Raw genomic sequence first — 57,671 nt, forward strand, 5'->3', positions numbered from 1 at the left:
CTGAGCGCGCTATTGAGGCTAAGGCGGTGATTGCCAATCCTGTTGATATAGTACAGCGCGCACTTGCGCCTCTGGCACCGTTGCTGAAAGAGAATCAAATTCAGCTTAATTTGCAGGCACCAGTTGGCGTTGAACCGGTATGGCTGAAGGACCAGGCGCTACGCCAATTGGTAACAAACCTAGTCAAAAATGCAGCCCTCCATTCGGGAGGCTCCAAGGTTTGGGTTTCCCTTGAGGCTGCGTCTTGCGGCGAACATTTAGAAATCCAGTTAGCGGTTGCTGATAACGGGATTGGTATTCCAAGTAATCAAGTTGCTAAGGTGTTCTCGGCCTTTGGGCGTGGCGACACCAGCAAGGATGGTTCGGGTTTAGGCTTATATATTGCGAAGCAGCTGGCAGCGCAGTTGGGCGGTGAACTAGAGTATCGAGAAAGGGCATCGAGTGGTGCTCAATTCAGTATGCAATTTAAGGCCGAGGCCGCAAATACTGAGGCACAGGCACAGGCACAGGCACAGGCACAGGCACAGGCACAGGTTAACCTTTCTGGGATGAGTATTCTATTGGCTGAGGATGATCGTGTTTTGAGAATGCTTACTGAGAAAACGATCACCAAACAGGGAGCTACCATCAGAAGTTACGAGAACGGGAGACTGGCTCTAGATAGCTTCCTAGCACAACCCGTTGATCTAGTATTAACGGACTTAATGATGCCCGAAATGAACGGTTTGGAGTTAATTAGAGGTATCCGGCAGGTCGATCATACAGTCCCCATCGTTGCTATAACGGCCGCCGTTGTTGGTGACGAGACTGACGAACTGCTTGAGGCTGGTGCCAACGCTGTTATCTCAAAGCCTATAAGCAGCGAAAAGCTAATAGATACATTGACCTCGATTCACTTGCAGAGCTCAGGTGTAGAACAGGCGAGCGTTGATTGATTTACGACGGGTTGAGCCGAGTGTGTGGCAGGGTGTGAAAATGAATGAGGTGGCGTTCCCGACCCTTCTCGGTCATTTATGACCACTGCACGCGTTGAAAAATCATTCCTAAATGTCAGGTTTGGGTCTATAGTTACTGGAAGCTAGAATTTTGGCGGATGTGCATTGTTGATTAGGTTCTTGATAGTTGGTTTGCTTCAAATATTTGTAGCACTTCCCGTATGGGCGCAAGAAGCGATCTGGGTATTCGAAGACACAACGGCTTCGCGAAGTATTGAAGACGTTGTTGGAAGTCCTGCTTCTTTTGTAAAGACCACCGATACCCATAAAGGGTTTAGTCAGTCGGTATTTTGGCTCCGTGTCGATCTGACAAACGAGACCGCGCAGAGGCAGACGCAGGTGGTGCAGTTCGAGTCACATCTGCTGCCCAAAATAGAGCTCTACGGTGTCCTAGAGAACGCCGCTGTAAGTGGTCTTTCTATCGATAGGGCTGAGCGCCCGCTCCCCACTCTGCTTCCCAGTTTTCCGATTGAGTTAGAGGCGGGCCGCTCTGCAACTCTACATTTTAAAATCACATCGTCCTTCGAAATTGAGCTGGCTTATGGGGTTAAAACCCTTAATGTAGCCCTAGCGGACAACGGAAGGTTTGAAAATCTTCGCTATGCACTAACGCTGGGACTTTTGATCTTGCTGGCTTACAACATAGCCTCAGCGATTATCATTAGACAGGCGTTACATTGGTTGTATGTAGTGTTTGTCTCGTTCATGCTCTGCACGCAGGCCATAGAGATTCAATTAATTCCTTTAGGCAGGCACTTCGCCGCAGTTAGCGGCGCTTTAGGTTTGATTTGCGGAACGCTTTTTCTCGCCTCTCTTTTCAATCAGCTACGAGATAAGTTTGTCCGCTCGGGCATAGCTATTTGCACCATTGCAAGCCTAATCCCCCTTGTGCTCTACGGACCCGCGGCTGCCTATCAGTCGTTGATGAGTTTGTCCGTTCCACTCAACTTATTGCTACTCAGCGCACAAGTGATTGTTTCGCTGGTTAAACGTAAACCTTACAGTAAGTTGGTTTTCGCGGGTTGGACGGCCTTTGTGGGTGGAACGGTTCTGGCCTTGATGGGCGGAAACGGAGTCCTACCGTTCGAATTTCAATCAGCCTACGCTGTTGGAAGCTTGCTTGAGGCCACCTTGTTCTCCGTTCTCCTTGCCTATCGTCTGCATGACCGTGACCAGACTGTCGACTTGTTAGCGCATCAGCGAGCGAACAATGAGCGCCAAAAAGAGATGTTTGCCATAATTGGCCACGAGCTGCGCACACCGGTATCGATAATATCTATGGTTGCTGATAACGCCGACATGCAACCAAACGATAAAGTCGCCCAGATAAAAAGTATCGCTGAAAATCTTTTGAATGTTCTTGAGGATCTGCGAATTGTGGTGGCGCCCGAACGTGCTTTGGTTGCCAAATTAGAGTTAGCAGACCCAGTCGAAATTCTGAAGCGTGCGCTCTCACCGATGAGTTCTATGCTCGCCGCAAATGGCTTCTCCCTGCATATCGAGTCCGCGCAATCCAAAGGTCAATTATTCGAGATCCGGTCACAGCAGTTTCGACAGTGTGTTACCAACCTAGTTAAAAACGCCGCATTACACTCTGGTGGATCTGAGGTTCACGTTAAGTACGAGCATCAGGTCAACAAAAATAACGAGGTAATCTGTCGCGTCAGGGTCGAGGATAACGGCACGGGCATCCCAGATACACTGAAAAATAAAGTGTTCGATGCTTTCAGGCGAGGCGGTACGAATCAAGAGGGTTCAGGGTTAGGCTTGTTTATCGTCAAGAATTTCGCAGAGCAGATGGGTGGTACGCTCGCTTATTCGGCGAGCGAGTACGGTGGCGCTTGTTTTGAGCTCACGTTCCCCGTCAAGGCAGTTAACTCTGAGGCACAGGCACAGGCACAGACACAGACACAGCGTGCAGGCCTCTCCAATATGCGTATCCTACTTGCTGAAGATGATCGAATGCTTCGAATGCTTACGATAAATATGCTGACTAAAGAGGGAGCAGAGGTTAGTGCCTACGAAAATGGAAGGCTTGCCCTCGCTGCATACTCACCAGAAAAGTTTGATCTCGTAATCACTGACTTGATGATGCCCGAGATGAACGGTCACGAGCTAACTAGAAAGATTCGATCATGGTCATCGGAGACTCCTATCATCGCTGTCACAGCTGCCGTTGTTGGAATTGAAACCGATCAATTTCTAGCTGAGGGAGCGGATTATGTCATTCCCAAGCCAGTATCTAAATCCGCTCTACTAGATGCACTTCATGAGATAAACAGTCGCCGTGCAGCTGGATCTTAGATGTCGCCTAAGTGCCGTTAAGAGACAAAAAAGAGAGCCGTAGCTCTCTTTTTTAAAATCACAGCATTCTGCTATGCAAAGTGCAGTGATGTTTAGTTGCTCATTATGCTTTAGCAGACATGAACTTTTTTAGTTCTTCGAACATTGGAGCTGAAGCGTAATCTTCTACACTCTGTTCCATCAGTTCAGTCAATTCAGCTTTAGCGGCTGCAAGTGCTGCGATCTCTTTCTCAGCAACTTCAGTCATTTTAGCTTCAGCTTCTTTCAAGTATTTAACTTGAAGTTCTAGAGCTGCTTTTGGATCTTTAACTTCAGTTAGAGATTTCATCTGTGAAAGAGATGCGTTAACAACCTCTGTTACATAAGATGATTGAAGACCAATTAGGGCTTCAGCAGTCTTCTTGTTGATCTCAGCAATCGCCATCATTGGCTTCATGCTATCTTTTAGTTCGTTCATCATGAGTCATACTCCTAATTTAATTTATTGTGCACTGCACCATAGGGTCAATATATTGTGGTTTTTGCTAACTGTCAAACCTTTTTGTGCACCGCAACAAAAATATATTTAGAAACTCCCACTGTGGTTTTTTTCACGAATAGGTATCATGGCGGCAACACAAGGAAACCGACATGCAACTCTCTATACTCTTCGAAGATGACTATCTTATAGCAGTAGATAAACCCTCGGGTTTATTGGTTCATCCGAGTTGGATTACAAAGCCTGATGAACCCACCTTAATGGGCCTGCTGAAAGAGCACTTTAATGCTGAAAAGCTGCATACTATCCACCGACTTGATAGGGCAACTAGTGGGGTTATGTTGGTTGGTAAAGAGCTTGAGTCATCGAAAACAATGCAAGAGCAGTTTCAGGCCAGAGGTGTAAAAAAAGAGTACGAGTGTCTTGTAAGAGGGTGGTTTAGTGAACCCCAGGGCAGAATTGATCATGCATTGGTGCCCAAATACGATAAATATGCAGATCCCCTAGCAAGCCAGGATAAAGAGGCCAAAGAGGCGGTAACCGACTTTGAAGTCATCGCGCAAACTGAGCTGGATATTCCGGTTGGGCGCTACTCAACATCCCGCTACAGCCTTGTAGCCTGTTTCCCGCACACAGGGCGTAAGCACCAAATTCGCCGTCACATGAAGCACCATCTTCACCCCATTATTGGCGATACCAAATACGGAGAGGGGCGTCATAATCGTATGTTTCGAGACCATTTCAACCTTCATCGATTGGTATTAATGGCGAGATCGATTCAGTTTTCCCATCCAGTGACTGATGAACTGATGACAATTCATGCCGATCTACCTGTTGATATAGAGCGGTTATACGAAGCGATAGGGCTGAATAAGTCCTAATAAATCGTGTTAGAATTTACACCTTATTAGTCCAAACCTTAAGAGTTTCAGATGAGCCGTCCTGACGATATCAATGCCAAGATCCAAACTGACAATGCCACTTCATCCAGTTTAGAGAGCGCACTTAAAAATAGCCCCGTCATCGCACTGATTGGTGCCATGGATCAGGAGATTGAACGCCTAAAAAACAGTATTCAATCTTTACAAGTAAGTGAAATCGCAGGCTTTACTTTTTTTTCAGGGCAGATCGACGGTGTCGACGTGGTGCTGCTTAAATCGGGCATCGGTAAGGTCAATGCTGCAGTGGGTACCACCTTGCTGTTAGATCACTTTAAACCAAGCTGTGTGATTAACACAGGTTCTGCTGGTGGCTTTGATCCAACGTTGAAAGTAGGGGATGTGGTGATCTCTGATGAGGTTCGTCACCACGATGTTGACCTAACCGTATTTGGCTACGAGATCGGTCAAATGGCTAGAATGCCAGCCGCTTACTTAGCGGATGAACTGCTACTTAAGGTGGCTGAAGAGTCTATAGCTCAGTTTGAAAACACCGCATGTCAGCGTGGTTTAATCGCGACCGGTGATGCCTTTATGAGCGATCCAGAGCATGTTGAGAAGGTTAGAGCCAACTTTCCTACGATGAAAGCTGCAGAGATGGAAGCGGCTGCCATTGCACAGACCTGTTACCGCTTTGAGGTTCCGTTTCTAGTTATTCGGGCGTTGTCGGATATCGCAGGCCAAGAATCTAATGTCAGCTTTGATCAGTTCATCGAAACGGCATCAGAAAATTCGGCTCAGATGGTTTTAGCAATTGTTGCCAGACTTGCAAAACTAAGCTGATCCGAAGAGTCGCTGGTTGCTATTCAGCAGCCAGCTCTTTCAGATAGTTGACGACCGATTCACTGTCCCATTCGCGCTCACCGATCACCTTATCAATCACTTCGCCCTCTTTATCGAGCACCAATGTCATGGGTAATCCCTCAAGACGCAGAGTCATAAAGGCCGCTCCCGGCTCATCCAGCCAGATTTCGGGTTCTGCGCCATCAAAGTTCTCCAATACGAAGGCCTCCACCTGATCACTCATATCACCTACATTGATAGCTACCACTCGCGCGTGACCTTCAACAGCCTCCTCTAAACGCCCTAATGCAGGCATCTCACGAATGCAGGGCGGGCACCAGGTTGCCCAGAAGTTAATCAAGCGTACTTCACCTTGGTACGCATCAAGCGTGATAGGGTCACCCTCTAGGGTTTTGAAATCCAGCGGTGGAAGTTGCGCGGCCTGTGAAGTGATCGAACAAATCGATAAAAACATTCCTAGCGTATAGGACTTAATAGTGTGTAAGCTCATAGTTATTAATACGAATCATATAGAGAATAAGGATCATATCATGGCAAACGTTGCTTTTATTGGCTTAGGTACAATGGGTTACCCAATGGCAGGGCATCTTACTAAGGCGGGACATGAAGTCACTGTATACAACCGAACCTTTGCTAAAGCAGAAGCCTGGGTCAGCGAATACGCAGGTAAAGCAGCTAAAACCCCACAAGCAGCCGCTGAAGGCTGTGACATTGTATTTGTGTGTGTCGGTAATGATGATGACCTATACCAGGTTACAACGGGCGACGAGGGTGCCATTAAAGGCATGAAGACTGGTGCAATTCTTGTTGATCACACCACGGCATCCGCTGAAGCGGCTAGAACACTCAATACGGTCTGCCGTGAACAGGGATTGGGATTCATTGATGCTCCTGTGTCTGGCGGACAGGCGGGCGCTGAAAATGGCGTGCTTAGTGTGATGTGTGGTGGTGATTCAGAGGTCTACAAACAGGTTGAACCAGTTATTGATGCTTATGCTAAATCACAAAGCTTGTTGGGTGATGCTGGAGCAGGGCAGTTGGCTAAGATGATGAACCAGATCTGTATTGCAGGTTTGGTGCAGGGGTTAGCTGAAGCGATCCACTTCGGCCAGAAGAGTGGCCTTGATGTTGCCGCCGTTATTGATGTTATACAGCACGGGGCAGCCGGTTCTTGGCAGATGGTTAATCGTCACCAAACAATGATCGATGAAAAGTATGACTACGGTTTCGCTGTTGATTGGATGCGTAAAGACTTAGGTATTGTCCTTAATGAAGCGCGCAGCAATGGCGCACGCCTTCCTGTGACAGCGATTGTGGATCAATTCTATTCGGAAGTTCAGGCGCTGGGAGGCAATCGTTGGGATACCAGCAGTCTGCTGAAGCGACTGCAGTCGATGGATAAATAGTTGTATATATCTTGCAGGAATTGATTTAGATCAATAAAATGCACTCTGTCTTAAACAAACAAATTAATGAGGTTTAGTCAGATGGGCTCAATCGATAAATACAACATGATTTCTCTAGCTCCAAGCCTAGTGATCATCGGTGCAATGCTTGTTATGACAGTTGTCGGCATTAAGCTTCTAAAAGGTGCAATTGCTAAAGATGCGGCGAAAGCTGGCGAATAAGCGACCTTGTTAAAAAAACCGCCTTCATTGGCGGTTTTTTTATCTCTGATTGATCATCGACTCTGCATTATCCACCCAGGCCTCTGGCACAACAAACAGCCTTTCCACTAACTGTCTTGAACAGCCTTTGCCCAACACCACGAACAGTTGTTGTGGTCGGTCGATCACACTCTTTGCTCTCTTTAACAGGTTGCTTTTACTCACTGCGATGTCATGGATATGTGAAGGGGAGGTCAACCATTCAGATCTCGATGGCATTAAAAAACGAACTGCGTCTGGGTATTCATCTAAAAAGCCTTCCAATTCGTTGATGCAAAGCCAGCGGCCACGAGAATGCTGCGGGTGAATGTTATCCGGTATCTTCGATTGGTTATCGCTGACATGGTAGAAGAGCCAGCCAAATATTTGTGCATAGCTCTCAACCGCCGAATCGACCCCTAACGATTGCAGAGTGCGTTTTGCTGGCTCAGACTCAAGAAGTTTTAACTGCTTGTTTTCTATATGTGTGATTTTTCTATCCAGAGAGTCCGTCAGACTAGGACCTAAATAGTCACTCATCTGACCGCTACTCCCAACACGAAGATAAAATTTTATGGCGACCTCTATATGCTGCCAAGCGCCATCTTTGCAGACTAGAAAATCTGCTTCGCCTAAGGTTTTCTTATCCTCAATTATTTGAATATGACTTTTTAAATCAGTTATTTGAGAAAATGTTTTAAGATGAAGCTCGAATAGGTCCTCAAAGTGAACACCTAGCCTGTGATGATGTTTAAGCTTCGAAATCAAGGAAGCGTTAATAGCGAGAGGGTCACGTCTAAACTTGTTTTCACCCACCAGTGTTTGGGCTTGGCTTAACCAGGCAAGTTCACTCGCTGTCTGCTCTGTTGTGTAGACGATCTTTTTCATAAAACACGCTGGCTGAATTTTAAATTCAAATTAACATTCTAGCGGCCAATACGGTACTCTATAGTCTCAATTTTAGTGAGCGAGTTAAGGAGCAGGGAATGGCTTTAATGACTAAACGTCAAGCTCTAGAAGCTGAAGCGGAAGCACGAATGGAGAAAACCACTCGTAGTCCACGTCTCTCTGATACGGATATTAATTACATCCTCATCAACGGTGCACAAATTGCACTGAGCAAAATGAAACGTGCCGATGCCTATGATGATCGTCTCTACTATCATGCGCAAATCAGTGCTTACCTTGAGGTGTCACTTTCACGTGGCGCAGGGATCACCGACGATACTCGCGATGATTTAAACAACCTCTACAAAGAGGCCACTTACATCTACATGGAATCGAAACGTAACCGTGCCAGGGATTAATTGATTGACGACGTTTGATCCTAAAGCCTTCTTAGCAACACTCCCTAACAAAGCTGGCTGTTATCAGATGTACGACAGTTCTGGTGAGCTGTTGTATGTCGGTAAAGCAAAGAACTTAAAGAACCGGGTCTCAAGCTATTTCAGAGAGACCGGTCTCTCTATTAAGACCCAAGCATTAGTCAGCAAAATCCAATCCATTGAGATTACGTCAACCGGTTCTGAGACAGAAGCACTGCTGCTAGAGCAGAATTTAATTAAGCAGTATCGACCGCCTTACAACATATTGTTGCGTGATGATAAGTCTTACCCCTACATATTGATCACCGATAAAGACGAATTTCCAGCCGTTAGATATCAACGCGGAAAACGTTCTCCCAACGGCACTCTATTTGGCCCTTTTCCTAGCGGTGGCGCGGTAAAAGAGAGTCTGAATCTTCTACAGAAGCTGTTTAAAGTACGTCAGTGTGACGACAGTTTTTTCCGTAACCGTTCTAGACCCTGCCTGCAGTACCAAATAGAGCGCTGCAGCGCTCCCTGTGTGGGTTTAGTTGACGATGCGGATTACCAGCGTGACGTGCGTCATACCAAGCTTTTTTTGCAGGGTAAAAACCCAAAAGTGATGAGTGAGCTCGCATCCGAAATGGAGGCTGCCTCTCGTCAATTAGCGTTCGAAAAAGCCGCTCAGCTTCGGGATCAATTGGCTCGCTTGCAGCACGTACAAGAGCAGCAGACCGTTATCGGTCAAAAAGGTGAGGCGGATGTCTTTGGCGTAGCCGTTCAACCTGGCGGCGTTTGCGTACACGTTCTTTTTGTCCGTCAGGGGCGAGTTATTGGCTCCAAAGTGTATTATCCCCGAATTGCTATCGAAGACAGTGCAGAGGATGTCTTAAGCGCTTTTATTGCTCAGTTTTACTTGGCTGGCGGGCGCGAGATACCAGAGTCTATTATTACGGCGATTGAACTGCCCGAGTCTAACCTTCTCAGTGAAGCTCTTAGTCAAATGCGCGAACGTAAAGTCTCTATTACTAGTAAAGTGCGTTCTGATCGCAACAGTTGGCTTAAGTTAGCTCAGCAAAATGCCGAACAGAATTTACAGTCACAGCTGGCCAATAAACAAAATATCTATAACCGATTCCTAGATCTTCAGTCAGCGCTAGGCATGGAGGAGATCCCCTCAAGACTTGAGTGTTTCGACATCAGCCACTCCAGTGGAGAGGCTACTGTGGCCTCTTGTGTAGTGTTTGATCGCAATGGCCCGCTGAAACGTGACTATCGTAAATATAATATCGAAGGTATTACTGGGGGTGATGACTACGCCGCCATGAACCAAGCCTTGCACCGTCGTTTTGAAAAGGCGACCAGTGCGGATGCAATACTCCCTGATATCCTGGTTATTGACGGGGGTAAAGGACAGGTAGCTCAGGCTGTTGAGGTGCTTAATGAGCTCAATATTCAAGGGATCAAGGTAATTGGTATCGCGAAAGGCCCAACACGTAAAGCGGGCTTTGAAATTCTGATTGATGCCGAAACAGGCAGCGAGAATATATTGCAGTCTGACTCTCTTGCGCTTCATTTGTTGCAACACATCCGTGACGAATCCCACCGATTTGCCATCACGGGTCACCGTGCGCGTCGTGCTAAAGCGAGAAAGCAGTCACTACTCGAAGGCATTGATGGCGTCGGCCCTAAACGCCGTAGAGAGCTACTGAAACATTTCGGAAGTGCGAAAGCGGTTGAGTCAGCAAGTGTTGAAGAAATCGCAAAAGTCTCTAGTATTAGTAATAGTCTTGCAGAGACGATCTATCTCGCTCTGCACCCCGATAGCTAAAGGTGCTTCTCTGCATGAATCTACCCAACGTATTAACTCTGTTACGTATTGTTTTAATTCCATTTTTCATCATTGCATACTACTGGCCGACACCTTTTGCCGGTTGGATATCAGCAGGAATCTTTGCCTTAGCGGCCGTTACTGATTGGTTGGATGGTTATCTCGCTCGCAAATGGCAGCAAGAGAGCAGCTTTGGGGCATTCCTTGACCCTGTGGCCGATAAGTTAATGGTCGCTGCGGCTTTGATTTTACTGGTCGATACCTATGGACGTCTCTTTTCTGATTGGCCTGCCATTCTCTCGATTCCAGCCATCATCATAGTCGGTCGTGAAATCGTGATCTCTGCATTGCGTGAATGGATGGCTGAAATAGGGGAGCGCGCTCAGGTTGCCGTCTCTATGATTGGTAAAGCTAAAACAGCCCTTCAAATGCTAGCCATCTTTATCATGATTGGTGCTGCGCCCGGAACGACTCTGGCCTGGATCGGGGTCGGTATTCTCTATGCTGCTGCGCTACTAACGCTATGGTCTATGTTTGTCTACCTGCGTGCTGCTTGGCCACACCTTAAACCTAATCAGTGATAGGCCTTAAAGTCGAGTAAGTGGTTATTTTTTAAGCAGATCTAATTTCAATCTAGCGATTGACAGGGTGGGTGAAGCGTCTATAATACGCGCCACTTGTTCAGCAAGTGCGGGAATAGCTCAGTTGGTAGAGCGCAACCTTGCCAAGGTTGAGGTCGCGAGTTCGAGCCTAGTTTCCCGCTCCAATATGGCGAGTTGGCAGAGCGGTGATGCAAATGATTGCAAATCATTACTAGGCCGGTTCGACTCCGGTGCTCGCCTCCATATTCTCTTCCTAAAGATCTCTCTTTAGGGATGTATCAAACGATACACATCATCAATGCCCTGGTGGTGGAATTGGTAGACACAGCAGACTTAAAATCTGCCGGCCGTTAGGCTGTACCGGTTCAAGTCCGGTCCGGGGCACCATTTTTATCTACTTTTTCTTGTCTACTTTCATCTTCTTGCTAAACTAAATTTACGTTTAACATTCTTATTAAGTAGTTGAGATATGTCTAAAAAAACCATCCTTTGCATTGACGATGACTCGTTTACCCTTGCCCAGATCCGTGATGCTTTGGAGTCTGATTATAAATTGGTCTGTGCAGTTGACCCTGAAGTGGGACTTTCATTAGCGGTCAAACGCCAACCCGATCTGATTCTACTTGATGTCAATATGCCGGGAATGAATGGATTAGAGTTGGCTGATCTGCTCGACAAAATCACCATGACCAGCAATATACCTGTGATTTTCCTGAGTGCATTTGCCACCCCTGAGATACAGGAGCGTGCAGAACAGTTAGAAGCAAAGGCGTTTTTAACTAAGCCATGTAACGGTCGTTACATTAAAGAGATGGTCGCTAAGTTTTTAGAGACTGAGTAGATACTTTGTTAGATCGCACTCTCTAAGCTGAGTAGCGATCTAACATCTCCTGCGAACTTAACGGTTTGCTGAAATAGTAGCCTTGAATGTAATCGCAACCCAGCTCTTTCAGAGCAAGCAGTTGCTCCTCTTGTTCCACACCCTCAGCGATCACTTTGATTCCTAGCGATTTTGACATCTGAATAATCGCTTTACAGACGGATAGGTTTCGACTGTTTTCGGGTAGTCCGTCGATGAATACTTTATCGATTTTCAAATAATCAATTTTAAAGTCCAGTAGATAAGATAAGGCAGAGTAACCGGTTCCGAAGTCATCCAACGCCAGCTCAATCTGATTTTGTGAACAGTATCCCATTAAATCATTGAGCTTTTCAGACGGAAGAAAGAGCGAGCCTTCCGTCAATTCAAGCCGTAACTTGAGCAGTTTTCCATGGTTTAAGTTAGAGAGGAGATTGATGATATCTGAACTACTATTTTCACCAGTATTAAGGCTTCGCGCAGAGACGTTCACAGAGAAAACGGGCAAAGGGTCGATAACGGTTTGCCACCGCTGAGCGGCCTCAATCGTCTTATGAAAAACTCGCTCATCCAATTGCGCAATAATGCCTATCTCTTCTGCAATTTGGATAAATTCATCTGGTGAAATCTGGCCATAGTAGGGGTGTTGCCACCGCGCTAGGGCTTCAACACTGTATAACTGCTCCGTATCACAACTAATAATTGGCTGAAACATCACCTCGATTTGATCGTCTGCAACCGCCTGTTTTAGATCTGCGATGAGTGTTTGACGCCTAATCGAAGCGGTCGTCATTTCAGGTGAATAGAAAACAAATTGATTGTCTCCGAGCTGTTTTGCTCGATAGAGCGCCTGCTCAGTAAACTTCAGCAGGTCGGTTGCATCAAGCGCATCTGATGGAAATTCAGCCGCACCAATACAGCAGGAGATATCGTATTGCTGATTTTGATAGAAAAATGGTGCTTGAATGTTGGATCGAATTTTAATCGCTAAATCGACTATGTTGGTTTTATTCTTTTGATTATCGATGAGCAACAGGAACTCATCACTACCGACTCGCGCCACTATGTCATGGTCAGACACATTATTATGAATGCATTCAGCAACATGAATCAGTATCGCATCGCCGCAACCATGACCGTAACTGTCATTAAACGATTTAAACCGATCTATATCCAGTGCAAGTAGTGTGTAGCGGTGCCCAGTATTAGCCTCGTGAATAGATGAATTCAAACAACCCACAAAGTAATTACGATTAGGTAGTCCAGTCAGGGCATCATAGTTTGTGTGTTGCCAGATGAGCTTTTCACGACGCTTATCTTTGGTGATGTCTCGACCAAAACCAATCAACCCGACAATTTTTCCATCACTGTTCCTAAGGGGTAACTTTGAACAAAGATTAAATGTCTCACCGCCCTTAGGCCAGGTTTCAGTATAGAGTTTGGCAAGCAGTGGCTCACCAGTCTGCATAAGGTCCAACTCTTCCTGTCTCATCGCTTCTGCATGTTCAGCAGTGTAAAAGTCAAAATCACTCTTGCCCAGTATTTGGTCAACCTCTTTTAGCCCATAATGTAGGGCTAGGTTCCTATTTGCGTAAATCAAGGTTGACGAGAGATCTTTAATAAATACCTGATCGAAACAGTTTTCTAGTATCACGTTCAACAGTGGCTGATCCCTGAACCACTCAGTCGTTAGGGAATCCACAATTTGTGTTGTGTAGCGCGACATATAATCAGCCTTGATGGTTAACTACCTTAAGCATAGTCGATTATTAGAAAGTTGCTTACCTCTTTGCTAAGAGAAAGAGTATTGTCTATTCGCGCTGGTCACTAATGGCTGCGGTGGGAACTCATTTGGTAGTAGGGGTGCATCAAATAGATAACCTTGTCCCTCTTCACACCCCATATTTACGAGCATTCTGTACTGCTCTTTAGTCTCTATACCCTCAGCGACTACCACCAGATCAAAGGTATGCGCTAAAGCAATGATTGCTTGAACTAAGCGTCGCGATTTTTCAGAAAAAGTCATCTGATCGATAAAGCATCGATCAATTTTTAACGTATCCAAAGGTAAATTTTGAAGATAAGAGAGAGAAGAGAAACCTGTCCCAAAATCATCCATCGCAATGGATATGCCTAATTGACGAATCTCATTAAGAACTGAGATTGCATAGTCGACATTAGAGATGAACATAGACTCTGTAATCTCAATTTGAATTTGAGAGGGTGAGACGCCATGTTTGACCAATGTTGATTGCACAAATGATATAAAGTTTGGGTTGAATAGCTGAATAGGCGATGCGTTTATCGCCAATGTAAAGTCCATGCCGACTCGTCCCGATTTAAGCCAGCTGTTAAGTTGTTTGACTGACTCATCAAACGCCCATTCACCAATTTCATTGATCATGCCAATTCGCTCCGCAATGGGAATGAACAGCTCTGGTGAAATTTTGCCAAGGTTGCTATTTTCCCATCTTAATAACGCCTCAGCGCCGATGACAGATCCTTTGCTGATCGAAACCTTAGGTTGGTAAGTTAGATAGAGCTCTTTATTGATGATGGCACGTCTCAATTCAGATTCAATCTTTGCTTCGTGATTGTTCGAGTCATCCATCTGTTGGTCGTAGGCATCATAATCTAGGCCGCTATTAAGACAGGGAACAGCCAGTACCGCTCTCCGGATTAATTCACCGGGTTGTTTAATCAGTCCTTTAGATACAGCGAATCCAATTCGGACAGAAAGTTTATAGTGCAGTGTGCCGATTTCATGAATACCGGTTAACAATCGATGCATGCGTCTTGCGAATTGCTCTTCGAAAGCAGGGTCAATTTCAGTCTCTTTAATCGCGATAAATTGATTGGCATTCCAAGCACCGATCATTGCGACCTGATTAGCAGCTGACTCCGATATAAGCTTGGCGAGCGTTTGCATGGCTCGATCGTATATCTCATAGCCGTACGTTTTTGCTAAAGCATCCGCTCCATCTATTTCAATAAAGTAGGCCGTTAAGTCCTTCTCTAGCGCAAACTCTTCAAAGATATGTTTCTGAATTGCTCTTCGGTTAGGCAATCCAGTGGTTTCATCGGTGTAACCCAGGGCTTTCAGAGAGGCAATATCATCATCCGCTATGTAAGCATTGACATAAGTTGAGTCAGAGGCTGTTCTAACCGAACCCAATGTCGTTTTTAGAATATTGCTGATGCGTTCAATAATCAGCTGATGATCAAAGGGTTTATTTAAAAACTCGACCGCCCCTAATGCCAGCGCTTTTGTGCGGGTCTCCATATCAGTTTGCGCGGTTAGCAATATGATGGGAGGATGTTTGTTGGAGAATGCTTCGTCCAATTGTTGCATGACTTCAAAGCCATTCATGCCAGGCATTCGAATATCTAGAAGTATCAGGTCTGGCAGGCTCTGTTTTGTCTCTTGAAGAACCTGTAACGGGTCTGTTAAAGACCTTAGGTGGGTAAAACCCTGATCCTCTAATAGATCTTCTAAAAGAAGTACGTTCGCTTCGTTGTCATCAACTATGAGGATATTGGCGTCAAGAATGTTTTCGCGGCTCATTTAATTTACCTCCTCAAAGTAGTCATCAATTAGGTCGTAAAATTTAGGTATATCGATCGGCTTGGTTAGGTAGTGATCAAATCCCTCGTTTAAGCCTCGTTTAAGCCTCGTTTAACATCGTTTGGCATAGCATTGGCCGATAGCGCGATGCAGGGAGTGCCCTCCAAACTTGGCTCCTGTTTGAGGCGTTTTAATAACTGAAATCCATCCATTCCCGGCATATTGATATCAAGAATAATAAGATCAGGCCGATGGGTTTTAGCCATCTCTAAACCCAGGAAGGGCTCATGAGCAACGACAAGATTTATGCTTTCAAAATCTTCAAAAATATCCTGCATGAGTCGCTGATTGGCTGGATTATCTTCAACGTAAAGAACAACCTTTTCTGATTGGCTGGTTAGATCAGTATTGAGTTGATCATTTTGTACCTTGCCGGATGTGAATGAGTCACTCTTAACCTGGCAGTTAGCCAGTGGTAGCGTTACAGTGAAGGTACTTCCGGTGTGATCGCTTTTCACATCGATCGTACCATTCATATATTCGACAACCTTTCTTGTTAGCGCTAGCCCGACACCGGTTCCCTCTATGCCAGAGTTTTCTGCATTGCTTCGATTGAATGGCTCAAATATATGATCAATCTGATCATCGCTGATACCGATCCCGGTATCCTGAACATGCACGAGTACTGATTGGTCAACCACCTCCCAAGACAACTCAACTGAACCTTGTTGGCGGTTGTATTTAATGGCGTTGGAGAGCAGGTTGATCAGTACCTGTTTGAGTCTGGTGTAGTCTGCCATCGCCTCAATATGCTGTGCGTTAGCTTTAACCAGAATAGAGATACCACTCTTGTCCGCTAGTGGCTGCAGCACCTCTAGGGTTTCATTGGCAACGCTATCGACCAGCGTAGGTTCTAGTGAAATTGAGAGCTTACCCGCTTCAATTTTGGCAAGATCTAAAATGTCATTGATCAGTGTCAGAAGATGCTTACCACTCGAGTTGATTTGGTGCACCTGTTTTGACTGCTTCTCATTGAGAGGGGTCTTTCTATTAGCTTGGAGCAGTTCTGAGAAGCCAATGATTGAGTTCAGTGGTGTTCTTAACTCATGGCTCATAGAGCTTAAGAATTCACTCTTAGCACGGCTTGCATCTTCGATTAGATCCTTCGCTGCTTCAAGCTCCGCTGTGAAACGTTCCCGCTCATTCATCTGACGGTAGAGCTGAATCAGTAAAGAGCAGGTGGCAACAAAGGGTTCTAACCAATTGACCAGCTCATCATTCAGCTCTGATTCTGAGTTGGCAATGGCGATCATGCCTAGCGTTTTATCACCTTGTTTAATAGGCATTCCTAGCAAATTATGCAGAGGAGGGTGTCCATCAGGTAGACCGCGTCGACCCGGTGCTGTGGCGGGTGATTCTGTTAAGACCACCTCGCCTTGAGCAAACACACGACCTAACAGGGATTTCGTGTTAGTTACCCGACTCGAACCTGCTAAGAATTTTTGCATCAAACTTTTCGACTCTTTATCCCAGGAGAGATCAGTTAAAGAGTGAACGATCAGTTCAGGTTCTGACTTGCTTGGATCCACCTCACCAATCAGCGCATATTCGCTATTGGTTAACTCGCGTAATGACTCCTGCAGAAAAGACCATATAGAGTTACCACTGATCAGCGCTTCATAATCAGTTAGACCTTTATGAAGCTTATCCAACAGCATGCTTTGTCGCTCTAACTCACGCTCTTTGCGCTTAGTTTCACGAAGATCCGTCACTATCCCAATGAACTCATTTTGAGATTGGTCATCAATAACCACTTCAATGACGGCCAGATGTATGGGTATCAGCTCGCCACTTTTACTGATGGCTGATACTTCACGACCTTCACCGATCACCGAACTGTTGTGAGTGGCATTTTGGCGCTTATCACGGTCGTAATGTTTTAGGTATCCATCATGGTGTTTAGCAATATCCTTAGGCATCAACATTGATATGTTTTGACCTACAAGCTCGTCGATAGAGTAGCCAAATAGAGATTCAGCTTTTTTGTTAGCATCCTCGATAATGCCGCGGTGACTGATCCGAATAACGGCAGCGGCTGCATTCGATACAAGGCTTGATTGCCTAGCCAATTCACGGCGAAGAAGATCACGTGAACTAATAATCTCTCTGTTTTTCTCTTCGTTATCTTTTTGTCGCACATGTAAGGCGATGAGAGCCTCAGCCTGCAGGGCAAAAGAGTTTAGAAGCTCCTTCTGCTCCTCAGTAAACTGGCGTGGCTTTGTATCAATGACACAGAACGAACCTAGACAGAAACCATTAGTGTCGTGTATTGGGGTGCCGCAATAGAAGCGTATGTTTGGCGCTCCGATCACCAGTGGATTATCATGAAAGTCAGGATGTTCAAGGGCATTACGCACCTCGAGTAGTTTGTGATCGTGAACCACATGGGAACAAAAAGCTTCATCACGACCGGTTTCACAAACATCTAATCCGTAAATGGATTTAAACCACTGTCGCTTACTATCTATTATTGAGACAGCGCAGATAGGGGTATTAAAAATATGAGCCGCCTGAGCTGTAAGCTGATCGAAATAGAGGTCACTGGGCGTATCGAGTAGACCAATGGATTTTAAGCTAGCAATGCGTTGAGTTTCATCTTCAGGGTGAGCGGCGATTCTCATAAACACCTTTTATCAATCGGTTTAAAGTTCACCCAAACTGCATGTGTCGTAAATTCACATATAAGGTGTTTATTAACAAATTAGTACAAAAATAAAAAAGTGCTAAAAAATTTTGAGGTAATTATGTCTAAGATCTCTTTTCTTGGGATTGGCCTAATGGGCTTGCCTATGGCAAAGCGCTTGTTGAGTGAGGGTGTAGAGTTAACCGTCTGGAACAGAACGCAAGAGAAATGCTTGTCCTTAAAAGAGGATGGCGCCGCTGTTGCCGAAGACCTTAGCGAAGTCGCACAGAGCGATATCATTATTACCATGCTAGCTGATGGCCAGGTCGTCGAAGAGGTTATCTCTATGCTACTGCCTCAACTCACGAAACAGCATCTGGTGATCGATATGAGCTCAACATCGCAAAAAGAGGTCATCAGCATCGCTGACAAAGTTGAATCAACCGGTGCACGTTTCATAGACGCACCTGTGTCAGGAGGAGTGAAAGGCGCCGAAGAGGGTACACTGGCCATTATGGCAGGAAGTCGTGATGAGCGAACATTCGAAGAGGCCAATGTCGTTTTTTCATCAATGGGGCGAGCCACAAGAGTAGGGGATGTAGGATCTGGTCAGCTATCTAAACTGGCCAATCAGGCTATAGTAGGCGGTACCATCGCTATTGTATCGGAGGCTGTATTGCTGCTGGAACGAGCAGGCGTTGATTCTGAAGCCTTTAGACGCGCACTGTCAGGCGGGTTTGCTGATAGCACCATCCTTCAGTTACACGGTAAGCGTATGAGCGAACGAACATTTGAACCGGGCGGCAAAGTCACAACTCAACTCAAAGATGAGAAAAATGTTCTCGAAGCTGCGCAATCATTGAACTTAGAGCTGCCTGTTACAAAAGCCATTTATGAGCGGTATCAAGATCTTTCTGAGAATATGGGTAAAGGTGACTTAGATCACTCTGCGCTTTTCCTACAGTTACTCAAAATTAATAATTTAGGCTAGAATGCAATAAAACACTCTAGGGGAAATAGCATGCAGGGCAGTAAAGTCGTAAGTAAAAGCGCTTTGAAAGTGTATGTCCGTATGCATGATGGGGCCCGTCTAGTCGGAGCATTCTATCTAGCCCCAGGGGAGCGACTTCAAGATATTATGAATGATGACCGCTCCTTCATCCCACTCTACCTAGACGACACCAAAGAGAACAACCCGGTTGTGATGATATCTAAACGTTATGTCTCTCAAGTTGAAGAGATAAAGGACAGTAGAGACAATTCATCAACAACCACGAACACCAATCGTCCGATGAACTTTACCCTAGCGGATGAGCAAAACTCGCCTGACTCATTAAAAAAATTAGAGCTCGAGTAGCGATTGGCATAATTCCTGCTATGTTTTAACTAAAGTTATTAGTTAAAGCAGTGACCATTGAAGCAGAATCGATCAAACAATCATCAAATCGAGTCAGACACGCAATATACAAAGTTGTGTAAAGCCTTTGATTCACTCGATGAATCTCAATTTGATATTGTCATAGACTCTAGTACTGAGAAGGTTCATTTAGATGCCAGGGCTCAGCAGTTTTTTGTCTTATCAACACCTCTACCTCTGAATCAGTTCGACGCTTATTTCACCCCAGCTAATAAACTCATTGAAACGGCACCAATACGGTCTGGCACCAACTTTCGATACAGAGGAATTGATAAAGAGGTGCATCATCTGTCAGCCTATGAAACGAGAACAGAAACTGCGCCTCATTTAAAACATATTCGCTTTAAGCGTATCGATCTCTTTGATCCATCAAAACTGACCGAAATCGAAGAGAAATTGATTAATCAGAGACAATTGTTCGCCATCATCTCTCACGAGATGAGAACGCCTGTCGCTACCCTGCAAATGCTTATTGAAGATCTAGAGCAGGGTGCTCCTAGTCCAAAACATACAGAACAGATGAAAAATACCGTTGATCATCTGATGTCTGTACTGCAGGACATGACGCAAGCCGTTAATCCTGAAAGGGCGCTGCCAATAAGCAAGACAGCATTCCATCCTAATCAGCTATTAATCGATGCTCACTCACTGTTGACAAGGTTAGCTGAGCTCAACGGCATGGTTGTGAAATTAGAGCTCATAGATAACGAAAATATAAGGCTTGAGTCAGATAAACAACGCATAAAAATCATAGCGTTAAATCTGATAAAGAATGCAATACATCACTCTAAAGGCAGCACAATTAATGTGAAGGTTGAGTGGATACAAAGAGTAGATAAGGGTTACTTGGTGCTCACTGTATCTGACGATGGCCAAGGAATACCGAAAGAGGCAACCAATAAGATATTTGAGCCGTTTGAAAGGCTGGGCACAAAGGTTGATGGCAGTGGCCTTGGTTTGTTTATTGTAAGGCAATCACTCAACGAGCTGCATGGCGACGTTGATGTCGATCGAAATGAGCAGGGTGGCGCTCGTTTTGTTGTCAAGATACCTATGGTTGATCTTAATGCAAAGCAGTCTGAGCCAGTGTTTAGACAAGAATCTAAAGATACTGGAGATCTGCTTAAGCGCCTTAACCTACTGGTCGTTGAGGACGACCCCATCATAAGAATGGTCTCTAAAAACCTACTGGGTAAATTAGTAAACCAGGTGGATGTCGCGGAAAATGGCCATCTAGGATACGAAATGGCGACTCGCAAAGAGTATGACCTCATTCTAAGTGATTTCTTTATGCCGGTACTGGATGGCCGGCAAATGATCCAAAAGCTAAGAAAAGAGGGTGTGTCTGTACCCATAGTGGCAGTGACTGCCGCCGTCATGGGGCAGGAGTCTGAGGCACTACTCGATGCCGGTGCGAATAAAGTCATCGCAAAACCCATATCAATGAATACCTTTCTGGAAGTTGTTGAGCAGTGTGTTGCTAGATAACAGCTCGTCTTATCTATATAGTACGTATTTTAAATATGTATTATGTATCAAATGACCAGTATAAAACGCGAACAAGTCTACGAAATTGCCGACGAACTGCTAAGGCAGGGCATCAAACCCACCCAACAAAATGTCAGAGACAGACTCGGGTCTGGCTCATTAACCACAATTAACAAAGCACTCAATGAGTGGTGGAGCGGGTTAGGGCAGAGATTAGACGCGCAAGCCAGTGGCTACGATCTTCCAGAGCCTGTTATTAAGCTCGCCAGCAAGATCTGGACGGATGCGATTGCCTACGCAAACCGAGCCAGTGAAAGCAAGCACAAAGAGGCTGACGAAGAGCGCAAGAAACTCACAGAAGAGCTGTCAACAATTGACAGTAAATACACCCAACAAATAGTTGATTTAAATACTATTATTAGCGAAAGAAATAACGAGATCAGCAAGCTTAAAATGGAATTGAACCAGGCTGTAACCAATCTTGGTAATGAGCGAGATCAGTCATACAGGGCAGCCAAAGCCTTAATGGATGCTGAGACCAAGCTAAAGCAATCCGAAGCGGGCGTACACAACAATGAGGGCTTGCTTGAAGCACAAGTACGGTTGAAAATACAGGCCGAAGAGATTGCGCGCCTTAATGCTGAAGTGTTGAGATTATCGACAGAAAACGCGCAGCTGAAGCTTAAATAGAGACCGGAAATAGCATGCTCATTCACGTTAAACCCTGTGCGGACACCGATAAGCTCAAGAAAATTGTTACGAACAGCAATCCTGGAGACAATATCAATGTCTCTAGCTTGCAGCAATTTGAGCAGCTCAAAGGTCTAATCATTGATGCAAGGGCGATAGATCTTAAGCTATCACTGATTGATGATGATGGTTATGTGCTAAAACAGATCTCCACTAAGCGTCGAGATATCCAGAGTAGCGCCGCAAAGAGCCCAGGCTTCACAGCACGCCAAATGTCCGTTATCTCTGCGCTAGAGCGCGTCATGACGCTTCTCGACAAGGAGGGGATCAACCTAATCGGCTACAGTGACGAGCTGGTCGCAACCATTGCAGATGACTCATCATTGCAAACTGGTGAGCTTGCTATCGACATAGACACCAAGGGCATCTACAAAGGCGCTTTGTAAGGTTCTTATTCGCTTTGTGGCAAAAGATAGAGGTAGGGATCTCCTGCCTTTTATTTATAATACTATATTTAACATAATATATATTATACGTATCTTTATATATCGTTATTGCGGTAGCTATGTTTAGGTAATTATTCGCTAACCTATTACTGAAAGACCGATAAAAACCATCAGATCAACACATCTAATAGCGCCTAAAAAGAATCAATCACCACCCTTAAGGCTTAATAAGCACTGAAAACCGATTGACCCCAACCAAACCATTGGCTGTTGATAGTTGTGTTAATCAATCTGAGGATCACTTGTGTGCAAACAATCACATTCAGAGCTTGTAGCGCCTTCCGTCATATATTTGCGTAAGGGTTAAAAACAGTTGAGCTTATCTAACCTTTAACGAAAATTGCCTTATCTCCTTTATTTAAATATTTAAAAACAGCTGTTTACCGAACAAAACAATAATCAACCTTATTTTTATACCCCTTTATCTTCGCGCGTATCTAAGCCTGCTAACCGCCGTTATTTGGCTCTATTAAAATGATTCATGATGCTTTTAGGTGAGGATTGATGCGGTTTTTCAGTGTGGATAACTTTTATGAACTGCTTTAAATCAGGTATGATTAATCCCTTATTTTTATTAAGGAATTTCCGATGTCAGACTCATACCCAGCTTGCCCTGAATGCTCCTCTCCATATGCCTATGAAGATCAAGGACAACTTGTCTGCCCTGAATGCGGATATGAGTGGGATCCCAATGCAGCGGCTGAGTCTGAAGACCTGCTGATTGTTAAAGATGCAAACGGTAATCAGCTGCAAGAAGGTGATTCTGTAACCTTGATTAAAGATCTTAAAGTCAAAGGTGGTGGTACAGAGAAAGTTGGCACTAAATTCCAAGTTCGACGTTTAGTAGACGGGGATCACAATATCGATTGTGGCAAATTGATGCTGAAATCAGAGTTCGTTAAAAAGGCCTAAAGTATTAAGGTGTCAGGCTTTTGGCCTGACACCCTGCCCTGACTGTTTAGTTCCCAGTTTCAACACCCCTATTGGGATCTCTAATCCACTCAGACCAGGATCCTGGGTAGACACTGACTGGTGGCAATCCCGCCAACTCAATGCAGAAACGACTTAAACAAGCGGTTACACCAGAACCACACATCAGGATTGGGTCCTGCGCTTTATAGTCACCCAGCTTGTGGCGATAGATCTGTTGTAGTTGGTCTGCAGATAGAAATTGTCCTTCAGCGTAGTAGTTATCAGACAGTGGAATGTTCTTTGCGTTTGGAACATGCCCTGCGACCGGATCAATGGGTTCTACCTCACCTCTGAAGCGCTCGGCTGCACGTACATCCGCAATAATACGATCCTTCAGTTTAGAAGCCTTAATAACATCATCAACATCAACAACGGATTCCAAACTCTCCTTAACCGTCAAATCACCCTTTTGATTTATATTAGGCGCTTCTGTTGTGACCTTTCCGCCCTGCTGTTTCCAAGCGTTAATGCCACCCTCAAGAATAGCCACTGATTCATGGCCTATCCATCGACACATCCACCAGAAACGAGCCGCAAACAGACCAGCCGAATTATCATAGGCAACCAGCTGTGTATTCTCAGAAACACCGCAGGACCTTAGAAACTGTGCGAACGACTCCTTTGATGGCAATGGGTGTCTTCCGCTTGTGGATGTGATTGGAGAGGACATAACCTCATCTAAGTTAACGTAAATAGCATCTTCAATATGCCCTTCATCGTACTCTTGCTGCCCTGTTTCTGGAGTCATCAGATCAAAACGGCAATCAAAAATAACCGTTTCACAATCCAATGAAATCAACTCTTTCGTACTCATTAACGTCGTCAAAGGGTTAGTCACTTTCTGTTCCCTGCTCTATGATAAATGGATAAGAAATTTAACATTTGATTAATCTCTTCGTGTTAAGTTAAAGCAAATAGATTGAGGTGTATATGGGTATTATTACTGGTTTTTTTGATTTCATTCTGAGCTATCTACCGGGCGTTATCCTTCTGATTTTTGTCTCTGGCCTTATCTTGCTTTATGTCAGTGATCGTCATCAGGTTGACCACACCATTCGTCGTAACTACCCCGTCGTTGGGCGACTACGTTACATGTTTGAGGAGATGGGCGTCTTTTTCAGGCAGTATTTCTTTGCTCAAGATCGTGAGGAGATGCCCTTTAACCGTGCCGATAGAACTTGGGTATATCAAGCAGCCAAGCAGGAATCTACTCTTCAAGCCTTTGGTTCTACGCGCCTTCAACATGAAGGGGATGTTCTCTTTGCGAACTCGGTCTTCCCCTACACAGGCAATGAAGAGCCTCAACAACAAGTATTTGGCCCCTACTGTCCCAACCCCTACGCCACAGACAAGGTGTTTCATATTTCAGGTATGAGCTTTGGTGCTATTTCAAAACCCGCTGTCAAAGCGCTTGTCGCAGGCGCACGTGAAGCCGGTGTTTGGATTAACACGGGTGAAGGAGGAGCCTCCACAGAGCATCTTCAAGGAGGAGCGGATGTGGTCTACCAAATTGGTACCGCAAAGTATGGCGTACGTAACTCAGATGGCTCATTAAGTGAAGAGAAGCTGAAGGTCGTTGCAGAAAACTCAAATGTGAAAATGTTTGAGATTAAGCTCTCTCAGGGCGCCAAGCCCGGCAAAGGCGGCATACTGCCGGCTGACAAAGTGACTGCAGAGATTGCTGCACAGCGAGGCATTCCTGAGGGTAAAGCCAGCATTTCGCCTCCTACCCATCAAGAAATTCAGAGTTATGACGACCTTTACAATTTCATAAGGCACGTCAGATTAGTGACCGAAAAACCTGTAGGTATCAAACTCTGTGTGGGTAATATTTCAGAGTTCAGGGAGATGCTTACCGCCTTAACGAGTAGAGCTTCGGCGGCTGCCGCAGATATAGCTGATAGCCAATCAAAGCAAAGCGCGTTTGATGATGTGATTAACGCCTATGCCCCTGATTTTATCACTCTAGATGGGGGTAACGGCGGTACAGGGGCAGCGCCCATGTCTCTTATCGATGCCGCGGGTATGAACTTGCAAGAATCACTCCCCTTAGTCTCTAACATTCTGACTGAGTTAAACCTAAAAGAACGGATAAAATTGGTCGCCTCAGGCAAGTTGATTACTCCTGTTGATGTAGCTTGGGCCCTTTGTGCCGGTGCAGATGCTGTCACAACAGCCCGAGGCTTCATGTTCTCGTTGGGATGTATACAAGCTTTGCAGTGTCATAAAAACTCCTGTCCAACCGGAATCACGACGCATGATAAGCGACTTCAAGCGGGTCTAGATCCCGTCAACAAATCAGTTCGTGTTGCTGCTTATGCTAAAGAGATGCACAAAGAGCTTGAGACCATCGCTAAGAGCTGTGGGGTCTCTTCCCCCTCTAAACTGAGCCGAAAAAATGCTCTGATCTACACCTCTAATCAACACGCTAAGCCAATGGATGAAGTGTATCGATAGTTTTTGACCTGATATTGATTTTGATCATACATCTAATCCTTGATACACATTAGAATTATCTAATATTAATCAATTAAAGGGATTTTTATGTCGAATCGCAAAGTCGATACCGTCATCATTGGTGCTGGAACGGCTGGTTTATACGCTCTTTCAGAAGTCAAAAAGAGCGGTCGTTCCTGGCTGTTGATTCAGGGTGGTGAAGATGGAACCACTTGCGCTCGCGTTGGCTGCATGCCTTCGAAAGTACTGTTAAAAACCGCTGAGTTATTCAGTAGTAGAGATCAGTTTGAAAGCCAAGGTATTTTAGGCAGCTCGCATCTTGAGTTGGATCCTGTCGCTGTAATGACGCACCTTAGGAAGATGCGCGACATGTTCACAAATGGTGTACGCGGACGCACCACTGAGAGAATGGATGATAACCATTTAATCCGTGGTTATGCTGAATTCACAGGTAAAAATAGCCTTAGGGCTAACGGCCAAGATATCACGTTTAATAATGCTATCGTCGCTACTGGGTCATCCCCTGTTATACCTAAACCTTGGCAGGACTTTGCTAACCTATACACGACAGACACTTTTTTTGAGATCGAGAAACTCCCCTCATCAATTGCCATCATAGGGATGGGTGCTATAGGCCTAGAAATGGGTCAAGCTTTAAGTCAATTGGGTGTTCGTGTTGCAGGTTTTGATCAAGCTCAAACGGTTGCCGGAATTCAAGATAATGAACTACTCGAGGATGCACTAGAATCACTATCCACGTATTTCCCAATCCACCTTGGGGAGCCCGTGACCCTTAATCAAAATGATTCTGGCGGTGTCAATGTTATATGCAACGGCATTGAAGAGTCGTTTGATGCGGTCTTGCTCGCACTGGGTCGACGCTCAAACAGTTTGAAAATGAACCTTGAAGCAGCGGGAGCAGCTATCTTAGATGGACAGGTGAGCTTTAATGAGCAGACAATGGGCGTCGAGGGTACATCACTTTATATTGCAGGTGATGCAACCTCAGAACGCGCGGTTATGCATGAAGCTGCTGATGAAGGTCTGATTGCAGGCTATAACGCTAATCAAACAACCGCTAAAAGGTTTAAACGCAAAACAGCGCTTGGCATTGTCTTTACACAGCCAAACATTGCACGTGTCGGCAATTTAGTCGAGGATGAAACGACTCTCTCTTCTCTCGTTAAACTGACAGCTAACGGGCGAGCAAAGGTTAAACACGCCACTGTTGGCGGTATAAAGATAATCGCAGATAGAGAGACAGGGACTATTAGAGGGGCCGAGATTGTCTCGGTTGATGGTGAGCATCTGGCCCATTTAATGGCCTGGGCGATTGAGCAAAAACAGACAGCAATGCAGCTATCCAAAATGCCGACATACCATCCTGTGGTCGAAGAGGCTCTATCAGCCTGTATCGACTCACTCACTCATCAATTAAATCCTAACAAGAGCATAGCCGAGCAAAAATTAAGCATTTTGGATTAATGGGTTGTTCTATGCAGTTCAGATACCCTCTCCTCTAAGGTTTGGGTATCTATCTGCATCAACAGATCCCAGCTTAAGCGGCGGTACTTGTAAGTCGGTAGTTTAAAGCCATATTCATCAAGAATGTGCCCATTCATAATCGATGGCTGTGAGCGGTAGTCGGCCCATATTTTACCGGGGCAGTTTGGATCAAAACGAAAATTGATCTGAAGTGCGAATTTCGCTCCCTCGCCATTCACCCATGAAGATATAGTCGTCAGGATATCTTTACCATCTTCATCGATCTGCTCCGTGATCCATACATCGTTCAGGTTACATTGGCTGTTAGTTAAGCTATCAACATTAAAAACCGCTTGATCCGTTAGCGACTCACAGATTTGTCTATTCATAATGCACCCTTAAATTCGTCCAATATCTCTGTTGATCTATACAACCCATCAACTAGCAATCAGCGTGCCAACTTTAATTATTTAAAGAGGACTAGAACTGATTGACGCTCTAGACCGTTCGGTCTAGTATGGCTAAAAATTGGCTATACACTTTGCTATGAATGACTTAAGCGCTAAAGAGAAGCTGTTACGAATAGGCACCGAGTTAATGACCTCACAGGGTTTTGCCTCAACGCCGCTCGACAAGTTACTTAAACAGTCCGGGGTACCAAAGGGCTCTTTCTATCACCACTTTGGTTCTAAAACTGGCTTTGGGTTAGCGGTAATCGAAAGTTACAACGAATTCTTTAAGCATCAACTGAATAAGCAGTTTCTAAATGCCGATCTATCCCCTATTGAGCGATTAAAAGCCTTTGTTACCTCCGCCGCTAATGGAATGCAGAAGTACAACTTTCAACGCGGCTGTTTGATTGGCAATTTAGGGCAAGAGATTAGCGCGTTGGATAATGATTTTCGTAATGCGATTGAATCGATTTTTAATCAATGGGCTGATTTAACAAGTGATCTATTTGAGCTAGGTAAACAAGCGGGACAAGTTGTTCGAAGTGCCGATTCTTCTCAACTCGCTCAAGCGTTTTGGATCGGTTGGGAAGGTGCTGTGTTGCGAGCAAAACTTCAGCAGTCAGCCACCCCGCTCTACCTGTTTTTTAATCAATTTATATCCAGTCGAACCTTTCTAGAGGAGTATCCATTCGATGAAAGCCATTCTCATTAACAAAGACGAAACAGCTGGTTACACCTGCAAACTCTCTGAGGTAGATGAAGCGCAGCTTCCAGAGGGTGATGTTCTGGTGCAAGTTGAGTACTCAACCCTTAACTATAAAGATGGTTTAGCCATTACGGGTAAAGCGCCTGTAGTCCGCCGCTTTCCAATGGTTGCCGGAATTGATTTTGCAGGCACCGTTATCGAAAGCACAAACAGTCGTTTCCAAGCCGGCGATCAAGTCATTTTGAATGGCTGGGGTGTTGGCGAAACCCACTGGGGTGGTCTAGCAGAGAAAGCGCGAGTGAAAGCCGATTGGCTAATCAAGAAACCTGAAGCACTCAGCGCAGCCCAAACAATGGCCATTGGCACGGCAGGTTACACTGCAATGCTCTGTGTACAAGCGATTCAATCAGCAGGTATTACACCCGAGTCGGGTACGGTGCTGGTGACGGGTGCCAATGGCGGTGTCGGTAGCTTTGCGCTTCGCATTTTGAAACAACTTGGGTACACCACCTGTGCATCAACAGGACGCCCTGAAGAGGCTGAGTATCTTAAATCATTGGGCGCATCTGAAATTATTGATCGTGCCGAGCTCTCTGAGCCGGGCAAACCTCTGCAAGCTGAACGCTGGGCAGCGGTTATCGATAGCGTGGGTAGTCATACTTTGGCGAATGCCTGTGCTCAAACCCAGTGGGGTGGCGCTGTGGCTGCCTGTGGCCTGGCACAGGGCATGGATCTGAAAATGACCGTTGCTCCGTTCATCTTGCGCGGGGTATCGCTTTTGGGTGTCGACAGTGTGATGCAACCTATCGCTCAACGTGAATTCGCTTGGGCGGCTCTTGCAGAGATTATCAATCAAGATGATCTTAACACCATGACCAACGAGATCACTCTAGATCAGGTCATCGAAACAGGGGCTGCTCTACTGGAAGGTAAAGTGCGTGGCCGCGTTGCAGTGAAGATTTAAATCATGGAAAACAGATCACTCATCTATGTTATGGACCCCATGTGCTCGTGGTGCTGGGCCTTTTCAAAGACGTTAGATAACTGGCTGCAACAGCATCCAGATCTCGACGTACTATGGGTGATGGGTGGTCTGGCACCAGACTCTGATGAGCCTATGCCGCAATCGATGCGTGAGGCGATTGCATCGACCTGGCAACGGATTGAGTCGCAAACAGGTACTCGCTTCAACTACGATTTTTGGCACAACAATACACCAAGACGATCAACCTACCCTAGTTGTCGAGCCGTCATAGCAGCCGGTGAACTTCATCCACAGGGTCGACAACTAATGAGCAAAGCCATTCAGCAGGCTTACTACCTAGAGGCTAAAAATCCATCTGATACAAACATCCTGATTGAGCGCGCCGCGTCGATTGGGCTTGATGAAATTCAGTTTGCTGAACTGCTAAGCAGTGAACTGATAGACTCAAAATTGAACAGTGAACTAGAGTTGTGCAAATCCCTGGGCGTTCAAGGATTTCCTGCCCTACTTTTGGTCGACAATGAATCGATAACACCCCTAGCCTTAGGTTATTCAACTCTAGATAAAATCGAGAAACGTTTTCAAGAGACGCACTAAACGTTCAATATTATCTAAGACTCTAACCCTTTGATCTACCAAACTTCTAGCTAAAACGACTCATCTCCATTAGCATTATCGATCGCGAAATTTCAGACTCTTTTATTACCCATGGAAATTATTAATTTCACACCTTACAGTGCACTCCTTGGTGGTGCCTTAATTGGCCTGTCGGCTGCCGTTCTTCTGCTTTTTAAAGGGAGGATAGCGGGTATTTCAGGGATAGCCGGTGGTGTTATTCTTCCCGAAAAAGGTGATATCCCATGGCGTATTCTATTTTTAGTCGGCTTAGTTGTAGGCGGTGTGCTTTACCAATTATTTGGCATCTCACCTGGTGTAGAGAGCATTCAGCCCGTTACTGGAAAAGTGGGTTTGATCCTTGCCGGTCTTTTGGTCGGCATCGGCTCAGCACTTGGCACTGGCTGTACCAGCGGCCATGGCATATGTGGTTTGGCTCGTAGAAGCTTTAGATCTCTTGTAGCAACGCTGATCTTTATGCTGACAGCGATGATAACAGTGTTCATTGTTCGCCATCTTGTAGGGGGCGCTTAATGAACATTAAATCCTTACTAGTCGCTTTGATATCAGGCACCCTATTTGGTCTTGGTCTCTCTGTAGCCCAGATGATCGATCCCGCCAAGGTGGTCAACTTTCTTGACGTTACAGGGCAATGGGACCCCTCATTAGCCTTTGTCATGGCAGGAGCCTTAGCTGTAAACATAGTGGCTACACCCTTGATTCTAAAGCGAAATAAACCGGTCTGCGACACACTATTCAGAACACCACTTAAGGAACAGATTGATCGCCGCCTGATACTTGGCGCGGCTCTGTTTGGCGTGGGTTGGGGAATCGCTGGCTACTGCCCAGGACCAATGATCACCGCGGTCAGCTTTGTTAACAGTGATATTTTGATCGTGTTAACAGCTTACGTTATCGGCACACTGTTAACACGCCTGTGGATGCGCAAACGAGAATCACACCTGTCTGAGCAAGAGCGACAAGCTCAATCCTGTATTGAGTAGTAGATATTTACTCTATACCCAGGAAACCGCCGGTTTGATGGGCCCAGAGTTGCGCATAGATCCCACCGGAATTGAGTAGCTCTTGGTGTGTCCCCTGCTCCACAATTTGCCCTTCATCGATCACAATCAGTCGATCCATTGCTGCAATGGTTGATAGACGGTGCGCAATGGCGATGACGGTCTTACCTTGCATCAATTGGTAAAGACTCTCTTGAATAGCGGCCTCCACTTCAGAGTCCAAGGCGGACGTTGCTTCGTCTAGGACCAAAATAGGCGCATCTTTAAGCAGCACACGCGCGATGGCGATGCGCTGACGCTGCCCGCCGGACAGTTTGACGCCACGTTCACCCACTTGCGCATCCAAACCACGATTACCCTCAGGGTCTGTTAGGTCATTAATGAACAGATCCGCTTGAGCCTGCTTTAAGGCTTTCAACAGCTCCTCCTCACTGGCATCAGGGCGTCCATAGAGAATGTTCTCGCGAATCGTTCGGTGCAGTAGAGATGTATCTTGAGTGACCATGCCAATCTGCGCTCGAAGCGAGTCTTGCGTCACATCGGTAATGTCGACACCGTCAATTTTAATCTGACCAGAATGCAGGTCGTAAAACCTCAACAGGAGATTAACCAGCGTTGATTTACCGGCACCTGAGCGCCCCACAATACCGACTTTCTCTCCCGGATTGATGTGTAAGCTCAATTTATTCAGCACAGGCTTTTCGACATCATAGTTGAACTGAATCGCATCAAACTCAATCTCGCCATTCACGAGCGCCAATTCAGACGCGTCAGGCTTGTCAATGATATCGATCGGTTTAGAGAGCGTTCTCATGCCGTCAACTGAGCTTCCGATATTCTCAAACAGCATGCTGATCTCCCACATAATCCAGTGAGAGATGCCACTTAATCGCAGAGAGAGACTCACCGCGATCGCTATCGCACCCACTGTAACAATTGAGTCTGACCAGAGATAAATGGAAACGCCGGCAACACTAAAGGTCAGAAGGTAATTGATGAGGTTAACCAGCACGTTAAACCCGGTCCCTAAGCGCATTTGGCTGTAGACCGTTTTTAGGAAGCCATCCATGCTCTCTTTGGCATAATCTGACTCACGCTGAGTGTGGGCAAACAGCTTTACCGTGCTTATGTTGGTGTAGCTGTCGACAATACGGCCTGTCATCACTGAACGAGCATCGGCCTGCTCAGTCGCAACCCGCTTTAACTTAGGAATAAAAAAGAGTTGAATGCCGATGTAGCAGATCAACCAAACCAGCATGGGAATCATTAGGCGCCAGTCTGATTGAGCCACCAGCACCAACATACTGATAAAGTAGACAAGCACATAGACCATCACATCCAAGAGTTTCATCACTGCTTCCCTAACGGAGAGCGCTGTCTGCATCACTTTGGTCGCTATACGACCCGCAAAGTCATTCTGATAGAAGCTGACACTCTGTTTAAGCAGGTATCGGTGAGACAGCCAGCGAATCGCCATTGGATAATTACCCAACAGTGATTGGTGCATCACCAAAGAGTGGATTAGCGTTAGCAACGGGAACAGGATCAATAGCACAGCTGCCATCATCCAGAGTTCTGAGCTCTTTTCAGAGAGCAACTCAGCTGGTGTCATGGTCGAAATCCAGTCAACCAAATCACCCATAAAACTGAATAGAACCGCCTCTAGAATCGCAATGGAAGCGGTACTTAACGACAGGATTAACAGCGGAATCTCAAACCCTTTGGTATAAAAACGCATGAACGCAAACAGCGTTGAAGGGGGCTGTAATTCACCCTGTTCTGGGTAGGGCTGAGTAAAACGCTCAAAGAGTCGAAACACAGTAAAAACCTTAAGCTAACAGATTGATATAGGTAAAAACTTGACCCACAAGATCAAGTCGTTAGAGTAACAGAACAGCCTATCAAAGGGTGGTATTTATACCCATAAGTAGAGATCTACTATGAACCAAGATTCAAACACCGGCGCCATTCGTCAACGTAACCGCCAACTCATTATTAACGCTGCGGTACGTGAATTTGCCCAAAAAGGATTTTCAGGCACCACCGTTCAATCGATAGCGGATAGAGCCGAGCTTCCAAAGCCCAATGTACACTACTACTTTGGCTCTAAAGAGGCTCTCTACCAAGAGGTGTTAACTCACATTCTTTCACTTTGGGATGGATCCCTCGATCTACTGGTCGCCGAAGATGATCCTAAAGCGTTCATCACGGAATATATCTCTAAAAAGATCACCTTTTCACGCGAAAACCCGGAAGCTTCACGTATCTTTGCAGGGGAAGTGATCAACGGCGCACCGCACATGAAAAAGCGCTTCGGTAAGCAGTACCATGAGTGGTTTACCGGCCGTTGTGACATCATCAAACAGTGGCAATCAACAGGCAAGGTTAATCCTGACCTCTCTGCAGAGCATCTACTGTTTATCATCTGGGCATCTACCCAACACTACGCCGATTACGAACTTCAAGTGAAGGCCGCTCTGGGGCAAAGACGACTCAATTTAGAGGTCTATGATCAGGCTGAGAAAACGCTGACGGCACTGGTTCTTGCAGGTATGCAGATCAGCTAAACGCCTTAGTTAAGGTTGTTTTCATTCTCTTTTGGCCCAATAACTAAACTTGAGCATTCACTACCAGGGAGCTGGCCATGCGCGTACTACTTGTCGAAGATGAATTGGCATTAGCTAACGCTTTAACAGAACATCTGGAGCTGTCAGGCATGGCGGTTGATGGTTTCGATCATTTGCGCCAAGCCGAAACCGCTCTACTAACAACAGAGTACGATATTGTTCTTCTCGATTTGCAGCTGGTAGACGGCGATGCCATCCCATGGCTTAAAAAGCGTCGCCAAGCAGGGCTTACAACCCCCGTCATCATCCTGACGGCACGTGATCAAATCAGTGATCGAATTGCCGGTCTTGATGCCGGTGCCGATGACTATGTGATCAAGCCTTACGATTTGGATGAGGTCAATGCCAGAATTCAGGCGGTAACACGCCGAGGAGCCGGATTAGCAACCAATGCGGTCACCTTTGGTCGAATCACGGCCGACCTTCAAAAACACTCACTGCAGGTCGATGAGCAAGATGTCGAGCTGACGGCTCGTGAATGGAGTATCTTAGAAACACTCATTAAACGACCCGGACACATCGTCAGCAAAGAGCAGATCGAAGATCGTCTCTACGCCTTTGGACATGAGGTAGAGAGTAATACCGTCGAGGTCTACATCAGTCGCTTACGCAAGAAACTGGGTAAAGAGCTGATTAAAACGGCACGTGGCCTAGGCTACCGTTTAGAGGCCTAGCGTGTTTATAAAACCCAAAACCTTAGCCGCTCAGCTCGGCGTACAAATTGCACTGAGCTTGGTGCTGGTTTGGTTATTGGCAACGGTGGTCGCGCTATGGGTACTCGTTAAAGAGCTCAATTCAACCTACGATCAAAGCCTAAAAGAGACCGCACAACGCGTTTTGCCCCTCGCTATATCCGACTACCGACTTAACCAATTCGGCCTGCTTGATCTTAGACCTGAGCTAAGCTTGCTGGGCACGCTCAATCTAAGCGTTGGTCCAAGAATTTTGGGCGATCAACCTGAATACCTGATGTATCAACTGCGTGACTTTAGGGGGCGAATACTGGTGCGTTCGAATAATGCGCCCATGACGCCAATGCTTGATAGTTTGCAGACAGGGTTTACCCATGGCAAAAATTTCAGCATCTATACAGCTTCATCGCTAGATGGTCGCTACCATCTCCAGGTCGCAGAGACCGTCGATCACCGCTACGGCGTCCTATTTGATACCGCCCTGCTCTTTTTACTGGTCTTTACCATTGCGCTACCTTTGAGCGTTTTGCTGGTCTACATTGCAGTGAAACGACGTTTAGTGCCCGTTCAACAATTTGCTGAGAATATGGCGACCCGCGGCGGCAGCAATTTAGAGCCGATGGCACAAGCCGAACTCCCTGAAGATTTTACAGAGGTACAAAAGGCTACCAATGCCCTGCTTGAACGACTCAGAACCGCACTGCTAGCTGAACGTGAGTTTGCGGCCAACAGTGCGCATGAGTTAAGAACCCCACTGGCTGTAGCGTCCGTTCAACTGCAAAGACTCTCTGATGAGCTTGGTTCGACGGATCAAGCTGAGCGACTAAAGATTGTTCAATCCAGCTTAGCACGCCTAACTCGTCTGATTGATAAGCTGCTTCAACTCGCGCGTGCCGAATCGGTAACCCTATACAAGGGTGAGCCAACCAATCTTGAGCTCATCGTTAAGATGATTGCTCGCGAGCTAGACCCTCGTAATGATCGAGTCGAAATAATCAGCGAATCACCGCCCCTGTTAGATATCGATCCTGACGCTCTAGCCGTCATACTCAGCAACCTAGTCGAAAACGGCTTGAAGTATGCACCCAATGAGAGCCCCGTCATCATCCGATTAGAGTCGAACGGTGCCTTTAGTGTTGAGAATTTGGCACCCGATTTAGCGCCAGAAGATCTAAACGGATTGAAGCAGAGATTTGTTCGCGGTAATCAGCGATCGCAACCAGGCAGCGGTTTAGGCTTGGCCATAGTCGGTGCTATGGTTGATCAGTTAAATGGCGATCTGGATTTAAAAATCGCCGGAGAAGGTCGCGGCAAGCGGTTGATAGTAAAGGTTAAAATATAACCTAAAGGACCGATTCTCCCATCACATAGGTCTGTGCGATTGATCGATCATCCCCCAGAATAGAGAGTGCAAATAAGACATCTTCAATCTGATCAGCCCGTTTCATCCGCTCTTCGATCACCGGTGTAGAGGCCAAGTCGAGTAACACCATATCGGCCTCATACCCTTCCGCTAAAGCACCAATTCGATCATCCAGCCCCAATGCCTTAGCACCGGCCAGAGTGGCCATATAGAAGGCTTCTAAAGGTTTAAGAAGATGTCCCGCCATCTGCTGAATTTTATAGGCGTCACCTTGGGTGCTCAGCATAGAGAGCGACGTACCACCCCCAACATCAGTACCCATAGTCACATTAACGCCAGCCTGTTGCAGACGCTTCAAAGGAAATAACCCCGATCCTAAGAAAAGATTGGAGGATGGGCAGTGACAAATAGCGGAGCCACAGTCATGAAGACGTTGCATCTCAGCGTCATTGAGGTGAATGCCGTGAGCAAACACCGAACGATCGGTCACGAGTCCAAAGTGATCATAGGTATCTAAATAGCCCTGGCGATCAGGAAATAACTCCCCTACCCATGCGATCTCATCGACATTCTCAGAGAGATGGGTGTGTAGGTAGACATCACTATTCTCTTTCATTAGAGCACCAGCGACCTCTAATTGCGCGTCGGTCGATGTGGGTGCAAAGCGAGGTGTTACCGCGTAACCCAACCGTCCACTACCACGCCATTTGTCAATTAACGAACAGGAGTCGTCATAGGCCGATTGAGGGGTATCACACAGATCATCTGGTGCATGCCGATCCATTAAAACCTTGCCGCTGACCATACGTAGATTACGACGTAGGGATTCTGCAAAAAAGGCATCCACTGAGTTAACCGAAGAGGTCGCAAACACCAGGGCGGTTGTCGTGCCGTTCGCCAATAACTGGTCGAGAAACCGTCCAGCCTGCTCTGTCGCGTAATCAATATCGCGATACTTTAATTCCACAGGGAAGGTGTATCGATTCAACCAATCCAACAGTTGAGTCCCGTAGGCACCGATCATTTCAAGTTGTGGGTAGTGAACATGGGTATCGATAAATCCAGGAATCAGTAGATGCCCAGGACGATGCTCGATTTGAAGATCAGAGGGGATATGCTCTCTTAAATCAGTGTAACTGCCTACCCGTTTAATCAATCCATCGACTATCCAGATAAGCCCATCTGAGTGATAGAACCACCCTTCATCATCTTTAGGTTGAGAAGTACAACTCAGGATCTGACAACGTAACGCCCAGGATTGACTCATAATTCACCCCGCTGTTGCTGCAGCCGAGTCATGACATCAGCCGCAACCGAAATCGCAATCTCTACCGGCAATTTAGTATGCAAATTCTGCAAGCCTATAGGCGAGTGAATGGAGTCAATGATTTCCTGAGAGATACCCCGCTGAGCAAGACGCTGTCTGAATTTCAATGCCTTAGTTTCTGAGCCTATCATGCCAGTATAGGTCGGCAGACCTCCATCGATAGCTGCCAGTAGAAGATCCAGATCCAGTTGATGATCATGGGTCATAATCAACATCCATGCATCATTCGGAATATCTCGCGCCACATCAATGGGATCACGTTCAATGCGGGTCACACCATCTGGAATAGGCTGAACAAAGAGCTCATCTCGGTCATCCACCCAGTTAACGGCAAAATGCAGTTGCGCGAGCAGAGGCACTAACGCTTGAGCTATGTGGCCGGCACCAAATAGGTAAAGAGGCTGTAGAGAGGTATTAAAAACCTCAAACAGCACCCTAACCTCTCCACCGCAGCACTGCCCAAGATTACCGGCCAGAGTGTACTCAAGTTCGTGCAGACCATCTTTCTGCTCTGTCAGTAGCTGTCGTGCGAATTCAATCGCCTGATGCTCAAGATTACCCCCACCGAGTGAATCCACCGTGGCGTTACTGGTGACCAACATCTTGGCACCTGACGAACGTGGACTGGAGCCTCTCTCACCGACCTGTGTGATTAAAACAACCGGTTGCCCCCGCTTTAACAGCTCAGCAAGTTTGTAGCTCCAACGTTGAATCACAGAGAGTCCTCAAGGGTAGTAATGGCGTTTAAAATGGCCTCAGGGGTTGCCGGTGCATCTAAGGTAGGCGATATACCATAGCCGGAAACACTCGAAATTGCATCGCGAATTGCACACCAGACAGAGATGCCAAGCATAAAGGGTGGCTCACCGACTGCTTTAGATCTTGCTATGGTTGCCGCACTGTTCGGTTTATCCAGTAATTCGATAATTAGCCTAGTGGGTCGATCACTAATCGCTGGGATCTTGTAAGTTGCTGGGGAGTTTGTCAGTAGACGCCCTTTGTCATCCCACTTAAGCTCCTCACTGGTTAACCACCCCACTCCCTGAATAAACCCACCCTCTATCTGTCCCTTGTCCAAGGCTGGATTCAATGAGCTACCCGTATCGTGCAAGATATCGACTCGTTCGATATGAGTGGCGCCCGTTAGTCGATCGATAATGACCTCCGAGCAGGCGGCACCGTTAGCGTAGTAAAGAAATGGGTTGCCTTGTGCAGAAGCTCTGTCATACCAGATATTTGGCGTTTTGTAGAAGCCTGTGGCAGAGAGCTGAACACGATCCATATAGGCTGCTTTTACAGCCTCGGCAAAAGTGATTGAACTGGCACCCCAGCTCAATAGCCCCTGTTTGAATTCAATCTCTTCGGCACTAATCGATTCGCGATTGGCAATGAAATCTGCAATTCGACTCTTCAGGGTGGTCGCTGCGTCATGGGCTGCCATACCATTCATGTCGCTGCCGCTTGAAGCTGCTGTCGGTGACGTGTTGGGAACCTTGTCAGTTCGAGTGCTGCTCATCTTCACTCGATCGATCTCAATGCCCAATACTGAGGCAACCACTTGAGCCACTTTAGTGTAAAGTCCCTGCCCCATCTCAGTACCCGCCTGACTGACCAGAACGGAACCGTCTGTATAGATGTGAACAAGCACGCCCGCTTGATTGAGATGCTTAACAGTAAAGGAGATACCAAACTTCACCGGGGTTAACGCCAGCCCTTTAAGATAACGAGATGAAGCTAAGTTATGTTTAGCTATTTTCTGACGACGACGGTCATAGTCAGCACTCTCTCTAAGGCGGGTCATGATCTCCCGCAGCGTTGTTCCGTCGACGGTTTGACCATAGTGTGTCTGCTGACCTGAATATAGGTTCTTAAGCCGTGTATCTAAAGGATCCTGTTTACAGGTGCGTGCAATATCATCCAACATCGCTTCAGCCGTGATGACCCCCTGAGGCCCGCCAAAGCCACGAAACGCCGTGTTAGAAACCTTATCGGTTCGCCAACGCTCACCAGTGATTTTTGCAGCCGGGTAATAGTAGGCGTTGTCACTGTGGAACATCGCACGATCTACAATGGCATCACTCAAATCTGGAGAGCAGCCACAGTCGCCATTAATGTCAATCTGTACCGCTTCGATTTGACCATCACTACGGAATCCCACTTGATATTGGTTAATAAAGGGGTGTCGTTTCCCCGTCACCGTCATATCAGTTGATCTAGGTAGACGAAGTTTTACCGGTCTGCCTAGCTTGTGCGCCGCCAGTGAGGCTAAACAAGCCCAAGGCGCTGCCTGTGTCTCTTTACCGCCAAAAGCGCCTCCCATGCGTCGTACTTCAACAACCACCTCATGAAATGGAAGGCCCAACACTTCAGAGACTAGGGTTTGCACCTCAGTTGGGTGCTGAGTAGAGCAGAGAAGATGAATACCTCCCTCCTCTGTTGGCACTGCCAAAGAGGCCTGCCCTTCAAGATAGAGATGTTCTTGACCGCCAATTCGCAATTCACCAGAGAACTGATGTTCAGATCTGTCCATTGTGGACAGATCGCCTCTCTGCATCACATGAGGAGGACGTACTCGATACGCCTGGGACTTGGCCTCTTCAATAGAGAGGATTGGCTTAGACTCTTCGTATTGAACCTCAGCCAATAATGCCGCAGAGCGAGCTTGCTTCTCATCCGTAGCCACCACAAGAAAGATCGGTTGACCGTGAAAAAGCACGTCGCCATCCACTAAAAGTGGGTCACCCGGAAAGACAGGACCGATATCTTTGATTCCAGGAATATCCTTGGACGTCAGCACGGCAATAACACCTGGAGCCTCTTGCACTGCACTCAGATCCAAAGATAACAGACGGCCTCGGGAGATGGATGCTTGCCCGATGGCAGCAAACAGGGTGCCTTCAGGTAAGGGAGTATCATCCACATATCGTGCTCTACCCGTCACATGCAACAACGCACTGTCGTGAGTGACTGAAACGCCTACAGGTTTCATACAGACTCCTTCGCACTGATTAGATGGAAGTGAATGACACGGGCACAGGCTTTGAGGCGATAATCAGCGCTGGCCCTGAGGTCTGATAGAGGCGTTAACTCGCCTAACGCATCAGTGACCTGATCAAGGGTAATGGATGAGGGGGCTGTACCTTCAAAAGCGGCCATAACACCCAGTGCCAAAACCGGAGTGGCTGCCATACCCCCTAACCCTATGCGCAATGAGGTTAACCGTCCCTCATGCATCCTGTAATGAGTCGCTACAGCGACGGCAGAGATATCATCATCCAGGCGCTTGGACACCTTCTCAAAATGCACTTGGGCCTGATCAGCAAGGTTGAAGTTAATCTGGCTGATCACCTCATCCGAACTCAACGCGGTCTGCTTATAGCCTAAGAAGAAATGTTTTAGCGCAACCCTTCGCTCTTGTTGAACAGAGCTCAAAACCAACTCTGCATCTAAAGCGAGCATCAACGGAGCTAAATCGCCAATTGGAGAGGCATTTCCGATAGAACCACCCAAGGTCGCGCGATTACGGATCTGTTGTGATGCAAATCGACTGAGCAGCTGATCAAGAGCATTAAAATCAGACGCTTTTGCACGATCTTTAATTCGACTCAAAGTGACCGCTGCACCGACTGACCAGTGGCCACCCACAATAGTTAATTGATGTAAGGCGGCAACTCTGTCAGTACTAATAAGCGTCTCGACCTGTTCAAGCCCCTGAGTCGCCCGCAGCATCCAATCAGTACCACCGGATAACAAAATGGCCTCTGGATGTTCCGATTTTAATTCACAAAGCGCCTCTAATGTTCGAGGTTGATGGAAACCGGCAACGGATGCCGTTGAGTGTTGTAACTGCTTTAGGGAATGGATTAACTCAACTTCACATTGAGCAAATCGATCATGGCTGCAATCGGCCAATTGAACCGCTTTAACAATCGGTGAATAGCCGGTGCATCGACAAAGATTGCCGCCTAGGGCTTCATCGATCGCCTCCACATCAGGATTGGATTCGTGCTTTTTCAATGCAAGTGCAGAAAGAATGAACCCTGGGGTGCAAAATCCACACTGCGATGCGTGCTGCTCTATAAATGCCTGTTGCAGTGGGTGTAGATCATCGCCTTGCGCTAGATCTTCAATCGTAATCAGCGCTTTACCAGCCAACTCAGCAGCCGGCATCAAACAGCTATTGACCGCCTCATACTTAAGCCTTTTATTATCATCTAAAGAGACAAGCACAACCGTACAGGCACCGCAGTCACCAGAGGCACACCCCTCTTTGGTCCCTGTGAGACGTTTAGATTCACGCAGGAATTCCAATAGAGTCTCGGTATTGGAAAGCGGACTATCCTGCTCAATGGAACCATTTTTCCAGTAACTGATCATATGAATGCTGCCTGAAGGGTCATATATAATAGACTTATTGTGCTAAAACCTAACCAAGTGGTCAAATAAATAAACTGACCTTGAAGTTAATTTTTATTTGATTTTTGAGTCAAATATTGGGTTCAATAGACGACTATTTTTCAATTATTAACAAGCTTTGAGATCCGCCAAAGTATGACAGACAATCTTCGCATCTGGTTATCCAATCCATTAGCCATCTACACGGGAAACGATGAGGATGCTTCTGGCGGTATTGTTGTCAGTGGCAAGACGATCGTAGAGCTGGTTGCCAAGGGTGAAACACCCGTTAATATTGATCAAACGATTGATGTCAGTAATCAAGTAGTTATTCCCGGTCTGATTAACACCCACCACCATTTCTATCAGACACTGACTCGCGCACTGCCCGCAGCGCTCAATAAAGAGCTTTTTCCTTGGCTTCAGACGCTCTACCCTGTCTGGGCCAATTTAGATCCTGAGGTTCATCGTGCCGCCACAAAACTGGCACTGGCCGAGTTACTGTTGTCCGGCTGCACAACCGCTTCTGATCACCACTATCTGTTCCCAGCTAATCTTACTGATGCCATTGATCATCAAGTTGAAATCGGCCGTGAGATGGGTGTGCGTATGGCGATGACCCGAGGCTCTATGAGTCTTGGCCAAGATCAAGGTGGATTACCACCAAACACCGTGGTTCAAACGGAAGATGAGATCTTGCAAGACTCTGAACGTCTGGTCGCTCGCTATCACGACAGCGAACCCTATTCGATGTCACAAATCGCATTAGCACCCTGCTCACCTTTCTCTGTGACGACCGAGTTGATGCGTGACACGGCCAGTCTGGCCAAACAACTCAATGTTCGACTCCATACGCACCTAGCAGAGACCATCGACGAGGAGAACTTCTGTGAACGCTCTTTTGGTATGCGAACGGTAGATTACCTAGAGTCTGTTGGTTGGCTATCCAGTAACACTTGGTTGGCGCACGGCATACATTTTAATGACGAAGAGATTGCCCGATTGGGTAAAGCTGGCGTCGGAGTCTGTCACTGCCCAAGCTCGAATATGATGCTCGCATCGGGAATAGCTAAAGTGAAAGAGCTTGAAGCTGCTGGTTCACCGGTTGGTTTGGGTGTCGATGGTTCTGCGTCGAACGATTGCTCGAATATGATTCAAGAAGTTCGCCAAGCCATGTACATCCAGCGCCTGCGTTACGGATCCTCTGCGGTCACCCATTTTGACGCCTATCGTTGGGGTACCAAAGGCTCAGCGCAGGTATTAGGCCGTAACGATATAGGTGAGCTCGCGGTGGGCAAAGCAGCCGACCTAGCTCTATTTAAGCTTGATGAGCCGCGCTTTAGCGGTGCTCACGATCCATTAGCCGCCCTGCTGTTGTGTGGGGCACATCGCGCAGAAGCCGTAATGGTGAATGGCGAGTGGCGCGTTAAGGCCGGTGAGTTAGTCGGTCAAGATATTGAACAGATCATGCATGAACATAAAGAGGCTGCTAATACGCTTGCGGCTCGTACGATTTCTTAGGAGAAGATAATGACACCCTACAGCAAAGACTTTCCCGTAAGCTGGGATGAACTGCACCGAAATGCACGTGCACTGAGCTGGCGCCTTCTAGAACAAGGGCCTTGGAATGGCATTATTGCCATCACTCGCGGCGGCTTAGTACCAGCAGCCATCCTAGCTCGAGAGATGGATATTCGCATGATCGATACGATCTGTGTCCTTAGCTACTCAAACTCAGACAGTGGTGAAGCTTCTGTTCAGGGGCAGATAGAGGTACTAAAAGGCATTGAAGGTGATGGCGAGGGGATGATTTTGGTCGATGACCTGGTTGATACCGGCCGCACCGCAAAATACGTTCGCGAAATGCTTCCTAAAGCACACTTTGCAACACTCTATGCAAAACCGGCTGGCAAACCACTGGTTGATACCTTTATTACTGAGGTCAGCCAAGATACTTGGATTCGTTTCCCTTGGGATATGGTGCAAACCTTTGCACAACCACTATCAGAAGTTATCGATAAGTAACTGATTTTAAATAAAGTATTATTTTGATTGGACGTTCTATTTTACACAAATAAAACGTCTTAAAAAATCCTGCAAAATCAAAATCCTCTGCTAGGCTTAAGCTTTCATTATGTTTGGAAGGGTTTTGTATGGGTTTTAGTTACCTAGTTTCCTGCCTATCTTTGTTACTCATTAGCCAACCTCTTTGGGCTAATGAGAGCTCTCTAATGGCTGAGATAAGACTCCACCCCGTCATCTTTTTAGTCTCTGTTACACTTATCATCATTGTGCTGGCCACAATGACTCGAACCCTGCAGCTATTTCGTTCACGTGGACATAAGCAGTTTAGACAGCTTAAGCGTGAGCGTCACAAGACACAGCGACATCTTGCCATCATCGACAAACACATCTTAATGGTAAATACCGACCCAAACGGCAAGGTGACTAAGGCATCTAGCGCCTTTTGCGATCACACGGGATATACAAAAGAACAACTTAAATCAGGCACATTAGCTCGTTTAATTCCAGACGAAAACAGCGCACGCCTTTTGCAACAACGATATCAAGAGGCAAGTCAGAAAGGGGTCGTGAGTGTTGAAACCCAAGAGAAAAATGCCTACGGTGGACTCTATTGGGTCAAGCTTCAGATCGAGCCTCAATACGACCGAAACGCTAATCTGATTGGATTCACCGAGATTCGCGAAGACATTTCGACTCAGAAAAAACTGGAAGAGCTATGGATGACGGACCAGTTAACCGGCCTCTACAATCGTTCGAGGCTAGATGAGCTATTTGAAGCAGAGCTGCGACGTGCAAACCGATACGGCACTCAATTTTCGCTGTTGCTGTTAGATATTGATCACTTCAAACAGATCAATGATACCCACGGGCATCTTGTAGGCGATGACGTTCTCTATGCCGTCGCTAACCTACTTCAGAATAATATTCGTGATGTGGATATATTGGGTCGCTGGGGCGGTGAAGAGTTTATGATCATTTTACCCAACACCAACCAATCTGAAGCGTTGATTCTTGCAGAAAAACTTAGAAACACACTAAGAGATCACCCATTCACACCCGTGAGTAAGGTAACGGCTAGTATCGGTATCAGTAGTTTTATTGCCGGTGTCGAAGCAGATGAGCTATTTAAACGGGCGGATGATGCGCTCTATCGAGCCAAAGCAAAAGGAAGGGATCGGGTAGAGTTAGGCATGGTCAGCATACCTAACCCTAATGAACAGAGTCGCGATCGCAGCGCTTAACTCCAACCCTTTATTTTGCGGTAGAGTGTAGAGGGGCTAACCTCAAGTAACGCGGCCGCTTTAGGGACATTGCCTTTACAGAGTTTGACGGCATTTTCGATGATTTTTCGCTCTAATACATCCAGAGGTTCAATCTCGTCTAAACTCTGAGCCATCACTTTCGAATAGGGTTTAGACTTCTTAGCGGATTTACTCGTTTGAACCTCTTCTGGCTCTTCTGTTTTGACGGGTTGTGGTGCCACAATCTCCTGCAGCGAATTTAACGGGGCCGGGAAATCGGCCACACCGACCATACCCCCCTCGTTTAATACAACGACATTACGAATCACATTCTGAAGTTCGCGGACATTACCTGGCCAGTGGTACTCCAGCAGTCTACGCTTAGCTTCATCTTCAAAGCCCTCGAAATACTTGGTCTCTTCACGCGCGTAACGGTTAAGGAAGAATTCGGCAATCATTAGAATATCATCACCGCGATCCCGTAACGGCGGCAGGTGAACAGGAATCACATGCAGGCGATAGTAGAGATCCTCTCTAAAACGACCCGCTTGCACCTCAACCAGAGGGTCTCGGTTCGTTGCGCAGATGAATCGAACATCGACCACCTCATCTGAATTACTTCCTACTTTTTGGATAATGCCGGTCTGAATGAATCGTAGCAATTTGGTTTGCAAATCAAGACTCATTTCACCAATTTCATCTAGAAAAAGTGTACCGCCATTGGCTTTGCTGGCTGCGCCCTCACGATTGGCACTGGCCCCAGTAAACGCACCCTTCACATGGCCAAAGATCTCACTCTCCATAAGATCTTTAGGAATAGCGGCACAGTTAATAGCAACGAAAGGACCTTCAGAACGCGCGCTCTGCTTATGCAGGGCTTCTGCAGTGAGCTCTTTACCTGAGCCACTCTCCCCTGTCACAAAGACAGATGCCTTACTGGGGCCCGCACGCTCGATAAGATGATACATATCTTGCATCGCAGGACTGGCACCAATAAAGCTATGGAAGGTCTCACGCTCCCTCTTCTCTGCCAAATCGACAGGAGCAAAGTTGAGTTTTGCCACCTGTGCAAATGCTGAGCTGATCACTACCTTTAGTCGACGCGCATCAAAAGGTTTTTCTAGAAAATCATAGGCGCCTAAACGAATGGCATCGACGGCCACATCGATCGAGCCATGCGCGGTCATAATGATCACCAAAGAGTTAATCTGATGCTCAATAATTCGTTTAAGAAGCTCAAAGCCATCACCATCAGGCAGGCGCAGATCCAGAAGAACGACCTGATAAACCTTGGAATCAAGTGCGGTGTGAGCTTCAGCCAGTGTGGCGGCGGCATCAACTAATACCCCCTCCTTCTCAACGTACTGTGCATAGATACGTCGCAGACTGGCACTGTCTTCAACAATTAATACTTGATTCTGAGACATCAGAAATTTCCTCAATTAACTCTATTAAGCCGATAGCGATGATGAAAACCGGTTCAACTCTGCAAGGACAGATTCCAGCTGCGAGGGTACAGAAGGCACAAACTGATCAACCGTCGCTTGATCGCCAGATTTGGCTGCTTTTTCTATGCGCTCGGCGGTAGAACGAAGCGTTTCGGCACCAAAGGTTGCTGAGGTACCTTTCAGTGAATGTGCTTCGATACCTAATGTCGCTAAATCATTTTCAGACATCGCTTTACTGATGTTCTCTAAACGCTGTGAAGATTCTGATTCGAACACTTCAATAAGGCTTGGCAAGAAATCGATCGACGTGTCCTCTAAAAGACGCTCCAGTACTGCAAGATCCAGTACTTCAGAAACCTTTGAAGCAACCGCCTGATCCATTGAATCGATGATTTGTCCCATTTAACTATCTCCTTAAAATAATCCTTCTAAACAGTGAAGGCACATCAAGAGAAAGCAAGGTCCATGCCAACTCTTCTTACCGCTTATAAAAAGATCTATTCATAGTGATTCGCAAAATGCAAAAAGTCTAGATATTTGATTCAGAGCTGTTGGCACGGTTTGTGCTTACCCTCATGCAATAGGAACTAAACAGACCGAGTTTTAAAATGAATATTGCAGTATCAGTTAAGAGTAGCGAACAAGACCATTTTGATATCAATAGAATCCTAATGGTTGATGACAGCCCTACCGAACGAGCTCGCCTTGGCGGGATGTTAAAAGACCTAGGCTATGAAGTCGTTGAGGCCTGTGATGGTAAAGAGGCACTCGCACTGCTGGAGAGAGACCAATTTCAATTGATCCTCTCAGATCAAGTGATGCCAGAGATGGATGGCAAAACACTCTGTCGCACTCTGAGAAGCAACGAGCGTTACGGATCACCCTACGTCGTTATGCTGACCGCAGAGAATGATCAAAATGAGCTGGTCACCTGTATGGATGCAGGCGCGGATGATTTTTTGCGTAAACCCGCTGTTAAAGAGGAACTTCGTGTACGGCTGGCTGCAGGAGCTCGCTTGGTAAGCATGCGTAAAAGTGTCACCGACCAGAACGAGCAACTCAACGAAACCGTGACTGCACTGGAAGCTGCGCAGAAGCAAAATGAGGAAGAGTTGCAATTTGCGACGCATCTTCAAGAGGAGTATGTACCAAAGAATCAGTGGTTATCACCCACCCTAGAACTCGCTACACACTTTAAAACAGCACGTGGCATTGGTGGTGATTCAATGGGATATGTCACAACCAATAACAATCAAGTACTGATCTATCAGATCGACGTAATGGGACACGGGGTCGCATCGGCTATGCTCTCCTTTACCTTACAAAATGCCATTCAACAGATGCTGGGTTACTACATCAATCAAAGTGTCTTGCCACCACTTCATCAAATCGTTCGCAGACTGAATGAGCGCTTTCCTAGTGAGCGTTTTTCAGGCCTCTACTTCACTATGTTCCTTGGCATGATAGATGAACAAGCCAATACCCTAAGGTACTGCCAAGCAGGACACCCTCACCCCTGCGTGTTAAGCGAACAGGGTGATATGATGCAGATAAGCCGCGGCAGCTTTCCAGTTGGAATGTTTGAGTTTGCCGACTTTGAAACACGATCCCTTCCCTTTTTACCAGGTTCTTCATTGCTGTTAAGTAGTGATGGACTGTTTGATATTGTTGATGAAACAAACTCAGCCATAGGCCGTAATGCGATCGAAAACATACTGAAACGTGAACGCAGTAAAGATGCCGCAACTCAGTTAGATATCATTAAGCAATTTGCCTATGATTGGGGTAACCAAGAGACCCCAGAAGATGATGTATCGGTCATGTTGATTAAACGCTCCTCGGAAAACAACCAAGAGACAGAGTTGAACGTCCAGCCATTTCTGACCAGTTTACGCCCTACAGAGAGCGACGTAGAAAATACACTGGATCGTATCTATCTTCACTTAAAGCTGCTTAATACCGATGATCTAATCCTCTCTAAGGTACGAACCGCGCTAGCTGAACTACTGAACAATTTTGTTGAACATACTGTTTGGCCTGAAGATTACGCGGAGCTTCCAATAGAGATCATCACAACGACCTCTAAAAGCTGGATTGAGTTCAATATTCAAGAATATTCCGTTGAGCTTCCTCATCTATGCCCACCTAAGCCCTATTCAGGTGAATCAGAGTCAGGGCGTGGCCAACACATAATGATGAGTTGGATCGATCAAATCAGCTGTAAGCGTGCCAATGATGCAAACCTATGGCGACTGCGTTTTAAAAACAGCTAATAACGTCACTCAAAATAAGCCGCATCTATTGCGGCTTATTCATTTCCAGAACTGATCGCTCTATAATCTGAGCACATTTTGAACCGATGGAATTGACGTGAAACCTCTTTTGATTGCCGTTGCCGGTGCTTCTGGATCTGGGAAAACCACCGTAGCTAACGCCCTCTTGCAGGGCATTCAATCACAGGGATTAACGGCCACGTTGTTTAGCCAGGACAATTTTTACAACCCTGTTGGCAACCCGCTGAGTAATTACGATGAGCCTCAAGCGCTAGAGCTTGATCTACTGGCCGAAAAACTACACGAGCTTAAACAGGGATTAGCAACTGAAATTCCAACCTATGATTTTGTCGTTCACAGACGCCAGCAAGAGACACTGATCATTGAACCTTTGGATGTGATCCTGGTTGAAGGTCTTTTTCTACTGTCACAACCGAATTTAGTCTCAGCCTTTGATGTCAAAATCTACTTAGATGTCCCTCAAGAGATCTGTTTCCAACGCCGTTTTGATCGAGACCAAATTGAACGTGGTCGTGAACCAGACGACATTCGTCGTCAATACAACGACCAAGTGCGACCTGGATTCGAACGTCACATTGCCCCATATCGCGATCAAGCCGATATTAGAATTGACGCTCTCCCCTCAGATGTAAAAAGTTTTATTAAAAATAGACTAAAACTGCCTCGATAATCGGAACAACCCCCTAAGTTGGCACACCTATTGCTAAGGATATATAGGTACATAATTAACTTAGGAGTTACCGATGAGTTTTACAGTCAGTTCTTACGATTCAGCTAACGTCGTTCACATGCCAGAGAAACTTACTATGGCCAATGCGAACAGCGTGAAACAGCAACTTACAGAGATGATCGATGAAGGAAAAACCAACCTTGTCATCGATTTGGCAGGCATGAGCTTTACCGATTCAAGTGGTTTAGCCGTGCTAGTCGCTGTCTACAAAAACATTCAAAAATTGGGTGGTTCAGCGGTGATCTTGTCACCTCAACCAGCGGTGCAATCTCTGCTGGAACTGACACGCCTGCAAGAGCTATTCGAGATCTATCAAGATCCGAATGCTGCCATCGAGCGAGTTAGCAAAGCGGCTTAACTGATGTACGAAGCCCTTCGTGAACACCTAGACTCCGCCGTGCTTACACTGGCGGAGTCAAAGGGATCAAAGCTACCCAATGCACTTATTGAGTCGCGCATCACCTCAATTATCTTCTATAAGGCGGCCATTGAGTTGATTGAACGGTTCAATAACGGACAGATGAACATCCTGGACAAACTTCCAGAAGATGTCCGTCGTTCGCTCCTTACGCCCAACTGCATGATGAGTTATGAGCACTGGTTAGATGCCATTTCTAATCTGCATCTTGAGCTAGAGAAGGTCTACTACAGTGATACCCATTTAACGCACGAATCTTTGGCTAACATTCACCGCAATGCGATCGATATTGAGCAGTTTGTACTCAGTGCGCCTTTTAGCGGCAGAGCCAACCTGTTAATGCCGGGTTTAATAAAACGGGACCAGAAACTTAAGTGTTTAGCGGCACCCTTTTTAGTCTTTAAGAGACTAGGTTTACTGACCCCGTTGAAATCGGTTGTGAACGGATAGGAGTGATCATGAAAAAATATGACGGCCTCATGCTAGGGTCATTGGTCAGTTTACTCCTGTCTGGTTGCAGCCAACAACCGATACAAAACGAAAACGAGACAATCTATTTTTCGCACTCGTTGCCGAATATCGCCACGCCTTTACAGCCTCAAGCAGTAGTCAACATTGTGCTACCGATCATCTACTTCGCCAACGACAGTCATGAAGTGACGCCAACCGAAAGGGTCAAACTCAAAGAGTTTGTTAAGACACTGGGTGAGCAGCGTCCGTCAATCATTTTGAATGGGCATACCGATTGGAATCGAAGTGAACAATACAATGATCAACTGGGGTTAAATCGATCCGAGTCCGTCCTACTAACACTGGTTGATATTGGCTATCCAGCTGAAAAACTGGCCACAGCCTCCATGGGCGAATCCCAACCCGTTGCAAATAACCGAACCGAACAGGGCCGTCAACTGAATCGACGAGTCACTCTATCACTATTCTAATAGAGCCAAATCATGACACGAGAAGAAGCGATTGCACGTGATCTAACGCGAAATGTATGGACCGTTATGGGCCTGCCGTTTGACTGCACAACAGAGCAAGAGACGACAGATCATCTGATTGATGCGATGCTAAAAGAGGAGCGCTGCTTCTTCACTACACCGAACCTAAATTTTGCAATCACTGCACAAAATGATTCGCAATTTAGAGATTCAGTCATCAACTCAGATTGGGTGGTCGCAGATGGCATGCCGCTTATCTGGATTGCAAAAACTCTAGGGATTCCTTTGCCAGAACGCGTCGCTGGCTCTTCAGTGTTTGAAAGGGTTAGGCAAGAGTATCGAAACCCAGATCGCCCCATCCGAGTGGTCTTTTTTGGTGGCCCCGATGGTACCGCAGCTGAAGCGTTCAAAAAGATCGCATTAGACAACAGCAGCATGGAAGTCGTTGGTTTTTACAGCCCCGGCTTTGGATCCATGGATGAGATGAGCGACCCCAAGGTCATAAAACAGATCAATCAGTCAGATGCGGATCTATTAATTGTTGCGTTAGGGGCAAAACGAGGCCAGCAATGGATCGAACTAAACCGCCACGATCTTGATGTTCCGGTCATTTCACATCTCGGTGCGGTCATCAATTTTGTTGCAGGAACAGTAAACAGGGCCCCTCTTTGGATTCAACGCAGCGGTTTAGAGTGGTTATGGCGTATATGGGAAGAGACGAGTCTATTTAAGCGGTATTGGCATGATGGTCGTGCATTTATTTGGCAATACCTCACCAAAATACGTCCCTATAAAGATCTAATGCAGAAGCAGTCTCAGCTACCGCAGATACCTTTGGAGTTTAGTTATCTAAACGACTCAAACACCCTACAAATATCGGGTGATGCACTTCACAGAAACTTATCAAATCTTAGAAGTGCATTAATTGAGTTAATTGAAGAGGAGAGAGTTCGGGTAATCGATCTCAAAGGCCTATCTCGGCTGGATGGTTCATTCATCGCCCTGCTACAACTGGTGCAAAAGCAGATCAATATAAGCGGTCACAGCTTGACGCTTAAAAACCTTGATTCAGTTCATCTGCAACAGTTTGAATACGCTTGCGTATCTGATCAATTCACTATTATTCAACATCCAAGCCCAGTGGATGACGTTTCACTAGCGCCCACTCAATCATAGCGATCAATAACACCAGTGCAGTTGAGATAAGATAAACGTTCACCACCATTTCAAAATGGGTAAAAGGGTCTTTCTCTTGTAAAAACTCTACCAAAAAGATCACTGCGGCAATCCCAACTCCGGGCAACCAAGAGTAGGCTAGATTTCTTAGCAGTCGATAGAGTCTGAATCGAACTATCTTCTTAGAAGGGTTTATTAGGGCAAAGCAGAGGTAATAACTGAATGTGTGGAACGCGCCAACACTGAGCATCAGTAAGCCAAGGTAATCCAGATAGTAGGTTTCATAAATTGCCTTCCCTACAACGAATTCGATGCCAAAAAAGATAAGCAACAGCATCACCGATCTCATTAAGTATTCAACAATCAGCACAACGACCAATGGCTGATTCTTAAACTCACCAGCCTCCGCTTTTTCCATAGTCTGTAGATTAGACGCTCGAGGTGGTCCGATAACAGATAGATATCCTAAGATGAATAAAATTTTCGACAGAGCTCTCATCTAATTCCTCTCTATGTGGCACACAAATTGCTTTAACTAGCTGGGTGCAAACCCATTACTTGCCAAGTGATAAGCAATTTACAGGCCAACTTGAGAAATATTATGAGTAAACAGACACTGTTAATGATCAGCATAGAGCTTCCCTACCCCGCTAATAGCGGTGGGCGAGTCAAGAGTTGGAATATGCTGAAGTACCTAACCAACCACTACTCTGTTGCCCTGGCCTGCCCACTTAAATATGGGAGTGAACATGTAACTGAATTTTCGCAGTTGATAGATCTAGAGGAGTTACTCTTTGAAAGGGTTGAAGAACCACGTTCACCTAAAAACTTGGTTAAGAGCTATCTGAAATCGATCCCTCTTAATGTCTTAAGGTCAGGCTCAAAAAAACTGAAAGAGCGTATTGCAGAGATCGCGAACGATTAAGAAATCATATTGGTAGATCACTACGAAGCAGCTCAATACATACCCAACCATTTTACAGGCAAAGTAATATTTCATGCTCATAACGCCACCTACCTAATGTGGGATCGTTATGGCAAAGAGGGTAATAATTGGGTTATGCGTACCATCGCAAATTGCGAAGCCAAACGCGTTGCAAAGTTTGAATCTGATGTCTGTCGTCGCTCTGATCTATTTTTTGCTTCTCCCAACGATATAGACAATCTCTCCAAAATCGGAGCAGACACCTCTCTAGCAAGAGAGACATACCACCTTGGGGATGATACTCAACTTGCTCTCCCTAGCATCAGATTTGAAGAGACAGAGAAGCGACTTCTCTATGTAGGCACACTCAGTTGGGAAGCCAATGTTGATGGCTTACTCTGGTTTATTGAACAAGTGTGGCCGGAGATAAAGGCCAACAATCCTAACCTGATTCTAGACATCGCAGGTGGTAATCCTGCACAACGTCTTGTCGACAGAGTTGCACAGATCCAAGACATTCACTTGCTAGGCTTTGTTGATGACCTAGAGCCACTGTTCAAACGCTCTCGTGTGTTTGTTGCACCACTCACATTTGGTTCAGGCATTAAAGTCAAAGTGCTCAACTCAATGTGCAGAGGACTTCCCATATCAACCACATCGGTGGGTGCCGAAGGCATAGATGCGGACCACTTAACCCACCTATGCATAGACGATACCGCTGCAGATATGGCGAACTCAATTGATCGCTTGCTGCATGATCAAAGGCTATGGGAGACACTGGAACAAAAGAGTCGTGAGCGGGTACGTGAAAAGTACACCTGGGATAGGGTTCTAGGTTTCATGGTCAACGAAATCAATCTGCTATCGGCTTAATCGACCCTGTGTTCATCTCGACTCGAGCCCTTATCACCTTTGCACTGGCTGTCATCTTCTATACAGCGTTTAAGGGTGCCTATTACTTTATGGCCAATAGATTACAGGAGGTCGGTTTTCTCCTAACCTTTATTCTATTTGGCTACTCTGCACTGGTTGCAGCACTGAACGTTAAAGAGCAAAACCTTCGATGGAGTTTTTGGGTGTTCACCACCCTGCTATTTGTGGCTTACACCTTTGTGCTACCGGCCTATCAATTCTCTGTGAATGCTGGTGTGTCAATGCTACCCAGCATGATGGCATCACGTGAATTTCTGATTGTGTTTATTGCCCCTACTCTCTACTTCTTGTACCGAATTGGTTACAAAGTTGAGGACATTAATAGAGTCGTTCTGTTGGTGTTTGCTGCCATTGTTTTTAGTTATGTATTTCACTATTTCCGTATCGATCTTGAAGCTGCCTACAACTCCTCTGACCCAACTATAAAAGGGATGACAACGCATGACGAGCATCGAGGATATCGATTAAAAGCGCCACAGGTAGCTCTATTTCTAACGACCATAATTTCAGCCTATCTAATGGTGACTTCCGAAAGCTTAAGAGCAAAATTGGGTTGGGGCATCACATTTTGTGTTTCCGTTTGGATATGGTCCATTATTCAAGCAAGAGCACCAACGGCAATGATGATTCTGGGTGTTCTTCTCTATCACCTATGGTTTGCAAGAAAGCCACGCATGGGATTGCTTTTCCTGGGTATGGCTCTAATCATTCCGCTTTATACACTGGCCATTCAACAATATTTTGCCGTTATGGAAGGGGCCGATGATGGTGTTCGCTATCGCTCCTACATGATTGCTCTTAACACTGTGATGGACCATCCATTTTTTGGATTTGGTCAACAAAGTGCAGCGACAATCACAGAGCAAGAGATCTTTTGGTATAAGTTCTACAGCTCAGATCTCGGTTTAATAGGTGTGGCATTTAAATTTGGCATAACGGGTGCTTTGCTCTATGTGGCACTGATGATCTATACACTCAAGAAAGCAGTGACTACCAACTGGTTAATTATTCAGCATACGGGGAAAGCTAACATATTTTTTGTTGCATCCATTGCGAAACTAATTACCGATATTTTCAACTCTTTACTGTCCGTGCACTATATTTATATCCATGGTCTAGCCCATGCATCAATAATCATTGCCCTGAGTGTCATCTATAGACTCGAGTATCAGAATCACAGATAGACACTATAGAAACTGGCGAATGCATAGAGAGTCTCTATTTATCAATCCACTCTTCAAAAGTCTGAGATGTAACCTCATCACCAGAAATGGGCTTTGCTTGAACCTTTCCAACTCGGGCTTTGTATTCAGAAAGTGCAGCGTTCATTTTTCTTAGAATGACGAGCCCAATTACAAAGAAGAGGCCTAAAAATAGCACCCCTACAAAAGCTAATACGGTCCACTTTTTTCGGCTCGGGTATGACTTGTAAAGCGGTGGATTAGCAGGCTGTATCATCTCAAAAGGATAATTCTCTCGAGCATGGATCATCGATTCGACACCCAACTGTGCTTCTAATAAACGATAAATAGAACGTTGCACTTCGATATTATTTACCTCACTCAGACGGCGTTCTAAATAGTCACGACGAGAATTCATTGTCTCTACAGAGCGCTGTTTAATAAACGCATTAAAATCAGCAAGGTAGTGATTAACAATCTCTGCAGAATAATCGGATGAGTGAGTGGTCGCATAAACGGTCAAGAGACCACTTTTTTCATCATGAGAGTGGCCAACGTGCTCTTCCCTAAAAATCTTAGTGGCAACTCGATAATCTGGAACAAACCCCTCACGAAATGAGGCAGATTCTGCATTCCATTCGTTGGGAAACAACATCGGCAGCAGTCCGCGCTTATCAATAAAATACTTTGTAAACTCAAAGCTATTTAACTTAGCTAACAAGCGATCAAGTTCATTACTAGGTGCAACATCAATAATGAAGTCGTGCTCTAATAATCCTAAGGCATCGCTACCTCGATAACTTTCTGGGGCTACGCCACCTGGATTTTCATTGATATTCACAGCCGCGATTCCTGATGCGGTAAACTTATCATCCACAAACTTTGATAAACCAAAGACAGCAGCTGCTGAAAAAATGGCCGCGATCAACAGACGATATTTCGAGCGGAGTACAGCGTCTAAATACTCTAAAAGATCCACCTGTTGATCGATATGAATAGGTGGTTCATTTGTGTTCTTCATAATTAATTACCCTTAAAAAGATAACTGACGCTTGAGGCTGATAAGGTCAATTTATAGAACAGATCGACCCAAGATTGTGTGAACTCTCGACCATTGATTCGATCGACACTCAACGGCACATAGATAGTAGACCCTGGAGTCACTTTGACGTTTGAAGCGCTACCTAACCAGCCCCAACTCGATGCTTTAGAACGAACACTCATCACCTCTCCATTAGCTTGTACCACAAAAGCATGCTCATGCTGCGCTAACTCTTTCATACCACCGCTTAGATTGATGTAGTCCAATGAGGCTCTATCTTTTCGATATTTGTGTGACGTTGGAAAATAGACCTGACCGACGACAGAGACCTCATCTTGGTATTTTGGAACCCTAATGCGATCTCCAGACTCTAGAACCACATCAGACAGCTCTGAGCAGTTTTTAACAGCGGCCTCCATATCAACCACCATACGTCCTACTGCACGCTTAGGAGCCAGTTGCTTGATGATTTTCAAAGTTTCCTCTGCGCCGTTGTTTTCGGGCTGTTTATCCTGTTTTTGGTAACCTGGTGAAAGATGTACATCCGCTAACAGATCATCAAGCTCGCCCATCATGCGATCAAGTGCCTGTTGTTCACGAAGACGGACAGATTCACGCGTAAATACCGTACCGAAGAGATAAGCGTCCTCTGTAAAGCCACCGGCTCTCTGCAATAATCCACAGAGTGTTTCACGCTTATCAACGGTGTATGTGCCCGGGAATAGAACTTCACCTTCGATGGTCACCTCTTTACGGTTACTGATCCATTCAGGTTTTTGTCTGATGACCAGATGATCCGAGGGTATCAACACAGTGGTTAAATCTTCGCTTATACCTTCTCTTTGAATTAAAGAGACATCGTATTGATCTATGCGCGAATAATCGCCTTTGATAATTGAGCGACGGGCTAGCGTTGCCTCTGAGTTGAATGCTTGCTCTTTTAGGCCACCTGCAGCAACCACAAGATCCTCAATACGCATTCCAGCCACTAGGGGATAGAGGCCAGGAGAACGTACTGATCCGCTCACTTTAACCACTTGTGTAGGAGTATTGATCGAAGCTTGCTGGCGAAGCTTCTCAAGTAGACCTTTTAAAATCTCAGATCGTTTACTGTCTCGGCCAAACAAGAAGAGTTCATCCCCTGCTTTCAATTTAGGGTTATAGCGATTCTCTGTTAAATCCAACGCTGTCACATCCACCTTTAAGCTGTCAGCATCGGTGCGCGACAAAATTACATAGGAGCGATCACTACCTACCTGGAAGCCACCAGCATACTCAATCAAATCGGTTAAGCGCATCTCATTGGCGATTGGATAGGTGCCGCCATGACGAACGAACCCTTTGATCCGAACCAGAGGTGAAAGCTCTGATGCAGACGCCTCGCGCTCCATTCTCTTAACCAGATTATTGAGTTGATCTGCACGCTGATCGTGCGTATTGAAAACGACAATTCGATCTCGCGCCTGCAAAGTCAAATTATCTTCTGAAAATGGGTTAGAGAGTGCATTACCTAAATTAAAATAGAGTACCTCTGTTCTCTTGCTAACAGGATTTTCTCTCTCTACCAGTGCGGTTGATAAGTCAGCGCCCTGTTTAAGAGTGGCAACATCCTTAATCAGATCAGTGACTTTAATACCGCTTCGCCACTGCATTGCACCGGGTTTAAGCAGATGACCATCAAGCAACACAACATTTTCAACACGATCTATCACTGGTAGCACCTTAACCAGATCGCCATTGATCAGACGAATATCCCCACCCTGCTTCGTCATATCGGCAGAGATCAACTCATAGGACTCGCTTGAACCTATACGTTCTATCATAACGGTGCTTTTGGCAGCCGTCGGCAACAGTCCACCAGCCAGTTTGAGCAAGTCAGTAACGCTCTGCTCTTCCTCGATTTCATAGATTGCTGGTCGATGCACTTCTCCCGCAATACCTGCCGTCATTCCGATAGGTTTGATAAAGATGATGTCGCCTTGGCGCAGATACGCATTTCCGCTGTCATCACCCCGTAGAAGCAGATCATAGAGATCAAAATCTGCAACAACCCGGCCCTGACGCTTAACCTGAATGGAGCGTAGTGAACCAGTTCGTTTAATCCCCCCT

Annotated in this window: 55 protein-coding genes, 3 tRNA genes and 2 pseudogenes (2 of these 60 cut by a window edge); 42 read left to right on the forward strand and 18 right to left on the reverse strand. The window is 46.1% G+C overall.

The genetic code is table 11. The features are described from left to right. Both XMG48_RS04735 and XMG48_RS04740 read left to right on the forward strand, forming a co-directional pair. Window positions 1-935 carry the final stretch of a hybrid sensor histidine kinase/response regulator gene (locus XMG48_RS04735; RefSeq protein ID WP_173480916.1) on the forward strand. Its footprint begins 1,840 nt before the window's first position, so 935 of the gene's 2,775 nt are visible here — the last part of the coding sequence; its start codon lies beyond the left edge, outside the window; the stop codon is at window positions 933-935. A 192-nt stretch (window positions 936-1,127) separates the two neighbouring features. Continuing rightward, a complete protein-coding gene (locus tag XMG48_RS04740) occupies window positions 1,128-3,299 on the forward strand; it encodes a response regulator (protein WP_173480917.1) in 2,172 nt (723 codons plus the stop codon). Between the two features lie 103 nt (window positions 3,300-3,402). Here XMG48_RS04740 and XMG48_RS04745 read toward each other — a convergent pair whose 3' ends face one another. Beyond that, complete coding sequence (locus tag XMG48_RS04745; RefSeq protein ID WP_173480918.1) at window positions 3,403-3,759, reverse strand: phasin family protein; 357 nt, start codon at window positions 3,757-3,759, stop codon at window positions 3,403-3,405. 167 nt (window positions 3,760-3,926) lie between these two features. Between XMG48_RS04745 and XMG48_RS04750 the strand changes: the two are divergent. Together XMG48_RS04750 and mtnN are read left to right on the forward strand one after the other, a co-directional pair. Beyond that, window positions 3,927-4,658, forward strand: a pseudogene (locus tag XMG48_RS04750) (RluA family pseudouridine synthase); the annotation flags it as partial. 51 nt (window positions 4,659-4,709) lie between these two features. After that, on the forward strand, window positions 4,710-5,498 hold the full coding sequence (gene mtnN / locus XMG48_RS04755) for a 5'-methylthioadenosine/S-adenosylhomocysteine nucleosidase (protein WP_173480920.1): 789 nt from the start codon (window positions 4,710-4,712) through the stop codon (window positions 5,496-5,498). A gap of 19 nt (window positions 5,499-5,517) precedes the next feature. Here the strand turns inward: mtnN and XMG48_RS04760 are convergent, their stop codons facing one another. Beyond that, window positions 5,518-6,009 (reverse strand): TlpA disulfide reductase family protein, encoded by a 492-nt coding sequence (locus XMG48_RS04760; RefSeq protein ID WP_173480921.1) that lies wholly within the window; start codon window positions 6,007-6,009, stop codon window positions 5,518-5,520. 40 nt (window positions 6,010-6,049) lie between these two features. On the opposite strand from XMG48_RS04760, the gene XMG48_RS04765 reads away from it, so the two are divergent. Then, a complete protein-coding gene (locus tag XMG48_RS04765; RefSeq protein WP_173480922.1) occupies window positions 6,050-6,925 on the forward strand; it encodes an NAD(P)-dependent oxidoreductase in 876 nt (291 codons plus the stop codon). An 81-nt stretch (window positions 6,926-7,006) separates the two neighbouring features. Then, a complete protein-coding gene (locus XMG48_RS04770) occupies window positions 7,007-7,147 on the forward strand; it encodes a hypothetical protein (RefSeq protein WP_173480923.1) in 141 nt (46 codons plus the stop codon). 39 nt (window positions 7,148-7,186) lie between these two features. On the opposite strand, the gene XMG48_RS04775 is transcribed toward XMG48_RS04770, so the two are convergent. Beyond that, window positions 7,187-8,053, reverse strand: coding sequence for a DUF1853 family protein (locus XMG48_RS04775; protein WP_173480924.1), 867 nt, complete (start codon window positions 8,051-8,053; stop codon window positions 7,187-7,189). A 107-nt stretch (window positions 8,054-8,160) separates the two neighbouring features. Here XMG48_RS04775 and XMG48_RS04780 point away from each other — a divergent pair, with 107 nt between their 5' ends. From XMG48_RS04780 to XMG48_RS04810, 7 genes are all read left to right on the forward strand, one after another. Beyond that, window positions 8,161-8,472 (forward strand): excinuclease ABC subunit C, encoded by a 312-nt coding sequence (locus XMG48_RS04780; RefSeq protein ID WP_254443571.1) that lies wholly within the window; start codon window positions 8,161-8,163, stop codon window positions 8,470-8,472. 4 nt (window positions 8,473-8,476) lie between these two features. Then, window positions 8,477-10,300, forward strand: coding sequence for an excinuclease ABC subunit UvrC (gene uvrC / locus XMG48_RS04785; RefSeq protein WP_173480925.1), 1,824 nt, complete (start codon window positions 8,477-8,479; stop codon window positions 10,298-10,300). 14 nt (window positions 10,301-10,314) lie between these two features. Further along, window positions 10,315-10,881, forward strand: coding sequence for a CDP-diacylglycerol--glycerol-3-phosphate 3-phosphatidyltransferase (pgsA, locus tag XMG48_RS04790; protein WP_173480926.1), 567 nt, complete (start codon window positions 10,315-10,317; stop codon window positions 10,879-10,881). Window positions 10,882-10,990: 109 nt separating this feature from the next. Further along, window positions 10,991-11,066, forward strand: a tRNA-Gly gene (locus tag XMG48_RS04795). Between the two features lie 4 nt (window positions 11,067-11,070). Beyond that, window positions 11,071-11,145: transfer RNA gene (locus XMG48_RS04800), tRNA-Cys, on the forward strand. 57 nt (window positions 11,146-11,202) lie between these two features. After that, window positions 11,203-11,289, forward strand: a tRNA-Leu gene (locus tag XMG48_RS04805). A gap of 82 nt (window positions 11,290-11,371) precedes the next feature. Then, the gene (locus XMG48_RS04810; protein WP_173480927.1) at window positions 11,372-11,743 is read left to right on the forward strand and encodes a response regulator; all 372 of its coding nucleotides are present in this window, start codon (window positions 11,372-11,374) and stop codon (window positions 11,741-11,743) included. Window positions 11,744-11,765: 22 nt separating this feature from the next. On the opposite strand, the gene XMG48_RS04815 is transcribed toward XMG48_RS04810, so the two are convergent. The 3 genes from XMG48_RS04815 to XMG48_RS04825 all read right to left on the reverse strand — a co-directional run bounded on the left by XMG48_RS04815 (window position 11,766) and on the right by XMG48_RS04825 (window position 18,007). Continuing rightward, window positions 11,766-13,487, reverse strand: a complete 1,722-nt coding sequence (locus XMG48_RS04815; RefSeq protein ID WP_173480928.1) for a GGDEF domain-containing phosphodiesterase — start codon at window positions 13,485-13,487, stop codon at window positions 11,766-11,768. 66 nt (window positions 13,488-13,553) lie between these two features. Then, complete coding sequence (locus XMG48_RS04820) at window positions 13,554-15,326, reverse strand: EAL domain-containing protein (RefSeq protein WP_173480929.1); 1,773 nt, start codon at window positions 15,324-15,326, stop codon at window positions 13,554-13,556. 89 nt (window positions 15,327-15,415) lie between these two features. Continuing rightward, entirely contained in the window at window positions 15,416-18,007 is a 2,592-nt protein-coding gene (locus tag XMG48_RS04825) for an ATP-binding protein (protein WP_173480930.1), read from the reverse strand. Window positions 18,008-18,106: 99 nt separating this feature from the next. Between XMG48_RS04825 and XMG48_RS12165 the strand changes: the two genes are divergently transcribed. The 6 genes from XMG48_RS12165 (at window position 18,107) to XMG48_RS04855 (ending at window position 23,022) form a co-directional block, all read left to right on the forward strand. Beyond that, window positions 18,107-19,000 carry an NAD(P)-dependent oxidoreductase gene (locus tag XMG48_RS12165; protein ID WP_371731434.1) on the forward strand — a complete coding sequence of 298 codons (894 nt, stop codon included), beginning with the start codon at window positions 18,107-18,109 and terminating at the stop codon, window positions 18,998-19,000. A 30-nt stretch (window positions 19,001-19,030) separates the two neighbouring features. Further along, window positions 19,031-19,366, forward strand: coding sequence for a hypothetical protein (locus XMG48_RS04835; RefSeq protein ID WP_173480932.1), 336 nt, complete (start codon window positions 19,031-19,033; stop codon window positions 19,364-19,366). A gap of 57 nt (window positions 19,367-19,423) precedes the next feature. Then, window positions 19,424-20,914, forward strand: coding sequence for a hybrid sensor histidine kinase/response regulator (locus XMG48_RS04840; RefSeq protein WP_173480933.1), 1,491 nt, complete (start codon window positions 19,424-19,426; stop codon window positions 20,912-20,914). Between the two features lie 51 nt (window positions 20,915-20,965). After that, window positions 20,966-21,604: a DNA-binding protein gene (locus XMG48_RS04845; protein WP_173480934.1), complete on the forward strand. Its 639-nt coding sequence runs from the start codon at window positions 20,966-20,968 to the stop codon at window positions 21,602-21,604. 14 nt (window positions 21,605-21,618) lie between these two features. Continuing rightward, a complete protein-coding gene (locus tag XMG48_RS04850) occupies window positions 21,619-22,050 on the forward strand; it encodes a response regulator (protein ID WP_173480935.1) in 432 nt (143 codons plus the stop codon). Window positions 22,051-22,698: 648 nt separating this feature from the next. Continuing rightward, window positions 22,699-23,022, forward strand: a complete 324-nt coding sequence (locus XMG48_RS04855) for a zinc ribbon domain-containing protein YjdM (protein WP_173480936.1) — start codon at window positions 22,699-22,701, stop codon at window positions 23,020-23,022. Window positions 23,023-23,068: 46 nt separating this feature from the next. On the opposite strand, the gene XMG48_RS04860 is transcribed toward XMG48_RS04855, so the two are convergent. Then, complete coding sequence (locus XMG48_RS04860; RefSeq protein ID WP_173480937.1) at window positions 23,069-23,920, reverse strand: sulfurtransferase; 852 nt, start codon at window positions 23,918-23,920, stop codon at window positions 23,069-23,071. Between the two features lie 92 nt (window positions 23,921-24,012). Between XMG48_RS04860 and XMG48_RS04865 the strand changes: the two genes are divergently transcribed. Continuing rightward, window positions 24,013-25,539 carry an FMN-binding glutamate synthase family protein gene (locus XMG48_RS04865; protein ID WP_173480938.1) on the forward strand — a complete coding sequence of 509 codons (1,527 nt, stop codon included), beginning with the start codon at window positions 24,013-24,015 and terminating at the stop codon, window positions 25,537-25,539. An 87-nt stretch (window positions 25,540-25,626) separates the two neighbouring features. Then, a complete protein-coding gene (locus XMG48_RS04870) occupies window positions 25,627-27,024 on the forward strand; it encodes a dihydrolipoyl dehydrogenase (RefSeq protein ID WP_173480939.1) in 1,398 nt (465 codons plus the stop codon). Here the strand turns inward: XMG48_RS04870 and XMG48_RS04875 are convergent. After that, the gene (locus tag XMG48_RS04875) at window positions 27,021-27,413 is read right to left on the reverse strand and encodes a hypothetical protein (protein ID WP_173480940.1); all 393 of its coding nucleotides are present in this window, start codon (window positions 27,411-27,413) and stop codon (window positions 27,021-27,023) included. The genes XMG48_RS04870 and XMG48_RS04875 overlap by 4 nt on opposite strands. A 157-nt stretch (window positions 27,414-27,570) precedes the next feature. Here XMG48_RS04875 and XMG48_RS04880 point away from each other — a divergent pair, with 157 nt between their 5' ends. The 5 genes from XMG48_RS04880 (at window position 27,571) to XMG48_RS04900 (ending at window position 30,786) form a co-directional block, all read left to right on the forward strand. Beyond that, window positions 27,571-28,188: a TetR/AcrR family transcriptional regulator gene (locus XMG48_RS04880; RefSeq protein WP_173480941.1), complete on the forward strand. Its 618-nt coding sequence runs from the start codon at window positions 27,571-27,573 to the stop codon at window positions 28,186-28,188. After that, on the forward strand, window positions 28,169-29,146 hold the full coding sequence (locus XMG48_RS04885; protein WP_173480942.1) for an MDR family oxidoreductase: 978 nt from the start codon (window positions 28,169-28,171) through the stop codon (window positions 29,144-29,146). Before XMG48_RS04880 ends, XMG48_RS04885 begins: the two co-directional genes overlap by 20 nt. A gap of 3 nt (window positions 29,147-29,149) precedes the next feature. Further along, window positions 29,150-29,764: a DsbA family protein gene (locus XMG48_RS04890; RefSeq protein WP_173480943.1), complete on the forward strand. Its 615-nt coding sequence runs from the start codon at window positions 29,150-29,152 to the stop codon at window positions 29,762-29,764. Window positions 29,765-29,875: 111 nt separating this feature from the next. After that, a complete protein-coding gene (locus XMG48_RS04895) occupies window positions 29,876-30,316 on the forward strand; it encodes a YeeE/YedE family protein (RefSeq protein ID WP_173480944.1) in 441 nt (146 codons plus the stop codon). Next, window positions 30,316-30,786, forward strand: coding sequence for a YeeE/YedE family protein (locus tag XMG48_RS04900; RefSeq protein WP_173480945.1), 471 nt, complete (start codon window positions 30,316-30,318; stop codon window positions 30,784-30,786). Before XMG48_RS04895 ends, XMG48_RS04900 begins: the two co-directional genes overlap by 1 nt. 7 nt (window positions 30,787-30,793) lie before the next feature. Here the strand turns inward: XMG48_RS04900 and XMG48_RS04905 are convergent, their stop codons facing one another. Then, on the reverse strand, window positions 30,794-32,623 hold the full coding sequence (locus XMG48_RS04905) for an ABC transporter ATP-binding protein (protein WP_173480946.1): 1,830 nt from the start codon (window positions 32,621-32,623) through the stop codon (window positions 30,794-30,796). Between the two features lie 121 nt (window positions 32,624-32,744). Here XMG48_RS04905 and XMG48_RS04910 point away from each other — a divergent pair, with 121 nt between their 5' ends. The 3 genes from XMG48_RS04910 (at window position 32,745) to XMG48_RS12170 (ending at window position 35,465) form a co-directional block, all read left to right on the forward strand. Next, a complete protein-coding gene (locus XMG48_RS04910) occupies window positions 32,745-33,371 on the forward strand; it encodes a TetR family transcriptional regulator C-terminal domain-containing protein (RefSeq protein ID WP_173480947.1) in 627 nt (208 codons plus the stop codon). 77 nt (window positions 33,372-33,448) lie between these two features. Next, on the forward strand, window positions 33,449-34,105 hold the full coding sequence (locus XMG48_RS04915; protein WP_173480948.1) for a response regulator transcription factor: 657 nt from the start codon (window positions 33,449-33,451) through the stop codon (window positions 34,103-34,105). Between the two features lies 1 nt (window position 34,106). Then, entirely contained in the window at window positions 34,107-35,465 is a 1,359-nt protein-coding gene (locus XMG48_RS12170) for an ATP-binding protein (protein ID WP_173480949.1), read from the forward strand. Window position 35,466: 1 nt separating this feature from the next. Here XMG48_RS12170 and guaD read toward each other — a convergent pair whose 3' ends face one another. Genes guaD through XMG48_RS04940 form a run of 4 tightly spaced genes read right to left on the reverse strand, consistent with a single transcriptional unit; the run spans window position 35,467 to window position 41,190 of the window. Continuing rightward, window positions 35,467-36,753, reverse strand: coding sequence for a guanine deaminase (guaD, locus tag XMG48_RS04925; protein WP_173480950.1), 1,287 nt, complete (start codon window positions 36,751-36,753; stop codon window positions 35,467-35,469). After that, window positions 36,750-37,529, reverse strand: a complete 780-nt coding sequence (gene xdhC, locus XMG48_RS04930; protein WP_173480951.1) for a xanthine dehydrogenase accessory protein XdhC — start codon at window positions 37,527-37,529, stop codon at window positions 36,750-36,752. Before xdhC ends, guaD begins: the two co-directional genes overlap by 4 nt. Next, window positions 37,526-39,802, reverse strand: a complete 2,277-nt coding sequence (gene xdhB / locus XMG48_RS04935; protein ID WP_173480952.1) for a xanthine dehydrogenase molybdopterin binding subunit — start codon at window positions 39,800-39,802, stop codon at window positions 37,526-37,528. The genes xdhC and xdhB overlap by 4 nt, the downstream gene beginning before the upstream one ends. Continuing rightward, a complete protein-coding gene (locus XMG48_RS04940; RefSeq protein WP_173480953.1) occupies window positions 39,799-41,190 on the reverse strand; it encodes a xanthine dehydrogenase small subunit in 1,392 nt (463 codons plus the stop codon). Before XMG48_RS04940 ends, xdhB begins: the two co-directional genes overlap by 4 nt. 174 nt (window positions 41,191-41,364) lie before the next feature. On the opposite strand from XMG48_RS04940, the gene XMG48_RS04945 reads away from it, so the two are divergent. The 3 genes from XMG48_RS04945 (at window position 41,365) to XMG48_RS04955 (ending at window position 44,474) form a co-directional block, all read left to right on the forward strand. After that, window positions 41,365-42,729 (forward strand): 8-oxoguanine deaminase, encoded by a 1,365-nt coding sequence (locus XMG48_RS04945; protein ID WP_173480954.1) that lies wholly within the window; start codon window positions 41,365-41,367, stop codon window positions 42,727-42,729. Window positions 42,730-42,738: 9 nt separating this feature from the next. Continuing rightward, window positions 42,739-43,233, forward strand: coding sequence for a xanthine phosphoribosyltransferase (gene gpt / locus XMG48_RS04950; RefSeq protein ID WP_173480955.1), 495 nt, complete (start codon window positions 42,739-42,741; stop codon window positions 43,231-43,233). A 206-nt stretch (window positions 43,234-43,439) separates the two neighbouring features. Then, a complete protein-coding gene (locus XMG48_RS04955; protein ID WP_173480956.1) occupies window positions 43,440-44,474 on the forward strand; it encodes a diguanylate cyclase in 1,035 nt (344 codons plus the stop codon). Here XMG48_RS04955 and XMG48_RS04960 read toward each other — a convergent pair. Both XMG48_RS04960 and XMG48_RS04965 read right to left on the reverse strand, forming a co-directional pair. Then, window positions 44,471-45,901, reverse strand: a complete 1,431-nt coding sequence (locus XMG48_RS04960; protein ID WP_173480957.1) for a sigma-54 dependent transcriptional regulator — start codon at window positions 45,899-45,901, stop codon at window positions 44,471-44,473. The two genes, XMG48_RS04955 and XMG48_RS04960, sit on opposite strands and share 4 nt — an antisense overlap. A gap of 24 nt (window positions 45,902-45,925) precedes the next feature. Beyond that, entirely contained in the window at window positions 45,926-46,324 is a 399-nt protein-coding gene (locus XMG48_RS04965; protein WP_173480958.1) for an Hpt domain-containing protein, read from the reverse strand. Between the two features lie 206 nt (window positions 46,325-46,530). Here XMG48_RS04965 and XMG48_RS04970 point away from each other — a divergent pair, with 206 nt between their 5' ends. From XMG48_RS04970 to XMG48_RS04995, 6 genes are all read left to right on the forward strand, one after another. Next, complete coding sequence (locus XMG48_RS04970; RefSeq protein WP_173480959.1) at window positions 46,531-48,195, forward strand: SpoIIE family protein phosphatase; 1,665 nt, start codon at window positions 46,531-46,533, stop codon at window positions 48,193-48,195. A gap of 97 nt (window positions 48,196-48,292) precedes the next feature. Next, entirely contained in the window at window positions 48,293-48,886 is a 594-nt protein-coding gene (locus tag XMG48_RS04975; RefSeq protein WP_173480960.1) for an AAA family ATPase, read from the forward strand. Between the two features lie 73 nt (window positions 48,887-48,959). After that, complete coding sequence (locus tag XMG48_RS04980) at window positions 48,960-49,304, forward strand: STAS domain-containing protein (RefSeq protein WP_173480961.1); 345 nt, start codon at window positions 48,960-48,962, stop codon at window positions 49,302-49,304. 3 nt (window positions 49,305-49,307) lie between these two features. Then, entirely contained in the window at window positions 49,308-49,814 is a 507-nt protein-coding gene (locus XMG48_RS04985) for a hypothetical protein (RefSeq protein WP_173480962.1), read from the forward strand. Window positions 49,815-49,822: 8 nt separating this feature from the next. Next, a complete protein-coding gene (locus XMG48_RS04990) occupies window positions 49,823-50,305 on the forward strand; it encodes an OmpA family protein (protein ID WP_173480963.1) in 483 nt (160 codons plus the stop codon). Window positions 50,306-50,317: 12 nt separating this feature from the next. Beyond that, the gene (locus XMG48_RS04995) at window positions 50,318-51,481 is read left to right on the forward strand and encodes a WecB/TagA/CpsF family glycosyltransferase (protein ID WP_173480964.1); all 1,164 of its coding nucleotides are present in this window, start codon (window positions 50,318-50,320) and stop codon (window positions 51,479-51,481) included. On the opposite strand, the gene XMG48_RS05000 is transcribed toward XMG48_RS04995, so the two are convergent. Then, complete coding sequence (locus XMG48_RS05000; protein WP_173480965.1) at window positions 51,426-51,899, reverse strand: hypothetical protein; 474 nt, start codon at window positions 51,897-51,899, stop codon at window positions 51,426-51,428. The genes XMG48_RS04995 and XMG48_RS05000 overlap by 56 nt on opposite strands. Window positions 51,900-52,082: 183 nt before the next feature. Between XMG48_RS05000 and XMG48_RS05005 the strand changes: the two genes are divergently transcribed. Genes XMG48_RS05005 through XMG48_RS05015 form a run of 3 tightly spaced genes read left to right on the forward strand, consistent with a single transcriptional unit; the run spans window position 52,083 to window position 54,523 of the window. Further along, a complete protein-coding gene (locus tag XMG48_RS05005; RefSeq protein WP_173480966.1) occupies window positions 52,083-52,406 on the forward strand; it encodes a hypothetical protein in 324 nt (107 codons plus the stop codon). Window positions 52,407-52,415: 9 nt separating this feature from the next. Further along, entirely contained in the window at window positions 52,416-53,279 is an 864-nt protein-coding gene (locus tag XMG48_RS05010) for a glycosyltransferase family 4 protein (protein WP_173480967.1), read from the forward strand. 8 nt (window positions 53,280-53,287) lie between these two features. Next, complete coding sequence (locus XMG48_RS05015; RefSeq protein ID WP_173480968.1) at window positions 53,288-54,523, forward strand: hypothetical protein; 1,236 nt, start codon at window positions 53,288-53,290, stop codon at window positions 54,521-54,523. A 34-nt stretch (window positions 54,524-54,557) separates the two neighbouring features. On the opposite strand, the gene XMG48_RS05020 is transcribed toward XMG48_RS05015, so the two are convergent. Then, entirely contained in the window at window positions 54,558-55,541 is a 984-nt protein-coding gene (locus tag XMG48_RS05020; RefSeq protein WP_173480969.1) for a hypothetical protein, read from the reverse strand. 144 nt (window positions 55,542-55,685) lie between these two features. Here XMG48_RS05020 and XMG48_RS12175 point away from each other — a divergent pair, with 144 nt between their 5' ends. Next, the gene (locus XMG48_RS12175) at window positions 55,686-55,823 is read left to right on the forward strand and encodes a hypothetical protein (protein ID WP_371731440.1); all 138 of its coding nucleotides are present in this window, start codon (window positions 55,686-55,688) and stop codon (window positions 55,821-55,823) included. Window positions 55,824-56,212: 389 nt separating this feature from the next. Here the strand turns inward: XMG48_RS12175 and XMG48_RS05025 are convergent. Next, window positions 56,213-57,671: pseudogene (locus XMG48_RS05025) on the reverse strand (SLBB domain-containing protein) (its annotated part continues 743 nt past the right edge of the window); the annotation flags it as partial.

The sequence above is a fragment of the Marinobacterium sp. xm-g-48 genome (assembly GCF_013282925.1).
Classification (GTDB): domain Bacteria; phylum Pseudomonadota; class Gammaproteobacteria; order Pseudomonadales; family Balneatricaceae; genus Marinobacterium_E.

Coding starts and splice junctions, on each gene's coding strand:
- XMG48_RS04745 (WP_173480918.1), bottom strand. CDS start 3,759: ATGATGAACGAACTAAAAGATAGCATGAAGCCAATGATGGCGATTGCT.
- mtnN (WP_173480920.1), top strand. CDS start 4,710: ATGAGCCGTCCTGACGATATCAATGCCAAGATCCAAACTGACAATGCC.
- XMG48_RS04760 (WP_173480921.1), bottom strand. CDS start 6,009: ATGAGCTTACACACTATTAAGTCCTATACGCTAGGAATGTTTTTATCG.
- XMG48_RS04765 (WP_173480922.1), top strand. CDS start 6,050: ATGGCAAACGTTGCTTTTATTGGCTTAGGTACAATGGGTTACCCAATG.
- XMG48_RS04770 (WP_173480923.1), top strand. CDS start 7,007: ATGGGCTCAATCGATAAATACAACATGATTTCTCTAGCTCCAAGCCTA.
- XMG48_RS04775 (WP_173480924.1), bottom strand. CDS start 8,053: ATGAAAAAGATCGTCTACACAACAGAGCAGACAGCGAGTGAACTTGCC.
- XMG48_RS04780 (WP_254443571.1), top strand. CDS start 8,161: ATGACTAAACGTCAAGCTCTAGAAGCTGAAGCGGAAGCACGAATGGAG.
- pgsA (WP_173480926.1), top strand. CDS start 10,315: ATGAATCTACCCAACGTATTAACTCTGTTACGTATTGTTTTAATTCCA.
- XMG48_RS04810 (WP_173480927.1), top strand. CDS start 11,372: ATGTCTAAAAAAACCATCCTTTGCATTGACGATGACTCGTTTACCCTT.
- XMG48_RS04815 (WP_173480928.1), bottom strand. CDS start 13,487: ATGTCGCGCTACACAACACAAATTGTGGATTCCCTAACGACTGAGTGG.
- XMG48_RS04820 (WP_173480929.1), bottom strand. CDS start 15,326: ATGAGCCGCGAAAACATTCTTGACGCCAATATCCTCATAGTTGATGAC.
- XMG48_RS04825 (WP_173480930.1), bottom strand. CDS start 18,007: ATGAGAATCGCCGCTCACCCTGAAGATGAAACTCAACGCATTGCTAGC.
- XMG48_RS04835 (WP_173480932.1), top strand. CDS start 19,031: ATGCAGGGCAGTAAAGTCGTAAGTAAAAGCGCTTTGAAAGTGTATGTC.
- XMG48_RS04845 (WP_173480934.1), top strand. CDS start 20,966: ATGACCAGTATAAAACGCGAACAAGTCTACGAAATTGCCGACGAACTG.
- XMG48_RS04850 (WP_173480935.1), top strand. CDS start 21,619: ATGCTCATTCACGTTAAACCCTGTGCGGACACCGATAAGCTCAAGAAA.
- XMG48_RS04855 (WP_173480936.1), top strand. CDS start 22,699: ATGTCAGACTCATACCCAGCTTGCCCTGAATGCTCCTCTCCATATGCC.
- XMG48_RS04865 (WP_173480938.1), top strand. CDS start 24,013: ATGGGTATTATTACTGGTTTTTTTGATTTCATTCTGAGCTATCTACCG.
- XMG48_RS04870 (WP_173480939.1), top strand. CDS start 25,627: ATGTCGAATCGCAAAGTCGATACCGTCATCATTGGTGCTGGAACGGCT.
- XMG48_RS04875 (WP_173480940.1), bottom strand. CDS start 27,413: ATGAATAGACAAATCTGTGAGTCGCTAACGGATCAAGCGGTTTTTAAT.
- XMG48_RS04880 (WP_173480941.1), top strand. CDS start 27,571: ATGAATGACTTAAGCGCTAAAGAGAAGCTGTTACGAATAGGCACCGAG.
- XMG48_RS04885 (WP_173480942.1), top strand. CDS start 28,169: ATGAAAGCCATTCTCATTAACAAAGACGAAACAGCTGGTTACACCTGC.
- XMG48_RS04890 (WP_173480943.1), top strand. CDS start 29,150: ATGGAAAACAGATCACTCATCTATGTTATGGACCCCATGTGCTCGTGG.
- XMG48_RS04895 (WP_173480944.1), top strand. CDS start 29,876: ATGGAAATTATTAATTTCACACCTTACAGTGCACTCCTTGGTGGTGCC.
- XMG48_RS04900 (WP_173480945.1), top strand. CDS start 30,316: ATGAACATTAAATCCTTACTAGTCGCTTTGATATCAGGCACCCTATTT.
- XMG48_RS04910 (WP_173480947.1), top strand. CDS start 32,745: ATGAACCAAGATTCAAACACCGGCGCCATTCGTCAACGTAACCGCCAA.
- XMG48_RS04915 (WP_173480948.1), top strand. CDS start 33,449: ATGCGCGTACTACTTGTCGAAGATGAATTGGCATTAGCTAACGCTTTA.
- guaD (WP_173480950.1), bottom strand. CDS start 36,753: ATGAGTCAATCCTGGGCGTTACGTTGTCAGATCCTGAGTTGTACTTCT.
- xdhB (WP_173480952.1), bottom strand. CDS start 39,802: ATGAAACCTGTAGGCGTTTCAGTCACTCACGACAGTGCGTTGTTGCAT.
- XMG48_RS04940 (WP_173480953.1), bottom strand. CDS start 41,190: ATGATCAGTTACTGGAAAAATGGTTCCATTGAGCAGGATAGTCCGCTT.
- XMG48_RS04945 (WP_173480954.1), top strand. CDS start 41,365: ATGACAGACAATCTTCGCATCTGGTTATCCAATCCATTAGCCATCTAC.
- gpt (WP_173480955.1), top strand. CDS start 42,739: ATGACACCCTACAGCAAAGACTTTCCCGTAAGCTGGGATGAACTGCAC.
- XMG48_RS04955 (WP_173480956.1), top strand. CDS start 43,440: ATGGCTGAGATAAGACTCCACCCCGTCATCTTTTTAGTCTCTGTTACA.
- XMG48_RS04960 (WP_173480957.1), bottom strand. CDS start 45,901: ATGTCTCAGAATCAAGTATTAATTGTTGAAGACAGTGCCAGTCTGCGA.
- XMG48_RS04965 (WP_173480958.1), bottom strand. CDS start 46,324: ATGGGACAAATCATCGATTCAATGGATCAGGCGGTTGCTTCAAAGGTT.
- XMG48_RS04970 (WP_173480959.1), top strand. CDS start 46,531: ATGAATATTGCAGTATCAGTTAAGAGTAGCGAACAAGACCATTTTGAT.
- XMG48_RS04980 (WP_173480961.1), top strand. CDS start 48,960: ATGAGTTTTACAGTCAGTTCTTACGATTCAGCTAACGTCGTTCACATG.
- XMG48_RS04985 (WP_173480962.1), top strand. CDS start 49,308: ATGTACGAAGCCCTTCGTGAACACCTAGACTCCGCCGTGCTTACACTG.
- XMG48_RS04990 (WP_173480963.1), top strand. CDS start 49,823: ATGAAAAAATATGACGGCCTCATGCTAGGGTCATTGGTCAGTTTACTC.
- XMG48_RS04995 (WP_173480964.1), top strand. CDS start 50,318: ATGACACGAGAAGAAGCGATTGCACGTGATCTAACGCGAAATGTATGG.
- XMG48_RS05000 (WP_173480965.1), bottom strand. CDS start 51,899: ATGGAAAAAGCGGAGGCTGGTGAGTTTAAGAATCAGCCATTGGTCGTT.
- XMG48_RS05005 (WP_173480966.1), top strand. CDS start 52,083: ATGAGTAAACAGACACTGTTAATGATCAGCATAGAGCTTCCCTACCCC.
- XMG48_RS05020 (WP_173480969.1), bottom strand. CDS start 55,541: ATGAAGAACACAAATGAACCACCTATTCATATCGATCAACAGGTGGAT.